Source organism: Pseudomonas sp. JBR1, assembly GCF_028198185.1.
Lineage (GTDB): Bacteria > Pseudomonadota > Gammaproteobacteria > Pseudomonadales > Pseudomonadaceae > Chryseomonas > Chryseomonas oryzihabitans_E.
On sequence record NZ_CP116340.1, the window covers coordinates 1,466,105 to 1,523,358 of the forward strand.

Annotated in this window: 51 protein-coding genes (2 of these 51 running past the window's edge); 43 read left to right on the forward strand and 8 right to left on the reverse strand. The window is 65.3% G+C overall.

Translation table 11 applies throughout. The features are described 5' to 3' along the window. A protein-coding gene (locus tag PJ259_RS06830; RefSeq protein WP_271655242.1) for a DUF3060 domain-containing protein crosses the window boundary here: on the reverse strand, positions 1-345 show its 5' portion. 246 nt of this gene lie to the left of the window's left edge; 345 of the gene's 591 nt are visible here — the first part of the coding sequence; it begins with the start codon at positions 343-345; the stop codon falls past the left edge of the window. Positions 346-517: 172 nt separating this feature from the next. On the opposite strand from PJ259_RS06830, the gene PJ259_RS06835 reads away from it, so the two are divergent. From PJ259_RS06835 to PJ259_RS06845, 3 genes are all read left to right on the forward strand, one after another. Further along, entirely contained in the window at positions 518-1,408 is an 891-nt protein-coding gene (locus tag PJ259_RS06835) for a LysR family transcriptional regulator (RefSeq protein ID WP_271655243.1), read from the forward strand. 65 nt (positions 1,409-1,473) lie between these two features. Further along, positions 1,474-2,025, forward strand: coding sequence for a peptidylprolyl isomerase (locus PJ259_RS06840; protein ID WP_059315313.1), 552 nt, complete (start codon positions 1,474-1,476; stop codon positions 2,023-2,025). A gap of 104 nt (positions 2,026-2,129) precedes the next feature. After that, complete coding sequence (locus tag PJ259_RS06845; protein ID WP_271655244.1) at positions 2,130-4,001, forward strand: ABC transporter ATP-binding protein; 1,872 nt, start codon at positions 2,130-2,132, stop codon at positions 3,999-4,001. Here PJ259_RS06845 and PJ259_RS06850 read toward each other — a convergent pair. Continuing rightward, positions 3,956-4,573 carry a hypothetical protein gene (locus tag PJ259_RS06850; protein WP_271655245.1) on the reverse strand — a complete coding sequence of 206 codons (618 nt, stop codon included), beginning with the start codon at positions 4,571-4,573 and terminating at the stop codon, positions 3,956-3,958. The two genes, PJ259_RS06845 and PJ259_RS06850, sit on opposite strands and share 46 nt — an antisense overlap. A gap of 114 nt (positions 4,574-4,687) precedes the next feature. Between PJ259_RS06850 and PJ259_RS06855 the strand changes: the two genes are divergently transcribed. From PJ259_RS06855 to PJ259_RS06865, 3 genes are all read left to right on the forward strand, one after another. Next, entirely contained in the window at positions 4,688-4,945 is a 258-nt protein-coding gene (locus PJ259_RS06855) for a hypothetical protein (RefSeq protein WP_059315316.1), read from the forward strand. 105 nt (positions 4,946-5,050) lie between these two features. Continuing rightward, a complete protein-coding gene (queD, locus tag PJ259_RS06860; RefSeq protein ID WP_271655246.1) occupies positions 5,051-5,407 on the forward strand; it encodes a 6-carboxytetrahydropterin synthase QueD in 357 nt (118 codons plus the stop codon). A gap of 82 nt (positions 5,408-5,489) precedes the next feature. Next, a complete protein-coding gene (locus tag PJ259_RS06865) occupies positions 5,490-6,956 on the forward strand; it encodes an inorganic phosphate transporter (RefSeq protein ID WP_059315318.1) in 1,467 nt (488 codons plus the stop codon). A gap of 423 nt (positions 6,957-7,379) precedes the next feature. Here PJ259_RS06865 and PJ259_RS06870 read toward each other — a convergent pair whose 3' ends face one another. Further along, complete coding sequence (locus PJ259_RS06870) at positions 7,380-7,589, reverse strand: hypothetical protein (RefSeq protein ID WP_007158876.1); 210 nt, start codon at positions 7,587-7,589, stop codon at positions 7,380-7,382. Between the two features lie 424 nt (positions 7,590-8,013). Between PJ259_RS06870 and PJ259_RS06875 the strand changes: the two genes are divergently transcribed. From PJ259_RS06875 to PJ259_RS07005, 27 genes are all read left to right on the forward strand, one after another. Beyond that, entirely contained in the window at positions 8,014-10,245 is a 2,232-nt protein-coding gene (locus PJ259_RS06875; RefSeq protein ID WP_271655247.1) for an NADP-dependent isocitrate dehydrogenase, read from the forward strand. Positions 10,246-10,355: 110 nt separating this feature from the next. Then, positions 10,356-10,808, forward strand: a complete 453-nt coding sequence (locus PJ259_RS06880) for an NUDIX hydrolase (protein ID WP_271655248.1) — start codon at positions 10,356-10,358, stop codon at positions 10,806-10,808. 1 nt (position 10,809) lies between these two features. After that, positions 10,810-11,919 carry a tRNA 2-thiouridine(34) synthase MnmA gene (mnmA, locus tag PJ259_RS06885; protein ID WP_271655249.1) on the forward strand — a complete coding sequence of 370 codons (1,110 nt, stop codon included), beginning with the start codon at positions 10,810-10,812 and terminating at the stop codon, positions 11,917-11,919. Beyond that, positions 11,916-12,536, forward strand: a complete 621-nt coding sequence (hflD, locus tag PJ259_RS06890) for a high frequency lysogenization protein HflD (RefSeq protein ID WP_059315321.1) — start codon at positions 11,916-11,918, stop codon at positions 12,534-12,536. Before mnmA ends, hflD begins: the two co-directional genes overlap by 4 nt. Positions 12,537-12,619: 83 nt before the next feature. After that, positions 12,620-13,990, forward strand: coding sequence for an adenylosuccinate lyase (gene purB / locus PJ259_RS06895; protein ID WP_271655250.1), 1,371 nt, complete (start codon positions 12,620-12,622; stop codon positions 13,988-13,990). Positions 13,991-14,048: 58 nt separating this feature from the next. Further along, positions 14,049-15,227, forward strand: coding sequence for a ribosomal protein uL16 3-hydroxylase (locus PJ259_RS06900; protein ID WP_271655251.1), 1,179 nt, complete (start codon positions 14,049-14,051; stop codon positions 15,225-15,227). Between the two features lie 12 nt (positions 15,228-15,239). Continuing rightward, positions 15,240-15,770, forward strand: coding sequence for a DUF7931 domain-containing protein (locus PJ259_RS06905; RefSeq protein WP_271655252.1), 531 nt, complete (start codon positions 15,240-15,242; stop codon positions 15,768-15,770). Continuing rightward, a complete protein-coding gene (locus tag PJ259_RS06910; RefSeq protein WP_271655253.1) occupies positions 15,767-16,528 on the forward strand; it encodes a secretin N-terminal domain-containing protein in 762 nt (253 codons plus the stop codon). Before PJ259_RS06905 ends, PJ259_RS06910 begins: the two co-directional genes overlap by 4 nt. A gap of 258 nt (positions 16,529-16,786) precedes the next feature. Then, positions 16,787-17,200: an NADH-quinone oxidoreductase subunit A gene (locus PJ259_RS06915; RefSeq protein WP_059315326.1), complete on the forward strand. Its 414-nt coding sequence runs from the start codon at positions 16,787-16,789 to the stop codon at positions 17,198-17,200. A 10-nt stretch (positions 17,201-17,210) separates the two neighbouring features. Then, complete coding sequence (locus PJ259_RS06920; RefSeq protein WP_059315327.1) at positions 17,211-17,885, forward strand: NuoB/complex I 20 kDa subunit family protein; 675 nt, start codon at positions 17,211-17,213, stop codon at positions 17,883-17,885. Positions 17,886-17,935: 50 nt separating this feature from the next. Further along, positions 17,936-19,720, forward strand: coding sequence for an NADH-quinone oxidoreductase subunit C/D (nuoC, locus tag PJ259_RS06925; protein ID WP_059315328.1), 1,785 nt, complete (start codon positions 17,936-17,938; stop codon positions 19,718-19,720). 2 nt (positions 19,721-19,722) lie between these two features. Continuing rightward, positions 19,723-20,223, forward strand: a complete 501-nt coding sequence (nuoE, locus tag PJ259_RS06930; protein WP_059315329.1) for an NADH-quinone oxidoreductase subunit NuoE — start codon at positions 19,723-19,725, stop codon at positions 20,221-20,223. Continuing rightward, on the forward strand, positions 20,220-21,569 hold the full coding sequence (gene nuoF / locus PJ259_RS06935) for an NADH-quinone oxidoreductase subunit NuoF (RefSeq protein WP_271655254.1): 1,350 nt from the start codon (positions 20,220-20,222) through the stop codon (positions 21,567-21,569). The genes nuoE and nuoF overlap by 4 nt, the downstream gene beginning before the upstream one ends. 141 nt (positions 21,570-21,710) lie before the next feature. Further along, entirely contained in the window at positions 21,711-24,428 is a 2,718-nt protein-coding gene (gene nuoG, locus PJ259_RS06940; RefSeq protein WP_271655255.1) for an NADH-quinone oxidoreductase subunit NuoG, read from the forward strand. Continuing rightward, positions 24,425-25,435: an NADH-quinone oxidoreductase subunit NuoH gene (nuoH, locus tag PJ259_RS06945; RefSeq protein WP_271655256.1), complete on the forward strand. Its 1,011-nt coding sequence runs from the start codon at positions 24,425-24,427 to the stop codon at positions 25,433-25,435. Before nuoG ends, nuoH begins: the two co-directional genes overlap by 4 nt. Positions 25,436-25,445: 10 nt before the next feature. Continuing rightward, positions 25,446-25,994, forward strand: a complete 549-nt coding sequence (gene nuoI / locus PJ259_RS06950; protein ID WP_017642306.1) for an NADH-quinone oxidoreductase subunit NuoI — start codon at positions 25,446-25,448, stop codon at positions 25,992-25,994. 9 nt (positions 25,995-26,003) lie between these two features. Then, positions 26,004-26,516 (forward strand): NADH-quinone oxidoreductase subunit J, encoded by a 513-nt coding sequence (gene nuoJ / locus PJ259_RS06955; RefSeq protein WP_059315333.1) that lies wholly within the window; start codon positions 26,004-26,006, stop codon positions 26,514-26,516. Between the two features lie 25 nt (positions 26,517-26,541). Further along, positions 26,542-26,850, forward strand: coding sequence for an NADH-quinone oxidoreductase subunit NuoK (gene nuoK, locus PJ259_RS06960; RefSeq protein ID WP_007158894.1), 309 nt, complete (start codon positions 26,542-26,544; stop codon positions 26,848-26,850). Beyond that, positions 26,847-28,694 (forward strand): NADH-quinone oxidoreductase subunit L, encoded by a 1,848-nt coding sequence (gene nuoL, locus PJ259_RS06965; RefSeq protein ID WP_271655257.1) that lies wholly within the window; start codon positions 26,847-26,849, stop codon positions 28,692-28,694. Before nuoK ends, nuoL begins: the two co-directional genes overlap by 4 nt. A gap of 27 nt (positions 28,695-28,721) precedes the next feature. Then, complete coding sequence (gene nuoM / locus PJ259_RS06970) at positions 28,722-30,254, forward strand: NADH-quinone oxidoreductase subunit M (protein WP_059315335.1); 1,533 nt, start codon at positions 28,722-28,724, stop codon at positions 30,252-30,254. A gap of 7 nt (positions 30,255-30,261) precedes the next feature. Beyond that, positions 30,262-31,713 carry an NADH-quinone oxidoreductase subunit NuoN gene (gene nuoN, locus PJ259_RS06975; protein WP_271655258.1) on the forward strand — a complete coding sequence of 484 codons (1,452 nt, stop codon included), beginning with the start codon at positions 30,262-30,264 and terminating at the stop codon, positions 31,711-31,713. 150 nt (positions 31,714-31,863) lie between these two features. Then, positions 31,864-33,897 carry a M13 family metallopeptidase gene (locus PJ259_RS06980; RefSeq protein WP_271655259.1) on the forward strand — a complete coding sequence of 678 codons (2,034 nt, stop codon included), beginning with the start codon at positions 31,864-31,866 and terminating at the stop codon, positions 33,895-33,897. Positions 33,898-33,970: 73 nt separating this feature from the next. Further along, complete coding sequence (locus PJ259_RS06985) at positions 33,971-35,641, forward strand: bifunctional protein-serine/threonine kinase/phosphatase (protein WP_271655260.1); 1,671 nt, start codon at positions 33,971-33,973, stop codon at positions 35,639-35,641. 248 nt (positions 35,642-35,889) lie between these two features. Next, a complete protein-coding gene (cobA, locus tag PJ259_RS06990; protein WP_271655261.1) occupies positions 35,890-36,636 on the forward strand; it encodes a uroporphyrinogen-III C-methyltransferase in 747 nt (248 codons plus the stop codon). Between the two features lie 61 nt (positions 36,637-36,697). Beyond that, positions 36,698-37,717 (forward strand): ligase-associated DNA damage response exonuclease, encoded by a 1,020-nt coding sequence (locus tag PJ259_RS06995; protein WP_271655262.1) that lies wholly within the window; start codon positions 36,698-36,700, stop codon positions 37,715-37,717. Continuing rightward, positions 37,714-39,435 (forward strand): ATP-dependent DNA ligase, encoded by a 1,722-nt coding sequence (locus PJ259_RS07000; RefSeq protein WP_271655263.1) that lies wholly within the window; start codon positions 37,714-37,716, stop codon positions 39,433-39,435. The genes PJ259_RS06995 and PJ259_RS07000 overlap by 4 nt, the downstream gene beginning before the upstream one ends. A gap of 3 nt (positions 39,436-39,438) precedes the next feature. Then, positions 39,439-40,542: an FUSC family protein gene (locus PJ259_RS07005; RefSeq protein WP_059315341.1), complete on the forward strand. Its 1,104-nt coding sequence runs from the start codon at positions 39,439-39,441 to the stop codon at positions 40,540-40,542. Here the strand turns inward: PJ259_RS07005 and PJ259_RS07010 are convergent. Continuing rightward, positions 40,482-40,982, reverse strand: a complete 501-nt coding sequence (locus tag PJ259_RS07010) for a hypothetical protein (protein ID WP_271655264.1) — start codon at positions 40,980-40,982, stop codon at positions 40,482-40,484. The two genes, PJ259_RS07005 and PJ259_RS07010, sit on opposite strands and share 61 nt — an antisense overlap. Then, positions 40,983-41,420 carry a GNAT family N-acetyltransferase gene (locus PJ259_RS07015; protein WP_271655265.1) on the reverse strand — a complete coding sequence of 146 codons (438 nt, stop codon included), beginning with the start codon at positions 41,418-41,420 and terminating at the stop codon, positions 40,983-40,985. It lies immediately after the preceding gene. Positions 41,421-41,771: 351 nt separating this feature from the next. Between PJ259_RS07015 and PJ259_RS07020 the strand changes: the two genes are divergently transcribed. The 5 genes from PJ259_RS07020 (at position 41,772) to PJ259_RS07040 (ending at position 46,050) form a co-directional block, all read left to right on the forward strand. Beyond that, positions 41,772-42,551, forward strand: a complete 780-nt coding sequence (locus PJ259_RS07020) for a transporter substrate-binding domain-containing protein (RefSeq protein WP_059315344.1) — start codon at positions 41,772-41,774, stop codon at positions 42,549-42,551. Positions 42,552-42,653: 102 nt separating this feature from the next. Further along, positions 42,654-43,394 (forward strand): ABC transporter permease, encoded by a 741-nt coding sequence (locus PJ259_RS07025; protein WP_059315345.1) that lies wholly within the window; start codon positions 42,654-42,656, stop codon positions 43,392-43,394. Then, the gene (locus PJ259_RS07030) at positions 43,391-44,101 is read left to right on the forward strand and encodes an ABC transporter permease (RefSeq protein ID WP_059315346.1); all 711 of its coding nucleotides are present in this window, start codon (positions 43,391-43,393) and stop codon (positions 44,099-44,101) included. Before PJ259_RS07025 ends, PJ259_RS07030 begins: the two co-directional genes overlap by 4 nt. Positions 44,102-44,138: 37 nt before the next feature. Further along, positions 44,139-45,251, forward strand: coding sequence for a succinylglutamate desuccinylase/aspartoacylase family protein (locus tag PJ259_RS07035; RefSeq protein WP_271655266.1), 1,113 nt, complete (start codon positions 44,139-44,141; stop codon positions 45,249-45,251). 34 nt (positions 45,252-45,285) lie between these two features. Beyond that, positions 45,286-46,050, forward strand: a complete 765-nt coding sequence (locus tag PJ259_RS07040) for an ABC transporter ATP-binding protein (protein ID WP_059315348.1) — start codon at positions 45,286-45,288, stop codon at positions 46,048-46,050. Positions 46,051-46,136: 86 nt separating this feature from the next. Here the strand turns inward: PJ259_RS07040 and PJ259_RS07045 are convergent, their stop codons facing one another. Then, positions 46,137-46,268: a hypothetical protein gene (locus PJ259_RS07045; RefSeq protein ID WP_257721099.1), complete on the reverse strand. Its 132-nt coding sequence runs from the start codon at positions 46,266-46,268 to the stop codon at positions 46,137-46,139. A 469-nt stretch (positions 46,269-46,737) separates the two neighbouring features. Between PJ259_RS07045 and PJ259_RS07050 the strand changes: the two genes are divergently transcribed. After that, positions 46,738-47,463, forward strand: a complete 726-nt coding sequence (locus tag PJ259_RS07050; RefSeq protein WP_271655267.1) for a TorF family putative porin — start codon at positions 46,738-46,740, stop codon at positions 47,461-47,463. A gap of 16 nt (positions 47,464-47,479) precedes the next feature. Here PJ259_RS07050 and PJ259_RS07055 read toward each other — a convergent pair whose 3' ends face one another. Both PJ259_RS07055 and PJ259_RS07060 read right to left on the reverse strand, forming a co-directional pair. Then, positions 47,480-51,823 (reverse strand): DEAD/DEAH box helicase, encoded by a 4,344-nt coding sequence (locus PJ259_RS07055; RefSeq protein ID WP_271655268.1) that lies wholly within the window; start codon positions 51,821-51,823, stop codon positions 47,480-47,482. Between the two features lie 231 nt (positions 51,824-52,054). Next, entirely contained in the window at positions 52,055-52,999 is a 945-nt protein-coding gene (locus tag PJ259_RS07060) for an NAD(P)-dependent oxidoreductase (RefSeq protein WP_271655269.1), read from the reverse strand. A gap of 207 nt (positions 53,000-53,206) precedes the next feature. On the opposite strand from PJ259_RS07060, the gene PJ259_RS07065 reads away from it, so the two are divergent. The 4 genes from PJ259_RS07065 to PJ259_RS07080 form a co-directional block, all read left to right on the forward strand. Continuing rightward, on the forward strand, positions 53,207-54,436 hold the full coding sequence (locus tag PJ259_RS07065; protein WP_271655270.1) for a maltoporin: 1,230 nt from the start codon (positions 53,207-53,209) through the stop codon (positions 54,434-54,436). A gap of 98 nt (positions 54,437-54,534) precedes the next feature. Beyond that, entirely contained in the window at positions 54,535-55,818 is a 1,284-nt protein-coding gene (gene egtB, locus PJ259_RS07070) for an ergothioneine biosynthesis protein EgtB (protein ID WP_271655271.1), read from the forward strand. Positions 55,819-55,821: 3 nt separating this feature from the next. Continuing rightward, entirely contained in the window at positions 55,822-56,784 is a 963-nt protein-coding gene (gene egtD / locus PJ259_RS07075) for an L-histidine N(alpha)-methyltransferase (protein WP_271655272.1), read from the forward strand. A 169-nt stretch (positions 56,785-56,953) separates the two neighbouring features. After that, positions 56,954-57,254: the 5' portion of a sensor domain-containing phosphodiesterase gene (locus PJ259_RS07080; RefSeq protein ID WP_271655273.1), read on the forward strand. The gene runs 1,466 nt beyond the window's last position; 301 of the gene's 1,767 nt are visible here — the first part of the coding sequence; it begins with the start codon at positions 56,954-56,956; its stop codon lies off the right edge, out of view.

Genomic DNA, 57,254 nt, shown 5'->3' on the forward strand with positions numbered 1-57,254 from the left:
ATTGGCCTGCACCTGCTGGTAGCCACCGCCAATGCTCAGGCTGGCCACCGCGCCCTTGACCGTGGTGACGCTGCCCAGCCCATGGATGGCCAGGGCCTGGGCGCTGTCGAGCACCAGCCGATGATGACTGCCGTAGACGGTCACCGTGCCGCACTGGCCTTTCAACGTCAGGGTATTGCCTTCGCCGGACAGAGACACGTCCCGGCCTTCGCAGTCGAGGGTGCGACTGATGTTCATGCCATCGATATCGAGGGGCTCACTGGCCGCGGATACCGGCTCCTCGGCATGGACCAGCAGCGGAGCGACGAGCAGACAGCAACCCAGCAACGCCTTGAATGACGACATGGAGACTCCTTGTCTTGCCTAGAGTGGGAAACTCATCGGCAAGCTTGGAGCGTGACGGCGGCAGGACATTTGCTCTTGCGTCTCGCTTTTTTTCATCCCGTGATGGACACCGCGTTTTCCCATTGCCCCCTCAGGCACTACCATGCGCCCTTTCGTGGCTCCAGAGCGCTCGATGAAGACTCCTCGCGTTTCCCTTGATCAGTGGCGGACCCTGCAGGCGGTGGTGGACCACGGCGGCTATGCCCAGGCCGCCGAGGTGCTGCACCGCTCCCAGTCGTCGATCAGCTATACCGTCGCCCGCATGCAGGAGCAGCTCGGCGTGCCGCTGCTGCGCCTGGAGGGCCGTCGTGCCGTGTTGACCGACGCCGGCGCCGTGCTCTTGCGCCGCTCGCGCCGGCTGGTGCAGCAGGCCAGCCAGCTGGAAGAGCTGGCCTACCACATGGAACAGGGATGGGAGTCCGAGGTGCGCCTGGTGGTGGACGCCGCCTATCCGACTCGCTCGCTGTTGCTGTGCCTGCGCGAATTCATGCCGCAGAGTCGCGGCTGCCGGGTGCGTCTGCGCGAAGAGGTCCTGTCCGGGGTGGAAGAAGCCCTGCTCGATGGCTCGGCGGACCTGGCGATCACCGGCCTGGTGATCGCGGCCCACCTGGGCGCCTCCCTGGGCAATGTCGAGTTCGTCGCGGTCGCCCATCCCGAGCATCCGCTTCATCAATTGCAGCGCACCCTGGTGACCGCTGATCTGGAAGAGCAGCTGCAGATCGTCATTCGTGACAGCGGTCGCGCCCAGCCGCGCGATGCCGGCTGGCTGGCCGCCGAGCAGCGCTGGACGGTAGGCAGCATCAGCACCGCGGCCACCTTCCTGCGTGACGGCCTGGGCTTCGCCTGGCTGCCACGGGATGCCATCCAGACCGACCTCGACGCCGGGCTGCTCAGGCCGCTGCCGCTGGAACAGGGCGCGCACCGCTTCCATCCCTTCCAGCTCTACAAGACCCGCCAGCACGAGCTGGGCCCGGCCTCGCAGATCCTCATGAACCTCCTGCGCAAGCACGCCCTGCCACGCTGACCGTGGCGGGGGGCCAGCCGGGTTGCTATCGTTCGCCAGTCGTCTCCGCCACTCAAGGATCCATCATGTTCAAAGCCCTGCTTGCCGCCTGCGCCCTGTTCGTCGCCTCCACCGCCTGGGCCGCGGACAATCCGCACGTGCTCATCAGCACCAACAAGGGTGACATCGAGGTCGAGCTGGATGCGGCCAAGGCACCGGTCAGTACCGAGAACTTCCTCGCCTATGTCGACAGCGGCTTCTACAAGGGCACCCTGTTTCACCGCGTGATCCCCGGCTTCATGATCCAGGGCGGCGGTTACACCCGCGACATGCAGGAAAAGCGCACCAAGGCACCGATCAAGAACGAAGCCGACAATGGCCTGAAGAACCTGCGCGGCACCCTGGCCATGGCACGTACTTCGGACGTCAACTCCGCCACCAGTCAGTTCTTCATCAACGTCGAGAACAATGCCTTCCTCGACCACGGCTCGCGAGACTTCGGCTACGCGGTATTCGGCAAGGTCGTGCGTGGCATGGAAGTCGTCGACCAGATCGCCGGGGTCCAGACCACCCGCCAGGGCATGCTGCGCGACATTCCCCGTGAACCGGTCATGATTCTCGCTGCCAAACGGCTGTAAGCCGAACCGTCCGACTGGATGATCTGTGCCGATCATCCAGTCCCAACGGCGAGGTCCCCCTTTCGGCGACGCGACACGCTGTCTCCCCTCTACAAGGACCCCGCATGATCTTTCGCCGCTTCGAACGCATCATCGATGCGTTTCGGGATGCTCCCGATGAAATGCCGCCCGCTCGGGTCGGTGCCTTCTACCTGCATTTCCTCAAGCAAGCCTGGCCCGCCTTCGCCCTGCTGCTGGTGGTCGGCCTGATCGGCGCCTTGGTCGAGGTCGCCCTCTTCAACTTCATCGGCCAGATCGTCGACCTGGCGGGCAGCGCGCCCAACAGCACTGTGTTCTTCCAGGAGCATGGTGGCACCCTGATCTGGATGGCCGTGGTCACCCTGGTCATCCGCCCGCTGTTCATCAGCCTGCACGACCTGCTGGTGCACCAGACCATCACCCCCAGCCTCACCACCCTGATCCGCTGGCAGAACCATCGCTATGTGCTCAAGCAGAGCCTGGGCTTCTTCCACAGCGACTTCGCCGGACGTATCTCCAACCGCATCATGCAGACTGGCGTCTCCCTGCGCGATTCGGCGGTGCAGGCGGTGGACGCCATCTGGCACGTGCTGATCTTCGCCGTCACCTCGCTGATCCTGTTCGCCCAGGCCGATGTCTGGCTGATGGTGCCCCTGGTCCTGTGGATCATCGGCTACGTCATCGCCCTCTGGTATTTCGTGCCCCAGACCAAGGAGCGCTCGGCCATCGCCTCGGAATCCCGCTCGCAGCTTTCCGGGCGCATCGTCGACGGCTACACCAACATCTCCACCCTAAAGCTCTTTTCCCATTCGGCCCAGGAGGAGCAATACGCCCGCCAGGCCATGGAAGAGCAGACCGAGAAAGCCGAGAGCGCCGCCCGCCTGATCACCGCCATGGGCGTGACCATCGCCATCCTCAGCGGCTTCCTCATCGCTGGCACCACGGGCCTGGCCCTCTGGCTCTGGCACCAGGGCGTCATCAGCGTCGGCGCCATCGCCCTGGCCACCGGCCTGGTGATCCGCATCAACAGCATGTCCGGCTGGATCATGTGGGTGGTCAACGGCATCTTCGAGAACATCGGCATGGTGCAGGACGGCATGAGCACCATCGCCAAGCCGCGCCAGGTCGGCGACGCCCCGGACGCCAAGCCGCTGCAGGTGACCCATGGCGCGGTGCTGTTCGAGGACATCGCCTTCCACTACGGCAAGGGGGCGGGCATCATCGAAGGCCTGACCCTGGACGTGGCTCCCGGCGAGAAGATCGGTCTGGTCGGCCCCTCCGGGGCGGGCAAGTCGACGCTGATCAACATCCTGCTACGGCTCTATGACCTGGAAGGCGGTCGTATCCTGGTCGATGGCCAGGACGTCGCCCACGTCACCCAGGAAAGCCTGAGATGCCAGATCGGTGTGGTCACCCAGGATACCTCGCTGCTGCATCGCTCGATCCGCGAGAACCTGCTCTACGGTCGCCCCGAGGCCACTGATGAGGAGCTGCACGCCGCACTGCGCAAGGCCAAGGCCGATGACTTCATCGCGCGCATCACCGATGCCCATGGCCGCACCGGGCTGGATGCCCAGGTGGGTGAACGCGGGGTCAAGCTCTCCGGCGGTCAGCGCCAGCGCATCGCCATCGCCCGCACCCTGCTCAAGGACGCACCCATCCTGCTGCTGGACGAAGCCACCTCCGCCCTCGACTCCGAGGTGGAGGCCGCGATCCAGGAGAGCCTGGAAACCCTGATGGAAGGCAAGACGGTGATCGCCATCGCCCACCGGCTGTCGACCATCTCGCGCATGGACCGCCTGGTGGTCATGGAACGCGGCCAGATCGTCGAGATGGGTTCCCATGACGAGCTGATCGCCTACAACGGTCTCTATGCCCGCCTATGGCGCCATCAGACCGGTGGCTTCGTGGGTCACGGCGTACCGGGCAGGCAGCGGGTGCGCAGCAGCTCAAGCTGATGCTCCTGGTCCAGGCCGGGATAGAAGCCCTGGATCTTCTGGAAGCCACCCAGCCAGCTGCGCCGCTCCACCACACACTCGAACACCGGGCAGGCCGCCTGTCCGGCCTGCCCGCAGTCACGGTAGTAGGTCAGCTGCTGGCTCTTCTGTGCCGTACCCTTGAAAGTACCCGGACGATCCTGCAGCAGATAGAAGTCGATTTCCGCGGCGCTGCGATGATTCTCCCACTGGAACGCCAGAGTACTGGGATAGAAAAGCACCAGCAGGGAGGCCAGCAGCACCCAGAGAATGGCCGCGGTCAGCGGCAAGGGCAACCGCGAGCGAAAGCGGCGTCCGCCGCGAATGATCAGCGCGGTGACCACCGTGACCAGGGCCAGGGCGATACACAGCGACGGCAAGCCCGTGATGACCTGGCCGGCCACACCGATATCCAGGCCGCTGGGCGATGGCACCGTCCGATAGCCGATCTCCAGCCGCTCCCAGCCCACCCGATTACCGATCAGACCGGCAAGACCGAAGGCGACGGCCAGGCCCACCAGGGCCCAGAAGGTACGAGGATTGGTACTGCGCATGGGCAATCGTCCAGACAAAGACCGGGAGACTGCCTAAGCCCGCCGGCGAAGGCAAATCAGAATTTTGCCCTGCTCCTGTGCTCTATTGAAGGCATCCGCCTGAGGAACCCGTCCATGTCCATCGATCTTGACCGTGCTACCCACATCGTTGAAAAAGCCTTTTTACCGCTGCGCGGCGACGTCCGCGAAGATCCCAGCGACGCCAGCTTTGCCCTGACCGTGACCGACGGCAGCCAGGTACTAGCCTCTATCGCCCACGTCGCGCGCAGTCAATACAGCCATGCCGGACACCTCGCGGCGCTGATCGAACAGACCCGCCTGGAACTGGCACGCGACGGCCACGCCCTCGAACCCTGGTCGATGCCGGGCTAGCAGCCGATCACCGCCGGTGACCGCGAGGTTCGGCAAGGCCGTGTCGAGCTGATAGACTGCCGCCCCGCAGCCGCCACACACCGTGGCCCAACGCGAGTGGTTATCGTGGAAATTTTCAAAGAATTCGTTTTCGAAGCCGCACACTTCCTGCCCAACGTTCCGCCGGGCCACAAGTGCGGGCGTCTCCATGGGCATTCCTTCAAGGTAGGCCTGCATATCGAGGGCGCCGTCGACCCTCATACCGGCTGGGTACGGGATTTCGCCGATATAAAGGCCGCCTTCAAACCCCTGCACGAACGTCTCGACCACCATTATCTGAATGACATCCCGGGCCTTGAGAACCCGACCAGCGAAGTCCTCGCGCGCTGGATCTGGCAACAGCTCAAGCCGCTCCTGCCCGAGCTCAGCCAGGTTCGCGTCCATGAGACCTGTACCTGTGGCTGCATCTACCGCGGCGACTAATTCGCCTCTCCCATTCAAGGCGGCGATGGTGGCAGTCATTTTTCTGCCATAATTCGCGCCTGCCAACTGTCGACGTATCCCCATGTTCGAACTTTTCAGCGGACTCCACGCCTGGGTCGCCATCAGCCTCGTCTTGGCCCTGGCCTTTGTGCTGGCCTTTGAATTCATCAATGGCTTCCACGACACCGCCAATGCCGTCGCCACGGTGATCTACACCAAGGCGATGCCACCGCACCTCGCAGTGCTCTTCTCCGGCATCTTCAACTTCCTCGGCGTGCTGCTCGGCGGCGTTGGCGTTGCCTATGCCATCGTCCACCTCTTGCCGGTGGAACTGCTGATCAACGTCAACACCGGCCACGGGCTGGCCATGGTGTTCTCCCTGCTCGCCGCGGCCATCACCTGGAACCTGGGCACCTGGTACTTCGGCATCCCCGCCTCCAGTTCCCATACGCTGATCGGTTCCATCCTCGGCGTCGGCGTGACCAACGCCCTGCTGACCGGCATTCCGATGAGCGAAGGCGTCAATTGGCAGAAGGCGATCGACATCGGCCTGTCGCTGATCTTCTCGCCGCTGGCCGGCTTCGCCGTCGCCGGCCTCCTGCTGCTCGCCCTCAAGCGCTGGCGGCCGCTGTCCAAGATGCACAAGACCCCCGAGCAGCGCCGTGAGGTGGACGCCAAGAAGCATCCGCCCTTCTGGAATCGTCTGATGCTGGTTCTCTCGGCCATGGGCATGAGCTTCGTGCATGGCTCCAACGACGGCCAGAAAGGTATTGGCCTGATCATGCTGGTGCTGATCGGCATCGTCCCGGCCAAGTTCGTCCTGGACCTGGACAGCACGACCTACCAGATCGAGCGCACCCGCGACGCCGCCATTCACCTGGGCCAGTTCTACGAGCGCCAGGGCGACAACCTGAAGGACTTCCTCGCCGAAGTGCCCGGCAATCGCGACCTGCCCCAGGAATTCCGTTGCGCCCCGCACATGACCCTGCCCACCCTGCAGGCCCTGCTGGCCGACCTGGAAGGCATCACCGACTACCGCGCCATGAGTGACGATCATCGCCAGCAGGTGCGTCGCTACCTGCTGTGCCTGGACGACACCGCCAAGAAAGTCAGCAAGCTGCCGGTACTGACCGCGCGCGACCGTGACGATCTCAGCCGGCTGCGCAAGGACCTCACCAGCACCACCGAATACGCGCCCTTCTGGGTCATCATCGCCGTCGCCCTGGCCCTGGGCATCGGCACCATGGTCGGCTGGCGTCGCGTGGTTCTCACCGTGGGCGAGAAGATCGGCCGCCAGGGCATGACCTATGCGCAGGGCGTCAGCGCCCAGGTGACGGCCGTGGCCGCCATCGGCATGGCCAACGTCTTCGCCCTGCCCGTCTCCACGACCCACGTGCTGTCTTCGGGCGTAGCGGGCACCATGGTCGCCAACCGCAGCGGCCTGCAAGGCAGTACGGTGCGCAACATCCTCATGGCCTGGGTACTCACCCTGCCCGCCTCCATGGCCCTTTCCGCCGGCCTGTTCTGGCTGGCCCACCTGTTCCTGTAATCCCTGCCACCCGGGCGATGCTCAGACGTCGCCCGGGCAGGCCCCTCGTCGGGAAAGCCTGAACAGGATAGCTATTGACGTGTCTAGTGAAATGTGTCCAGCAGCGACACTTTTTCCGAGACAGCCGTACGGTGAACGTCAATGACTCCTGCGACCTATATCCTTCTTCTTGTACTTGGCTGGCTGGCCCTGTCGCTAGCCATACTCTGGGCAATGCTACGTCTGGCACGCCGCGCTCGCCCTTTGGCGACGCCTTCGCCCAGATTGCTACCCAGGGCGACGCCGACCTCCCCCGTGAGCACGCGCAAACACCTGGCGTGCTGATCGGCCGGACGTGACGAGGCCACCTCGACACTCAGGGAGCGCGCGGAAGAAAAAGGAGAGGATTCTTATCGTTATTTGAAGGGACGTGATTCGAGCGAATCAGGTGAGCAGGGTATTTTCCTGAGCGCTGCGGCTCATCTGCTCGAGGATCTGGTCTTGCTGCTGCGGGGTCAGGGTGTCCCAGCAGTGGTGCTTGATGAACAGCCCGGCGCCAAAGGCGACGTACAGCGACAGGGCGACGATGACGAGCGTTTCCAGCCCGACGATAGCCCAGGACCGACTCTTGGACGCATTGTCCTTGGTTTTCATAACGACCTCGTGAAATTTAGAGGGGCAATAGTTTAGTCCCTTAAGCAAGTCCCGTGCAGGGCCAGTCGTCGATTGGTCAACTCCATTGACCTGACTTCGGTATCCAGGGGCTTCTCATCTAGAGGCCTACCCGGGCCGCCAGCACCGCGCCATCGCCAACCTGCGGCGGCACGAATGCACGCCTGGCGCCGCGCTGGTATACTTCCGCGACTGACGGGTCGCTGCGGACCCTGCCGGTTCCGCTGGCTGTATCGGCCGATCCTGCAATTTCCGCAGCGACGCTTTGTCGCATCGCACGTCCATCGCCGCCGCGCCTGTCGCGCGGCCCGATAACGCCTTCTTGGGGCGTCTATCGACTCAAGGGTCGATCCTCGCTCGCCCGGCTTCGCGCCACAGCTGTGATAAAGAGGAGTTAAAGCAAGACATGTCCACCACGTCGAAGATCATCTACACCCTGACCGACGAAGCGCCCGCCCTGGCGACCTATTCGCTGCTCCCCATCGTCGAGGCCATCACCGCCTCCTCCGGCGTCGCCCTCGAAACCCGTGACATCTCCCTTGCCGGCCGCATCATCGCCCTCTTCCCCGAGTACCTGAAGGAAGAGCAGCGTATCTCCGACCACCTCGCCGAACTCGGCGAACTGGCCACCACTCCCGAAGCCAACATCATCAAGCTGCCCAACATCAGCGCCTCGGTTCCGCAGCTCAAGGCCGCGATCAAGGAACTTCAGGGCCAAGGTTATGCCCTGCCGGACTATCCGGACGAGCCCAAGGACGACAAGGAAAAGGACGTCAAGGCGCGCTACGACAAGGTCAAGGGCAGCGCCGTGAACCCGGTCCTGCGCGAAGGCAACTCCGACCGCCGCGCACCGTTGTCGGTCAAGAACTACGCCCGCAAGCATCCCCATCGCATGGGTGCCTGGAGCGCCGACTCCAAGTCCCACGTCGCCCACATGGACGCCCATGACTTCTATGGCAGCGAGCGCTCGGCCACCGTCGAGAACGCCGGCAGCCTGAAGATCGAACTGATCGGCAAGGACGGCAGCAGCAAGGTCCTGAAAGAGAAGACCGCGGTCAAGGCCGGCGAGATCGTCGATGCCTCGACCATGAGCCGCAAGGCCCTGCAGAGCTTCATCGCCGCCCAGATCGAAGACGCCAAGGCCAAGGGCGTGCTGTTCTCCGTGCACCTGAAGGCCACCATGATGAAGGTCTCCGACCCCATCATGTTCGGCATCATCGTCGGCGAGTTCTACAAGGACGTGCTGGCCAAGCACGAAACCGCCCTGAAGGAAGCCGGCTTCGACCGCAACAACGGCATCGGCGACCTCTATGCCCGCCTGTCCAGCCTGCCGGAAGCCACCCAGGCCGCCATCAAGGCCGACTTCGACGCCCAGTACGCCGAGCGCCCGGCGCTGGCCATGGTCAACTCCGACAAGGGCATCACCAACCTGCATGTGCCGAGCGACGTCATCGTCGACGCCTCCATGCCGGCCATGATCCGTGACTCCGGCAAGATGTGGAACGCCGAAGGCAACCTGCAGGACACCAAGGCCATCATCCCCGACCGCTGCTATGCCGGCGTCTACCAGGTGGTGATCGAGGACTGCAAGAAGAACGGCGCCTTCAATCCCAGCACCATGGGCAGCGTACCCAACGTTGGCCTGATGGCGCAGAAGGCCGAGGAATACGGTTCCCACGACAAGACCTTCCAGATCCCCACCGACGGTACCGTGCGCGTGACCGACGACCAGGGCAAGGTGGTCTTCGAGCACCCGGTCGAGGCCGGTGACATCTGGCGCATGTGCCAGACCAAGGACGCGCCGATCCAGGACTGGGTCAAGCTCGCCGTCAACCGTGCTCGCGCCAGCGGTACCCCGGCGATCTTCTGGCTGGACCAGAACCGCGCCCACGACGCCCAGGTCATCGCCAAGGTCGAGCGCTACCTCAAGGACCACGATACCAACGGCCTGGACATCCGCGTCCTGTCGCCCGAGGAAGCCACTCGCGTGTCCCTGGAGCGCATCCGCAAGGGCGAGGACACCATCTCGGTGACCGGCAACGTCCTGCGCGACTACCTGACCGACCTCTTCCCCATCATGGAACTGGGTACCAGCGCCAAGATGCTGTCCATCGTCCCGCTGATGAACGGCGGCGGCCTGTTCGAAACCGGTGCCGGCGGCTCCGCGCCCAAGCACGTCCAGCAGTTGGTGCAGGAAAACCACCTGCGCTGGGACTCCCTGGGCGAATTCCTGGCCCTGGCCGAATCCCTGAACCACCTGGGCGAGACCACCGGTAACGCCAAGGCCAAGATCCTGGCCAAGACCCTGGACCAGGCCAACGGCAAGTTCCTCGACAGCAACAAGTCGCCGTCGCGCAAGACGGGTGAACTGGACAACCGTGGCAGCCACTTCTACCTGGCACTGTACTGGATCCAGGCCCTGGCCGAGCAGAGCGAAGACGCCCAGCTCAAGGCCCAGTTCGCGCCAGTGGCCAAGTCGCTGACCGCCGACGAAGCCAAGGTGGTCGCCGAGCTGAACGGCGTCCAGGGCCAGGCCGTGGACATCGGTGGCTATTACCACCCCGACCAGGCCAAGACCAGCCAGGCGATGCGTCCGAGCGCTACGCTCAATGCCGCCCTGGCCCAGCTCAAGGGCTGAGATCAGCTCCTGCGTTGACCGCGAACCCCGGCCCCGGCCGGGGTTCGCTGCATTTGGGACCGACAAAGCTTAAGGCGTATACTGCGCGATTACCGATAGCGGAGTCCGAGATGGATTGGCACGCCCACGTCACCGTGGCCACCGTAGTGGAAGACGCCGGCCGCTTCCTGCTGGTCGAGGAAGAGAAACAGGGCCGCCTGGTGCTCAACCAGCCGGCCGGGCACCTCGAGCCGGGCGAGAGCCTGATCGAGGCGGCACGCCGCGAGACCCTGGAAGAAACCGCCTGGCAGGTGGAAATCCAGGGCGTGATCGGCATCGGCCTCTATGTCGCGCCGGGCAATGGCATCACCTACTACCGCACCGCCTTTCATGCCCGGCCCTTGGCCCATGAAAGCGAGCGCGCCCTGGACGCCGACATCACCCGCGCGGTCTGGCTGACGCTCGACGAGATCCGCGCCGAGCAGGCTCGGCTACGCAGCCCCCTGGTACTCGATGCCATCGAAAAGTACCTGGATGGACACCGCTATCCCCTGTCGATGATCGTAGATATGAGAGGTTTTTGAAGTGAACGGCACCCGCGTCATCGTCGGCATGTCCGGCGGAGTGGATTCCTCGGTCTCCGCCCTCTTGCTCAAGGAGCAGGGCTATCATGTCGAGGGCCTGTTCATGAAGAACTGGGACGAGGATGACGGTACCGAGTACTGTACCGCCAAGGAGGACCTGGCCGACGCCCAGGCGGTCTGCGACCGCATCGGCATCACCCTGCACACGGCCAACTTCGCCGCCGAGTACTGGGACCACGTCTTCGAGCACTTCCTCGCCGAATACAAGGCTGGCCGCACGCCCAATCCGGACATCCTCTGCAACCGCGAGATCAAGTTCAAGGCCTTCCTCGACTACGCCCTGGCCCTGGGCGCCGACCTGATCGCCACCGGCCATTATGTGCGCCGTCGCGACGTCGACGGCCAGACCCTGCTGCTCAAGGGCCTGGATGCCAACAAGGACCAGAGCTACTTCCTCCACGCCGTGGGCGGTGAGCAGCTGGCCCGCACCCTCTTCCCGGTGGGCGAACTGGAAAAGCCCGAAGTCCGCGCCATCGCCGAACTGCACGGCCTGGCCACCGCGCGCAAGAAGGACTCCACCGGCATCTGCTTTATCGGCGAACGCCGCTTCAGCGACTTCCTCAAGCAATACCTGCCGGCCCAGCCAGGTGACATCGAAACCACCACCGGCGAGGTCATCGGTCGCCACCACGGCCTGATGTACCACACCATCGGCCAGCGCCAGGGCCTGGGCATTGGCGGCATGAAGGATGCCGGTGACGATCCCTGGTACGTACTGAGCAAGGACCTGACCCGCAATGTCCTGATCGTTGGCCAGGGCAATGCCCACCCCTGGCTGTTCGCCGAGTCCCTGACCGTCAGCGAGATGTTCTGGGTCAACGACCTGGACCTCACCCAGCTGCGCCGTCTCACCGCCAAGGTCCGCTATCGCCAGCAGGATCAGCCCTGCCAGATCGAACGCCAGGGCGCCGGCTACCGGGTGGTCTTCGACGAACCCCAGCGCGCCGTGACCCCGGGTCAGTCGGTGGTCTTCTATGATGGCGACGTCTGCCTGGGCGGCGGCGTGATCGAGCACTACCAACCCGCCTGCGCCGAGGCGCCCGCCGCATGAACCGTACCCAGGAACAACTCATCGCCCTGGGCGGCGTCTTCCAGGCCGCCCTGCTGGTGGACCAGCTGGCGCGTACCGGCCAGGTCGCGGAAGAACCTTTGGCCTGCCTGCTCGGCAGCCTACTGGTGCGCGATCCGGGCAGCACCCTGGAGGTCTATGGCGGCAGCGTCGCGCCGCTGCGCGAGGGCCTTGGCGCCCTGTCCAGCACCCTGGAGCGCAATCCCAACAGCCTGCAGCGCGAACCCCTGCGCTATGCCCTGGCAATGACCGCCCTGGAGCGCAAGCTGGAGAAGCGTGGCGACCTGCTCGACCTCATCGGTCGCCGCCTCACCCAGATCCAGTCCCAGGTCGAGCACTTCGGCGTGGCCCACGAGAACGTCATCGCCGCCTGCGGTGGCCTCTACGAGGACACCCTGAGCACCTTCAAGCAGCGCATCCAGGTGCACGGCGAAATGCGCTACCTGCAGCAGTCCGCCACCGCCTCGCGGGTGCGCGCCCTGCTGCTGGCCGGCATTCGCTCCGCACGCCTCTGGCGGCAACTCGGCGGCCACCGCTGGCAGCTGGTGCTCAATCGTCGCAAGCTGCTCGACAACCTCTACCCCCTGCGCAACGTCTGATCCCAGGCCGGCGGCGGTACTACAGCGCCGGCCTTTGCGTGTAGAATTCCGCCCCTTTCTCCCCCGCTACCAAGAGAATGCCCATGCAGCTCTCCTCGCTCACCGCCGTATCGCCCATCGACGGCCGTTACGCCGGCAAGACCGCCGCCCTGCGCCCCATCTTCAGCGAATTCGGCCTGATCCGTTTCCGCGCCCAGGTCGAGGTCCGCTGGCTGCAGCGCCTGGCCGCCCACGCGGGCATTCCCGAGGTCGCACCCTTCTCCGCCGAGGCCAATGCCCTGCTGGACAAGCTGGCCACCGAGTTCAGCGTCGAGCAGGCCCAGCGGGTCAAGGACATCGAGCGCACCACCAACCACGACGTCAAGGCCATCGAGTACCTGCTCAAGGAAGAGGTCGCCGACCTGCCGGAACTGGCTGCGGTGAGCGAATTCATCCACTTCGCCTGCACTTCCGAGGACATCAACAACCTGTCCCACGCCCTGATGCTGCGCGAAGGCCGTGACCAGGTGCTGCTGCCACTGATGCGCCAGATCGCCGGCGAGATCCGCGTGCTGGCCCATCGCTTCGCCGACGTGCCCATGCTGTCGCGGACCCACGGTCAGCCCGCCTCCCCCACCAGTCTGGGCAAGGAACTGGCCAACGTGGTCTATCGCCTGGAGCGCCAGATCGAGCAGATCGCCGCCATCCGCCCGCTGGGCAAGATCAACGGCGCCGTGGGCAACTACAACGCTCACCTGTCCGCCTACCCGGACGTCGATTGGGAAGCCAATGCGCGTACCTTCATCGAAGACGACCTCGGCCTGACCCTGAATCCCTACACCACCCAGATCGAGCCGCACGACTACATCGCCGAGCTGTTCGATGCCATCGCCCGCTTCAACACCATCCTGATCGACTTCGACCGGGACATCTGGGGCTACATCTCCCTCGGCTACTTCAAGCAGAAGACCGTGGCCGGCGAGATCGGCTCCTCGACCATGCCGCACAAGGTCAACCCCATCGACTTCGAGAACTCCGAAGGCAACCTGGGCATCGCCAACGCCATCCTCCAGCACCTCGCCAGCAAGCTGCCGATCTCCCGCTGGCAGCGCGACCTGACCGACTCCACCGTGCTGCGCAACCTGGGCACCGGCCTGGCCCACGGCGTGATCGCCTACGAAGCCACCCTCAAGGGCATCGGCAAGCTGGAACTCAACGCCGCGCGGATCGCCGAAGACCTGGACGCCTGCTGGGAAGTCCTGGCCGAGCCGGTGCAGACCGTGATGCGCCGCTATGGCGTGGCCAACCCCTACGAGAAGCTCAAGGAGCTGACCCGTGGCAAGGGCATCAGCGCCAGCGCCCTGCAGGATTTCATCGACGGCCTGGAGATCCCCGAGGCCGCCAAGGCCGAACTGCGCCAGCTGACCCCGGCCGGCTATATCGGCAACGCTGCCGAACAGGCCCGTCGGGTCTGAAGATCATCCTTTTTCTACGCCCGGCCTTGCCGGGCGTTTTTCATTGCGCGAGGTGTGCATGAACCCGGATCAACCCCTGCAACTGCTCGGCGGCCTGACCGCCCGTGAATTCCTCCGCGATTACTGGCAGCAGAAACCCCTGCTGATCCGCCAGGCCCTCCCGAACTTCCAGAATCCCCTGGAGCCCGACGAACTGGCCGGCCTGTCTCTGGAAGAGGAAATCGAATCCCGCCTGATCATCGGCCAGGACCAGACCTGGGAGCTGCGCCGCGGCCCGCTCCCGGAAGATACCTTCGCCGGGCTGCCCGAGCGGGACTGGACCCTGCTGGTGCAGTCGGTCGATCAGTTCGTTCCCGAGGTGGCCGAGGTGCTGGAATCCTTCCGTTTCCTGCCCAGCTGGCGCGTCGACGACGTCATGATCAGCTACGCCGCGCCCGGCGGCGGTGTCGGTCCGCACTACGATCACTATGACGTCTTCCTGCTACAGGGCCACGGTCGCCGCCGCTGGCGCATCGGCCAACAGTGCACGGCCGACAGCCCCCTCATCGACGGCCTGGAGCTGAAGATCCTCGCCAATTTCCAGCAGACCGACGAATGGGTGCTGGAGCCGGGCGACATGCTCTATCTACCGCCGGGCCTGGCCCATGACGGCATCGCCGAAGACGAGTGCATGACCTACTCCATCGGCTTCCGCGCCCCCAGTGCCGGCGAGGTGCTTACCCACTTCACCGACTTCCTCGCCCAATTCATCCCCGAGGACGAGCGCTACAGCGATGCCGGCTGCGCGCCGGCCAGCGAGCACCCCGCCGAGATCCCGCCCGAAGCCATCGAGCGCGTGCGCGGGCTGATGGAGCGCCATCTGAGTGACGATCGTCTGCTGCTGGCCTGGTTCGGCCAGCACATGACCGAGCCGCGCTATCCCGAGCGGGTCGCTGGGGAAAACCTCAGCGCCAAGCAGCTGCGCAAGGAACTCGATGAAGGCGCGCTGCTAATGCGCAACCCCAGTGGCCGCATCGCCTGGAGCCGCCTGGAGGACGAGGTGATGGTCTTTGCCAGCGGCCAGAGCCGCCTGCTGCCCATACGGCTGCAACCGCTGCTCGACCTGCTATGCTCGGCGGACGTCTTGCACGAGGCCAATCTCGCGACCTGGCTGCAGGACGACGATGCCATGCGCCTGATCCGCGAACTGCTCCAGCAGGGCAGCCTGATCTTCGCCGGAGAAGACGACGACGAGTGATAGGGAACCGCCGTGGACGAGTCCTTTGCCGATCTTACCCTGGGCGCCCAGCCCGAACCCCAGCTCGGCCAGGACCTCGCCCTGCGCCTCGAAGGCCTGGACGCCCTGCGTGAGCACGGTGTCCGCCTCATCGCTCAAGCCAGCCGCCAGTTGTGTATCCAGACCCCTGACCTGGAAGCGCCCCTCTACGACATTCTGGACGTCGAGGCGGCGATCAAGCGCCTGCTGCTGGGCAATCCGCGACATCAGGTACGTATCCTGATCAACGACAGCGCCCTCGCCGTGCGCCAGGGCCATCGCCTCATCGCCCTGGCGCAGCGCCTGACCAGTAACCTGCTGATCCGGCGACCACCAGCCGACCAGCAACCGGAAGGCGCCTGCCTGATCGTCGACGACCAGGCCCTGCTGCGCCGGTCGGGCAACGCCCCCAATGGCTTCGTCCGTTATGGCGACCGTGCGGCGGTCAAGGTCCAGCAACAGCGTTTCGATCGCCTCTGGGCCATCAGCCAGCCGGATCAGGAACTACGGAGGATGGTGCTGTGAGACGATTGCTTGGGCTGCTGCTACTGCTGACCGCCACCGCCTGGGCCACCCCCAGAACCGAAGTCATCCCGCTGCAGTACCGCACGGCCGAGGACCTCCTGCCCACCCTGCAATCCGTGCTCGGCGGCGAAGGCAAGGTCAACGTCTACGGCAACCAGCTGATCGTCAACGCCGAGCCGGCCAAGCTGACCGAGATCAAGAATCTGCTGACCCAGCTGGATACCCAGCCGCGGCGCCTGCTTATCACCCTGGCGACACGCGCAGGCAGTTCAGGGGCCAGCCAGGATTATTCCGCAGGCGGCAACGTGCGTTCACCCCAGGTGCGCATCATCGAGGACAGCACCGATCGGCACGAGGATGGCGCCCAACGCGTTCAGGTCACCGAGGGCTACCCTGCCTTCATTCGCTTCGGCGAAGACGTGCCCGTGACCACCTACCAGACCTCGCCCTATGGCCAGAGCTATGCCCAGACCGACTATCGCCGCCTCGAACGCGGCTTCCAGGTCACCGCCCGTCTGAGCGGCAATCTGGTGCATCTAGACATAAACAGCGTCGACGACCGCGCGGCTGCCCACCATCCGGGCACGTTACAGACCCAGAGCGCCGCGACCCGGATCAGTGGCCCCCTGGGGCAGTGGCTTGACCTGGGAGGATTTCGTCAACAGATCGAAGGCGACCAGAGTGGTCTCACCCGCTACTACTCAACCGAGGGTCGTGACGACCGTCAGTTGAGCATTCGCGCCGATCTCATCGACTGACCAACCGGCGAACGGGAGAACTCTCGCGGCGCCTGGCAATCTAGGTTTCACCAGACAATGAAAAGTTATTTGAGAATAATTCTTATATTCATTCTCAAATAACTTTGAAGTTCTGTTTAGTTTGATTCAAAGCAGTCCAATAGAATCTTTTTAAGCCAATAAATTTACAGAATGAATCGATAGAGCATAAAATCTGTCTGTCTTGCGACACCGTGTCGCACTGATAGCGCCTGATACCCATAATTAAGGATTCAAAGCATGTCTGAGCCGATCAGCCTACTGACCCACAACTGGAGCTTCGCGGTATTCCTCCTGGGCGTGGTCGGTCTGATCGCCTTCATGCTTGGAGTCTCAAGCCTCCTCGGCAGTAAAGCCGTAGGTCGTAGCAAGAACGATCCCTTCGAGTCCGGCATCGTCCCCACCGGGGGTGCCCGTCTCCGTCTCTCTGCCAAGTTCTACCTGGTCGCGATGCTCTTCGTGATCTTCGATGTCGAAGCCCTCTTTCTCTTCGCCTGGTCGGTCTCCATCCGTGAATCGGGATGGGCCGGCTTCGTGGAAGCCTCCATTTTCATAGCAATTCTGTTGGCGGGTCTTGTCTACCTGTGGCGAATCGGAGCGCTCGATTGGGCGCCTGCGAGCCGTCGTGAGCGACAGGCGAAGTCGAAACAATGAGGCTTTGGCAATGCAATACAATCTCACCCGGATCGATCCCGATGCGGCAGTAGACCGCTATCCGGCCGGCCAACGGGAAACCGTTGCCGACCCTATGGAAAGTCAGGTCAACCGCAGCATCTTCATGGGCAAACTCGAAGATGTCCTGCGGGGCGCAGTCAATTGGGGACGCAAGAATTCTCTCTGGCCGTACAACTTCGGCCTGTCCTGCTGCTACGTGGAAATGACCACTGCCTTCACGGCGCCCCATGACATCGCTCGCTTCGGCGCCGAAGTCATCCGGGCATCGCCGCGTCAGGCGGACTTCATGGTCATCGCCGGCACCCCCTTCATGAAGATGGCTCCGGTCATCCAGCGCCTGTACGAGCAGATGCTGGAACCCAAGTGGGTGATCTCCATGGGTGCCTGCGCCAACTCCGGCGGTATGTACGACATCTACTCGGTCGTTCAGGGCGTGGACAAGTTCCTGCCCGTCGACGTCTATGTGCCCGGCTGCCCGCCTCGCCCTGAAGCCTTCCTGCAGGGTTTGATGCTCCTGCAGGACTCCATCGGTGAAGAGCGCCGCCCCCTTTCCTGGGTGGTGGGCGATCAGGGCATCTACCGCGCCGAAATGCCTTCGCAGCGCGAGCAGAACCGCGAGCGCCGCATCCAGGTCACCAACCTGCGCAGCCCAGACGAAGTGTAAGTCCCCTCCGGGACTTGCATGCTGACGACGATCGATAGCGACGGAACATCATGACCGCAGACACCGCTCTGTCCGCCTCTGCGCTCGCCCCTGCCGGCGATGCGTCGGTGGTTGGCGAACTCCAGGGCCAATTCGGCGCAGACGCCCTGACCCTGCAAGACACCCGTACCGGCATGCCGGTGATCTGGGTGGCGCGCGAAAAAATCATCGAAGTGTTGCGCTTCCTGCGCAACCTGCCCCGCCCCTACGTCATGCTCTATGACCTGCATGGCGTGGACGAGCGCCTGCGGACTCACCGCCGCGGCCTGCCCAACGCGGACTTCACCGTTTTCTACCACCTGCTGTCCATCGACCGTAACAGCGATGTGATGCTCAAGGTGGCGCTTTCGGCGAACGACCTCCGCCTGCCGACCGCGACCGGCATCTTCCCCAATGCCAACTGGTACGAGCGGGAAGTGCTCGACATGTACGGCATCCACTTCGATGGCCACCCGCTGCCCAAGCGCATGCTGATGGCCGACAACTGGCAGGGGCACCCGCTGCGCAAGGACTATCCGGCGCGGGCCACCGAGTTCGATCCCTATGCGCTGAACGCCGCCAAACAGGATCTCGAACAGGAAACCCTGAGATTCAAGCCCGAAGAGTGGGGCATGAAGGAACATGCGGAAAATTCCGACTTCATGTTCCTGAACCTGGGCCCGAACCACCCCTCGGCCCACGGTGCCTTCCGCATCATCCTGCAGCTGGACGGCGAAGAGATCGTCGACTGCGTGCCCGAGATCGGCTATCACCACCGTGGCGCCGAGAAGATGGCCGAGCGCCAGTCCTGGCACAGCTACATCCCCTACACCGACCGGATCGACTACCTCGGTGGGGTGATGAACAACCTGCCCTACGTCCTTTCGGTAGAGAAGCTTGCCGGCATCAAGGTGCCCGCGCGGGTCGACTTCATCCGCGTGATGATGGCCGAGTTCTTCCGCATCAACAGCCACCTGCTGTACCTGGGTACCTACATCCAGGACGTCGGCGCCATGACCCCGGTGTTCTTTACCTTCACCGACCGTCAGCGTGCCTACAAGGTCATCGAGGCCATCACCGGCTTCCGCATGCACCCGGCCTGGTTCCGTATCGGCGGCGTCGCCCACGACCTGCCTCGCGGTTGGGACAAGCTGGTCCGCGAATTCCTCGACTGGATGCCCAAGCGCCTGGACGAGTACGAGAAGGCCGCGATGAAGAACAGCATCCTCATCGGCCGGACCAAGAACGTTGCCGTCTATAACACCAAGGAAGCCCTGGAGTGGGGTGTCACAGGTCCCAACCTGCGCGCCACGGGTCTCGATTTCGACCTGCGCAAGGCTCGCCCCTATTCCGGCTACGAGAACTTCGAATTCGAAGTGCCCATCGCCCACAACGGCGACTGCTACGACCGCGGCATGCTGCGCGTCGAGGAGATGCGCCAGAGCCTGCGCATCATCGAGCAGTGCCTGCAGCACATGCCCGAAGGCCCGTACAAGGCGGATCACCCGCTCACTACGCCGCCGCCCAAGGAGCGCACCCTGCAGCACATCGAGACCCTGATCACCCACTTCCTGCAAGTGTCCTGGGGTCCGGTGATGCCGGCGGGCGAAGCCTTCCAGATGATCGAGGCGACCAAGGGCGCCAATAGCTATTACCTGACGAGCGATGGCAGCACCATGAGCTACCGCACCCGCATCCGGACGCCGAGCTTCCCGCATCTGCAGCAGATCCCGGCCGTCATCCGCGGCAGCATGGTGTCCGACCTGATTGCCTACCTGGGCAGTATCGACTTCGTCATGGCCGACGTGGACCGCTGAGCATGAGCACCGAAACCCTGATCCAAACCGACCGTTTCGTCCTGAGCGACTCCGAGCGCTCGGCCATCGAGCATGAAATGCATCACTACGAGGACCCGCGCGCGGCGTCCATCGAAGCCCTGAAGATCGTCCAGAAGGAACGTGGCTGGGTGCCAGACGGTGCCATCTACGCCATCGGCGAGGTGCTGGGCATCCCGGCCAGCGATGTCGAGGGCGTGGCGACCTTCTACAGCCAGATCTTTCGCGTGCCGGTCGGTCGCCACATCATCCGTGTGTGCGACAGCATGACCTGCTACATCGGCGGCCACGAATCCGTGGTGGGCGAGATCCAGCGGCAGCTGGGCATCGGCCTGGGCCAGACCACCACCGACAGCCGCTTCACCCTGCTGCCGGTCTGCTGCCTGGGCAATTGCGACAAGGCCCCGGCGCTGATGATCGACGACGATACCCATGGCGATGTCCAACCTGCGGGCGTGGCCAAACTGCTGGAGGGATACGCATGAGACTGACCTCCTTCGGGCCTGCCAACAGCATTGCCCGTACCCCCGAGACCCATCCCCTGACCTGGCGCCTGCGTGAAGACGGCGCCCCGGTCTGGCTGGAGGAATACCAGGCGAAGGACGGCTACGCCGCGGCGCGCAAGGCGCTGACCGAGCTGGCGCCGGATGCCATCGTCCAGGAAGTCAAGGACTCCGGCCTCAAGGGCCGCGGCGGTGCGGGCTTCCCCACCGGCGTGAAGTGGGGCCTGATGCCCAAGGACGAATCCCTCGATATCCGCTACCTGCTGTGCAACGCGGACGAGATGGAGCCCAATACCTGGAAGGACCGCCTGCTCATGGAGCAGCTGCCGCACCTGCTGGTGGAAGGCATGCTGATCAGCGCCCGGGCGCTCAAGGCCTATCGCGGTTACATCTTCCTGCGTGGCGAGTACGTCGATGCCGCCGCCAACCTGCGGCGCGCGGTGGAAGAAGCCAAGGCAGCTGGCCTGCTCGGCAAGAACATCCTCGGTAGCGGCTTCGATTTCGAACTGTTCGTCCACACCGGCGCCGGTCGCTACATCTGTGGCGAAGAGACCGCCCTGATCAACTCCCTGGAAGGCCGCCGCGCCAACCCGCGTTCCAAGCCGCCCTTCCCCGCCGCCGTCGGCGTCTGGGGCAAGCCCACCTGCGTCAACAACGTCGAGACCCTGTGCAACGTGCCGGGCATCGTCGCTGGTGGCGTGGACTGGTACAAGAGCCTGGCACGCGCCGGCAGCGAAGACATGGGCACCAAGCTCATGGGCTTCTCCGGCAAGGTGAAGAATCCCGGTGTCTGGGAACTGCCCTTCGGCGTTACCGCCCAGGAACTGTTCGAGGACTATGCCGGCGGCATGCGCGATGGCTTCACGCTCAAGTGCTGGCAGCCTGGTGGCGCCGGTACCGGCTTCCTGCTGCCCGAGCACCTCTCGGCACAGATGTACGCCGGTGGCATCGCCAAGGTCGGCACCCGTATGGGTACCGGTCTGGCCCTCGCGGTCGACGACAGCGTCAACATGGTCTCGCTACTGCGCAACATGGAAGAGTTCTTCGCCCGTGAATCCTGCGGCTGGTGCACGCCCTGCCGCGACGGCCTGCCCTGGAGCGTCAAGCTCCTGCGCAGTCTGGAGAAAGGCGAAGGCCAGCAGGGCGACCTCGATACCCTGCTGCAGCTGGTCAACTTCCTCGGCCCAGGCAAGACCTTCTGCGCCCACGCACCGGGCGCTGTCGAGCCCCTGGGTAGTGCCATCAAGTATTTCCGCGAGGAGTTCGAGGCCGGTGTGCGCAAGACGCCCAGCGAACCTCGTCCGACTACTTCCGCGACCGTGATCTGAAGTTTGGCCCCTCCTGGGGGCCGAACCTATCGCTTTCTGGCCGGGCCCGACCCGGCCGGCGCTGCCACTGGCGACCGCCAGGGCGGCGCGAACGTTTTCCCATTAGCCAGACCCGCCCTGCGCGGGTGAGAAGAAAACCCTATGGCCACTATCCATGTAGACGGCAAGACGTACGAGGTCGACGGGGCGGACAACCTCCTCGAAGCCTGCCTGTCCCTGGGGCTCGACATCCCCTATTTCTGCTGGCATCCGGCGCTGGGCAGCGTCGGCGCCTGCCGCCAGTGCGCGGTGAAGCAGTTCGCCGACGAGAATGACACCCGCGGGCGCCTGGTCATGTCCTGCATGACCCCGTCCAGCGACAAGACCTACATCTCCATCGAAGACGCCGAAGCCAAGGAATTCCGCAGCTCCGTCATCGAATGGCTGATGACCAACCATCCCCACGACTGTCCGGTCTGCGAAGAAGGCGGCCATTGCCACCTGCAGGACATGACGGTGATGACCGGTCACAACAAGCGTCGTTATCGCTTCACCAAGCGTACCCACCAGAATCAGGATCTCGGCCCGTTCGTCGCTCACGAGATGAACCGCTGCATCGCCTGCTATCGCTGCGTGCGCTACTACAAGGACTACGCCGGCGGTACCGACCTGGGCGTCTACGGTGCCCACGACAACGTCTATTTCGGCCGCGTCGAGGACGGTGCCCTGGAGAGCGAATTCTCCGGCAACCTGACCGAGGTCTGCCCCACCGGGGTGTTCACTGACAAGACCCACTCCGAGCGCTACAACCGCAAGTGGGACATGCAGTTCGCCCCGAGCATCTGCCATGGCTGCTCCTCGGGCTGCAACATCAGCCCCGGCGAGCGCTATGGCGAACTGCGCCGCATCGAGAACCGCTTCAACGGTTCGGTGAACCAGTATTTCCTCTGCGACCGTGGCCGCTTCGGCTATGGCTATGTCAATCGCAAGGATCGTCCACGCCAGGCGTTGCTGAAAGACGGCAGCCTGGAGACCGGCATCGACGCCGCCCTGGATCGCGCCGCCCTGCTGCTGCGTGGCAAGAAGGTGATCGGTATCGGTTCCCCACGCGCCAGCCTGGAAGGCAACCACGCCCTGCGCGAGCTGGTCGGCGCCGAGAACTTCTATAGCGGCATGAGTGCCCGTGACCTGGCCAACGTGCGCCTGGTCCTGCAGGTGCTCAAGGACAGCCCGCTGCCCGTCCCGACCCTGCGTGCGATGGAAAAGCACGACGCCGTCTTCGTGCTTGGCGAAGACCTGACCCAGACCGCGGCCCGCCTGGCGCTGTCCCTGCGTCAGTCCGTCAAGGGCAAGCCCGAAGCCATGGCCGCCGCGCAGAAAATCCAGCCCTGGCTGAATGCTGCCGTGCAGAACATCGGCCAGAGCGAACGCAATCCGCTGTTCATCGCCAGCGTCGCCGCCACCCGCCTGGACGACGTCGCCGACGCCCGCCTGCACGGTTCGCCACTGGAACTGGCTCGTTTCGGCCATGCCGTGGCCCATGCCATCGACGCCAGCGCCCCCGCGGTCGAAGGTCTGAGCAGTGAAGTGGCCGAGCAGGCCCGCCTGCTCGCCGAAACCCTGCTGGCCGCCGAACGGCCGCTGGTGGTGTCCGGTACCTCCCTGGGTGAACCGGCGCTGATCGAAGCCGCCGCCAACCTGGCCAAGGCCCTGGCCGCCAAGGGCAAGGCCGGCTCCCTGAGTCTGGTGGTGCCCGAAGCCAACAGCCTGGGCCTGGCGCTCTATGGCGGCGAGTCCGTCGAAGACGCCTTCGCGGCCCTGGAAAACGGTCAGGCCGATGCCCTGGTGGTGCTGGAGAACGACCTCTATCGCCGCGCCCCTGCCCAGCAGGTGGATCAGGCCCTGGCCCGCGCCCAGGTACTGGTGGTGCTGGATCACCAGCGTACCGCCACCGCCCAGCGCGCCGACCTGGTGCTGCCGGCGGCGAGCTTCGCCGAAGGCGACGGTACCCTGGTCAGCCAGGAAGGTCGCGCCCAGCGCTTCTTCCAGGTCTATGAGCCGAGCTACTACGATCCCTCCAGCCTGGTCCGCGAGGGCTGGCGCTGGCTGCACGCCCTGCGCAACACCCTGGACAACCGTCCGGTGGACTGGACCCAGCTGGACCATGTCACCGATGCCGTGGCCACCGCCGCACCGCAGCTGGACGGCATCCGCGACGCCGCGCCCAACGCCAGCTTCCGGGTGAAGGGCCTCAAGCTCGCCCGCGAACCGCATCGCTACAGTGGCCGTACTTCCATGCGCGCCAACCTCAGCGTGCACGAACCCCGCGCGCCCCAGGACGCCGATACCGCCTTCGCCTTCTCCATGGAAGGCTATGCCGGCAGCGCCGAGCCGCGTCAGCAGATTCCCTTCGCCTGGTCCCCGGGCTGGAACTCGCCCCAGGCCTGGAACAAGTTCCAGGACGAGGTCGGTGGTCACCTGCGCGCTGGCGATCCGGGCGTACGCCTGATCGAGACCCAGGGCGATCGCCTGAGCTGGTTCACCGCGCCGGCCGCTGCCATCCGCAGCGCCGAGTCGGGCTTCCAGGCCGTGCCGCTGTACCACCTGTTCGGCAGCGAAGAGACCTCTTCCCGCGCCGAGCCGGTCCGTGAGCGCATCCCGGCCGCCTACGTGGCCCTGGCCAAGGCCGATGCCGATCGCTTGGGCGTCAACGAGGGCGCCCTGCTGCGCCTGCAGGTCGCCGGTCAGGAACTGCGCCTGCCGCTGCAGATCAAGGCCGAGCTGTCGGCGGGCCTGGTCGGTCTGCCCGCCGGCTTCGAAGGGATTCCGGTGGACTTCGCCGGCCTCACCGTGGAAGGACTGCAGGAGGCCGCGGCATGACCTGGCTCACCCCCACCCTCATCGCCATCGTCATCGGCATCGTCAAGGCCATCGTCATCCTGCTGGCGGTGGTCATCTGCGGTGCGCTGCTGAGCTTCGTCGAGCGCCGTCTGCTGGGTCTCTGGCAGGACCGCCACGGTCCCAACCGGGTCGGCCCCTTCGGCGCCTTCCAGCTGGGCGCCGACATGCTGAAGATGTTCTTCAAGGAGGACTGGACGCCCCCGTTCGCCGACAAGATGATCTTCAGCCTGGCGCCGGTGATCGCCATGGGCTCGCTGCTGGTGGCCTTCTCGGTCATCCCGATCACCCCCACCTGGGGCGTGGCGGACCTGAACGTCGGCCTGCTGTTCTTCTTCGCCATGGCGGGCGTCAACGTCTATGCGGTGCTCTTCGCCGGCTGGGCGAGCAACAACAAGTTCTCCCTGCTGGGCGCCATGCGCGCCTCGGCCCAGACCCTCTCCTACGAGGTGTTCATGGGTCTGTCGGTGATGGGCATCGTGGCGGTGACCGGCTCCTTCAACATGAGGGATATCGTCGAGGCGCAGCACCAGGGCTGGTGGTTCATCATTCCCCAGTTCTTCGGCTTCTGCACCTTCTTCATCGCCGGTATCGCGGTGACCCACCGCCATCCCTTCGATCAGCCGGAAGCCGAGCAGGAGCTCGCGGACGGTTACCACATCGAATACGCGGGCATGAAGTGGGGCATGTTCTTCGTCGGCGAGTACATCGGCATCGTGCTGATCTCGGCGCTGCTGGTGACCCTGTTCTTTGGCGGCTGGCATGGTCCCTTCCTGGACACCCTGCCCTGGCTGTCCTTTGTCTGGTTCGCCCTGAAGACCGCCTTCTTCATCATGATCTTCATCCTGCTGCGCGCGTCCATTCCGCGTCCGCGCTACGACCAGGTAATGGCCTTCAGCTGGAAGTTCTGCCTGCCCCTGACCCTGATCAACCTGCTGGTGACCGGCGCCGTGGTGCTTTACACCGCCACGCCGGCCATCGGCCAGTGAGGTATCCGTCATGATCAAGGAAATCCTGCACGTCCTGCATGGCACCTACACCCAGTTGCGCAGCATCGTGATGGTCTTCGGCCACGCCTTCCGCAAGCGCGACACCCTGCAATATCCCGAGGAACCCGTGTACCTGCCGCCGCGCTATCGCGGCCGCATCGTGCTTACCCGTGACCCCGATGGCCAGGAGCGCTGCGTGGCGTGCAACCTGTGCGCCGTGGCCTGTCCGGTCGGCTGCATCTCGCTGCAGAAGACCGAAGCCGAAGACGGTCGCTGGTACCCGGAGTTCTTCCGCATCAACTTCTCGCGCTGCATCTTCTGCGGCATGTGCGAGGAGGCCTGTCCCACCACCGCCATCCAGCTGACCCCGGACTTCGAGATGTCCGAGTTCAAGCGCCAGGAGCTGGTGTATGAGAAGCAGGACCTGCTGATCTCGGGTCCGGGCAAGTATCCGGAGTACAACTTCTACCGCGTGGCCGGCATGGCCATCGCGGGCAAGCCCAAGGGTGCCGCGCAGAGCGAGGCAGAGCCGATCAACGTGAAGAGCCTGCTGCCCTAAGGAGCTGTCGTGGAATTTGCCTTCTATTTCTCTGCCGGGGTGGCCGTCCTGGCCACCTTCCGGGTGATCACCAACACCAATCCGGTGCATGCCCTGCTGTACCTGATCATCTCGCTGCTGGCCGTGTCCATGGTGTTCTTCGCCCTGGGCGCGCCCTTCGCCGGCGCCTTGGAGATCATCGTCTACGCGGGCGCCATCATGGTGCTGTTCGTCTTCGTGGTGATGATGCTCAACCTTGGGCCGGTCATCTCCGACCAGGAACGCAAGTGGCTGACCCCCAAGGTCTGGATCGGTCCTTCGATCCTTGCCGGTGCACTGCTGGTGGAGCTGCTGGTGGTGCTGTCGCGCACCCCGGGCGGCGCCGCCATCGGCCACACCTCGGTAGATGCCAAGGCCGTAGGCGTCAGCCTGTTCGGGCCCTATCTGCTGGCGGTCGAACTGGCCTCCATGCTGCTTTTGGGTGCCCTGGTCGCGGCCTACCACCTGGGTCGCAGCGACGTCAAAGACGGGATCGGCGAGTGAGTCGCCAAGGACTGGAGAACAGCCAATGAACGCCATACCTCTGGAACACGGACTGGCCCTCGCCGGCGCCCTGTTCGCCCTTGGCCTGGTGGGCCTGATGGTCCGCCGCAATATCCTCTTCGTGCTCATGAGTCTGGAAATCATGATGAACGCCGCCGCCCTGGCCTTCGTGGTCGCGGGTAGCCGTTGGGGCGCTCCCGACGGCCAGGTGATGTTCATCCTGGTGCTGAGCCTGGCCGCCGCCGAGGCCAGTATCGGCCTGGCGATCCTGCTGCAGCTCTATCGCCGCTTCCACACCCTCGACGTCGATGCCGCCAGCGAGATGCACGGATGAACCTGCTACCCCTCACCTTCGCCTTTCCCCTGGTCGGCTACTTCCTGCTGGCCTTCTCCCGCGGTCGGCTGTCGGAGAATCTCTCCGCGCTGATCGGCGTGGGTTCGGTGGGCCTGGCGGCGCTGGTCGCCGCCTGGGTCGGCTGGAACTTCCACGTCGCACCGCCCGCCGACGGCCACCTGACCCTCGTCCTCTGGCAGTGGATGAACGTGGAGGGCTTCGCGCCCAACATGGCTCTCTATCTGGACGGCCTGTCGCTGACCATGCTTGGCGTGGTCACCGGCGTCGGCTTCCTGATCCACCTGTTCGCCTCGTGGTACATGCGTGGTGAAGAGGGCTACTCGCGCTTCTTCGCCTACACCAACCTGTTCATCTTCAGCATGTTGCTGCTGGTCCTCGGCGACAACCTGCTGCTGCTGTACTTCGGTTGGGAAGGCGTGGGCCTGTGCAGCTACCTGCTGATCGGCTTCTACTACAGCGAGCGCGCCAACGGCAACGCCGCGCTGAAGGCCTTCATCGTCACCCGCGTCGGCGACGTCTTCATGGCCTTTGGTCTGTTCATCCTGTTCATGACCCTGGGCACCCTGGACATCCAGGAGCTGCTGCAGAAGGCGCCCGACGTCTTCGCCAGCGGTGATCCGCTGATCGTGCTGGCCACCCTGGCCCTGCTCGGCGGCGCCGTCGGCAAGTCGGCCCAGCTGCCGCTGCAGACCTGGCTGGCGGACGCCATGGCCGGTCCCACTCCGGTCTCGGCGCTGATTCACGCCGCGACCATGGTGACCGCGGGCGTCTACCTGATCGCCCGGACCCACGGCCTGTTCCTGCTGGCGCCGGAGATCCTCCACCTGGTCGGTATCGTCGGTGCCGTGACTCTGGTACTGGCGGGCTTCGCCGCCCTGGTGCAGACCGACATCAAGCGCATCCTGGCCTACTCCACCATGAGCCAGATCGGCTACATGTTCCTGGCCCTGGGCGTGGGTGCCTGGCAACCGGCGATCTTCCACCTGATGATCCACGCCTTCTTCAAGGCGCTGCTGTTCCTCGCCTCGGGCTCGGTGATCCTGGCCTGCCACCACGAGCAGAACATCTTCAAGATGGGCGGCCTGTGGAAGAAGATCCCCCTGGCCTATGCCAGCTTCGTGGTGGGTGGCTCGGCGCTGGCGGCACTGCCGCTGGTGACCGCCGGCTTCTACTCCAAGGACGAGATCCTCTGGGAAGCCCTCGCCAGCGGTCATACCTACCTGCTCTATGCAGGCCTGGCCGGTGCCTTCCTGACTTCGATCTACACCTTCCGCCTGATCTTCATCACCTTCCACGGCGAGGCGCATACCGAGGCCCATGCCGGCCACGGCATCGCCCACAACCTGCCGCTGGCGGTACTGCTGGTGCTCTCGACCTTCGTCGGCGCGCTGATCGTGCCACCCCTGGCAGGCGTGCTGCCGGAATCGATCGGGCATGCCGGTGGTGAAGCCAAGCATTCCCTGGAGATCACCTCGGGAGCCATCGCCATCGCCGGTATCCTGCTGGCCGCCCTGCTCTTCCTTGGCAAGCGTTCCTTCGTGACCGCCCTGGCCAAGAGCGCGCCGGGTCGCTTCTTCGGGACCTGGTGGTATCACGCCTGGGGCTTCGACTGGCTGTACGACCTGATTTTCGTCAAGCCGTACCTGCTGCTGGCCCGCCTGCTGCGCCGTGATCCCTTCGACCAGGCCATCGGCCTGATTCCGATGGTGGCTCGCGGTGGCAACCTGGCACTGAGCATCACCGAGAACGGCCGTCTGCGCTGGTACGCGGCTTCCATCGTGGGAGGCGCCGTGCTGTTGCTCGGCGCGCTGCTGCTGGCCTGACCCCCTGACTAAGGATAAGTACACGTCATGCTTCTGCCCTGGCTAATCCTGATCCCCTTCATCGGCGGCCTGCTCTGTTTCCTCACGGAAAAGACCGGCCCGCTGGTGCCCCGCTGGATCGCCCTGTTCACCATGCTGCTGGAGCTGGTACTCGGCCTCTGGCTGTGGGCCCACGGCGACTACAGCCTGGCTCCCGCCCCTGGCGCCGAAACCGCCTGGACCGCGGAATTCCAGATGAGCTGGATTCCGCGCTTCGGCATCAGTCTGCACTTCGGTCTCGATGGCCTGTCGCTGCTGATGATCCTGCTCACCGGTCTGCTCGGTGTGCTGGCGGTAACCTGCTCCTGGCGCGAAGTGCAGCGCCACGTCGGCTTCTTCCACCTCAACCTGCTGTGGATCATCGGCGGCGTGGTGGGAGTGTTCCTGGCGCTGGACCTGTTCCTGTTCTTCTTCTTCTGGGAGATGATGCTGGTGCCGATGTACTTCCTGATCGCGCTGTGGGGCCATAGCTCCGCGGACGGCAAGAAGAGCCGCATCACCGCCGCCACCAAGTTCTTCATCTTCACCCAGGCCAGTGGCCTGATCATGCTGGTGGCGATCGTTGCCCTGGTGCTGGTGAACTACGGTGCCACCGGCGTCCTGACCTTCGACTACGAAGACCTGCTGCAACTGCAGCTGGATCCCAAGCTGGAATACCTGCTGATGCTGGGCTTCTTCATCGCCTTCGCGGTGAAGCTGCCGGTGGTGCCGCTGCACTCCTGGCTGCCCGATGCCCACGCCCAGGCGCCGACCGCCGGTTCCGTCGACCTGGCCGGTATCCTGCTCAAGACCGCCGCCTATGGCCTGCTGCGCTTCGCCATCCCGCTGTTCCCCAACGCCTCGGCGGAATTCGCGCCGATCGCCATGTGGCTGGGCATCATTGGCATCTTCTACGGCGCCATCCTGTCGTTCGCCCAGACCGACATCAAGCGCCTGGTGGCCTACTCCAGCGTCTCGCACATGGGCTTCGTGCTGATCGGCATCTACTCCGGCAGCCCCCAGGCGCTGCAGGGCGTGGTGGTACAGATGATCGCCCACGGCCTCTCCGCCGCCGGTCTGTTCATCCTCTGCGGCCAGCTCTACGAGCGCATGCATACCCGTGACATGCGCGAGATGGGCGGTCTCTGGGCACGCCTGCCCTACCTGCCGGCCCTGAGTCTGTTCTTCGCCTCGGCATCCCTGGGCCTGCCAGGCACCGGCAACTTCGTCGGTGAATTCCTGATCCTGCTGGGCGCCTTCCCGGTCGTGCCGATGATCACCGTCATCGCCACCTTCGGCCTGGTGTTCGCCTCGGTCTATTCGCTGATCATGATCCACCGCGCCTACTTCGGTCCGGCCAAGGCCGAAGGCGCGCTACCGGGTCTGAACGCACGGGAACTGTCGATGCTGCTGTTGCTTGGCGTGCTGCTGGTGCTGCTCGGCGTCTACCCGCAGCCGGTGCTGGATACCTCGGCCGCGAGCATGGCCGGTGTCCAGCAGTGGCTCGGCGAAGCCTTCTCCTCTCTCGTTTCCGCCCGGTAAGAGCGCCATGACCTTTACCTACGAACACTTCATCGCCCTCCTGCCGATCATCATCACCGGCCTCACCGCCGTGGTGGTGATGCTGGGCATCGCCTGGCGGCGGGATCACACCATCATTCCCACCCTGGGCGTGATCGGTCTCAACCTGGCCCTGCTGTCCTGCATCCCGGCCCTCGGCGTCGGCGCCATCGACGTCACCCCGCTGCTGCGCATCGACGGCTTCAGCTGCTTCTACATGGCACTGATCCTGATCGCCACCCTGGCCTGCATGACCCTGTCGCATGCCTACATGGAAGGCTATCCGGGCAACCGTGAAGAGCTATACCTACTGCTGCTGATCTCCGCCACCGGTGGTCTGGTGCTGGTGGCGGCGCAAAACGTCGCTGGCCTGTTCATCGGCCTGGAACTGCTGTCGGTACCGGTCTACGGCCTGGTGGCCTACAGCTACTTCAACCGCCGCTCCCTGGAAGCCGGCATGAAGTACCTGGTGCTGTCCGCTGCCGGCTCGGCCATCCTGCTGTTCGGCATGGCCCTGCTCTATGCCCAATCCGGTAGCCTGAACTTCGCCGACATCGGCATGCAGATGGACGCTCCGGCCAGCACCGGCCTGCTGATGGAAATCGGCCTCGGCATGCTGATCGTCGGCCTCGGCTTCAAGCTGTCCCTGGTGCCCTTCCACCTGTGGACCCCGGACGTGTACGAAGGCTCGCCGGCTCCGGTTGGCGCCTTCCTGGCAACCGCCAGCAAGGTCGCTGTCTTCGCCGTGCTGGTGCGGGTGTTCCAGACCATGCCCATGGCCAGCGATGACGGCTGGCTGCACGATGCCATCGCCTTCATCGCCATCGCCTCCATGCTGGTGGGCAACCTGCTGGCGCTGATGCAGAGCAACCTCAAGCGCCTGCTGGGTTATTCCTCCATCTCCCACTTCGGCTACCTGCTGGTGGCGGTGGCGTCGGGCGAAGGCCTGTCGATGGAAGCCGTGGCGGTCTATCTGGTGACCTATGTCTTCACCAGCCTGGGTGCCTTCGGCGTGATTACCCTGATGTCCAGCCCGAGCAACGGCCAGCGTGATGCCGATGCGCTGTTCGAGTACCGCGGCCTGTTCTGGCGCCGCCCGTACCTGACCGCAGCGCTAACGGTGATGATGCTGTCCCTGGCCGGCATTCCGCTCACCGCCGGTTTCATCGGCAAGTTCTACGTCATCACCGTGGGCGTGGAAGCGGGCATGTGGTGGCAGACCGCGGCCATCGTGCTGGGCAGCGCCATCGGCCTGTTCTACTACCTGCGCGTGATGGTCACCCTGTACCTGACCGAGCAGGGCCTGCAGCGCCATGACGCGCCGATGAACTGGGGGCAACGCGCCGGTGGCGTGATGCTGATCGCCATTTCCATCGCCACCTTCGTCCTGGGCGTCTATCCGCAGCCGCTGCTGCAACTGGCGCAGCTGACGGTGTTCTGATCCCAGACACCGCCCACGATCCCCGCTTCGGCGGGGATCGTCGTTTCTAGCACCTGTGAAACAGCCGCCCTTGGCAGGGTCGCACCGCGACCGCTACCCTCGACCCCTACTCCGCTTTCCTCTGCCCTTTTCTGGAGCCCCCTTTTTCCCATGCCTGCGTTGAAACCCCTCGCCCTGACCATTGGCCTGCTGCTCGGCAGCCAGGCTTTCGCCGCCCCTGTCTTCGACGTCACCGAACTGGGTGACCCGGCCACCGCCTGTAGCGACCTCGACACCTTCGTCAACCAGAAATGGGTCTCGGCTAATCCCATCCCGCCGGACAAGTCGCGCTGGGGTTCCTTCATGGCCCTGGGCGAAAAATCGCTCAACGACCAGCACGCCATCCTGCAGCGCGCAGCCCGCACGGCGGATCGCGCGGAACAGGGTTCGATAGAACAGAAGGTCGGTTGGCTGTATCGCTCGGGCATGGACGAAGCCGCCATCGAGCGCGCCGGCTATCAGCCAATCCAGGCGCAGCTGGCAGCCATCGACCGGCTGCGCACCTCGGCCGATGTGGTGGCCTATCTCCAGAAGAGCTTTGCCCGAGGCGACATGCAGGTGTTCTCCTTCGGCTCCGGTGCCGACTACCAGAACGCCAAGCAGCAGATCGCCTATGCCTACCAGGGTGGCCTGGGCCTGCCGACACCCGATTACTACACCGAGGCCGACTACGCCAAGCTACGCCAGGCCTACCTGGGTCACCTCGCACGGCTGCTGACCCTGACCGGCGTACCCAAAGCCCAGGCGGCCGCCCAGGCCGAGCTGGTGCTGGCCTTCGAAAGTCGCCTGGCACGTGCCTCGGTCAAGCCGGTGGATCTGCGCAATCCGGAAAACCAGTATCACTACCTGAGCTTCGCCGAAGCCAACAAGGTCACGCCGCACTTCGACTGGCAGGCTTTCTTCGCCAGCCAGGGCGTCACCGGCCAGCAGGGCTTTTCCTTGTCCCAGCCCGGCTTCTTCGCCGAGTTCGACCGCATGCTGGCCGAGACGCCCATCGAACAGTGGCAGGCCTATCTGCGCGCCCACGTGATCGATGACGCCGCGCCGCTGCTGTCCAAGCCCTTCCAGCAGGAGAGCTTCGAATTCAACCAGAAGACCCTGAGCGGCCAGCAGCAACAGAGCGAGCGCTGGAAGCGGGTGCTGAGCGCGGTCAATGGCGCCATGGGCGAAGGGCTCGGCCAGCTCTATGTGCAGGAGCACTTCTCGCCCCAGGCCAAGGCGCGGGCCCAGGAACTGGTGGACAACGTGATGCTGGCGCTTCGCGCCCGCATCGAGAAGCTCGACTGGATGAGCCCGGAGACCAAGCAGAAGGCCCTGGCCAAGTGGGACAGCTTCCTGCCCAAGATCGGCTACCCCGAGCGCTGGCGGGACTGGAGCGGCCTGACGCTCAAGCCGCAGGGCTTCTACGCCAACCTGGAAGCCGCCTCGCGCTTCAACTATCGCCATGATCTGGACAAGATCGGCAAGCCCACCGATCGCCAGGAATGGGGCATGTACCCGCAGACGGTGAATGCCTACTACAGCCCCACCGACAACACCATCAACTTCCCGGCCGCCATCCTCCAGCCACCGTTCTTCTATCCAGATGGCGACGATGCCATCAACTATGGCGGCATCGGCGCGGTGATCGGCCACGAGGCCAGCCATGGCTTCGACGACCAGGGCAGCAAGTTCGACGGCGCGGGCAACCAGGTGGACTGGTGGACCCCGGCCGATCGCAAGGCCTTCGAGGCCCGTACCGGCAAGCTGGTGGAGCAGTTCGACAACTACCATCCGCTGCCCGACCATCCTGAGCTGCACGTCAACGGCAAGCTCACCCTGGGCGAGAACATCGGCGACCTCGGCGGCATCAACGCGGCCTATGACGCCCTGCAACTGGCCCTGGCCAAGAAGCCGGAAGAAGCCAACCGGAAGATCGATGGCTACACCCAAGAGCAGCGCTTCTTCCTCAACTGGGCACGGGTCTGGCGGGGCTCGATCCGTGAAGAACAGGCGCGTCTGTTCCTCAACACCGATCCCCATGCCCCCATGAAATTCCGCGCCATCGGGGCGCCCTCCAACATGCCGTCGTTCGCGAAGGCGTTCAGCTGCAAGGCGGGTGATGCCATGGTCCGGCCGGACGAGAAACGCGTGGAAATCTGGTAGTGCTCCAGGGGCGTCAGGCAGTCGGGTATCGCTTTTGCATTGCCCGTCACCTCTCCCCTCCGGCGCTCCGTCCATGCCCCTAGAACTCGCCTTCGCCGAAGCCACTGCGACCGGTCCACGCAAGGAAAACCAAGACGCCTTGCGCAGTGTCCAGCCCAGCGCGGCGCTGGCAGCCACCAAGGGGCACCTGTTCGCCCTGGCCGATGGTGTCAGCGGTTGTCCGGATGGTGGACTCGCCGCGCGTGCCACCCTGCAGGCGCTGGCCCAGGACTATTATTCCACCCCGGAAACCTGGCCGGTGGCCCAGGCCCTGGAGCGGTTGCTGCTGGCGCAGAATCGCTGGCTGCAGGCCGCCGGCAATGGCCAACCGCTGCTGACCACCCTGACGGCCCTGGTGATCCGCGGACGGCGCTTTACCCTGGCCCATGTCGGTGATTGCCGCGCCTATCGCTGGCATCAGGGCCGACTCGGTTGTCTCACCGTCGACCACGTTTGGCAGCAGGCCGGTATGCAGCACGTCCTGACCCGCGCCCTGGGCCTGGAAAGCCATCTGGTAGTGGATTTTCGCGAAGGCGAACTGGAAACCGGCGAGACGCTATTGCTGGTCAGCGACGGCGTCTGGGCGGCGCTGGGCGAAGACAGCATGAGGCGTATTCTCGTCGACGGCGTGACCGATCTGGATGCCACCGCCCAGGCGCTGGTGGCCGGGGCGCTGCACGCCGGCGGCCAGGACAATGCCAGCGCCCTGCTGGTAAGGGTCGACCGCCTACCCGACATCTCCCTGGCCGATACCCTGGCCAACGCCGACACCTGGCCACCGCTGCCCGCCTTGAAGCCCGGCCAGGCCTTCGAAGGCTGGACAGTGGTCGAGCGCTTGGCGGAGTCGCGGCAATCGCTGCTCTATCGCGTCCACGACGAGCGTGGCCGCCCCTGGCTACTCAAGACCCTGCCCGCGGCGCTGCAATTCGACACCCTGGCTGGTCATGCCCTGCTCATGGAGGAATGGTTCCTGCGCCGCGTCGCCGGCCGTGCCTTCGTCGAGGTACACCCCTTGCCCAGGCGGGCGCATCTCTACTTCGTTCAGCGTGAGTACCCAGGGCGGACGCTGGCGCAGCAGCTAACCAGCGAAGGGCCCCTGGCGCTGGCCGACTGGCTGGACGTGGCGTCGCGCCTGTTGCGCGCCCTCGGCCAGCTGCACAGACGCAACATCCTCCATCGCGACATCAAGCCGGACAACCTGCATCGCGGCCTGGACGGCGAATTGCGCCTGCTGGACTTCGGCCTGGCCTATTGCCCGCAGTTGTCCGAGGATCTGCAGGACAGCCCGGGCACCCCCAGCTATCGCGCGCCAGAGTCCTTCGAAGGCGCCGAACCAAGTCCGGCCCAGGATCTCTATGCGGCCGGGGTGACCCTCTACCAGCTGCTGACGGGTGGCTATCCCTACGGAGAGGTGGAACCCTTCCAGCGCCCCCGCTTCGGCGCGCCCGCCAGCGTGCTACGGCGGCGTCCGGATGCGCCGGCCTGGCTCGAAGACTGGCTGCAACGCGCCGTGGCAGTGGATCCCAATGAGCGCTTCGAGACCGCCGAAGAAGCGCTGCTGCTATTGGAACAGGGCGAACGCCAACCCCTGGCCCGGCCCCTGCCGCTGCTGCAGCGCGATCCCCTGCGCACCTGGCAGATCGTGGCGGCCTGTTCGCTGACGCTGAATCTGCTGCTGATACTGCTCTGGCTCTATCAACATTGAACGACCTAAGGCATGCCCTGTTTTGCAGCACGCTGCGCTCAAAAGAGGCAACCAACCGGCTAATTCCAGCCGTCACCCGCCACACAGGACGGATCTGGGCTTGGCATGAAGCCTGCAAACCCACCCATTACATAGGTCTTTCTTCAACGGCGAGGAAAGACCCTCAGGACAAAGGCGTCCCAGCTGCTTGCAGCGGGACGCCTTTTTTTTGCGTTACAGTCGCCACCCTGGATAAGAGAGGTCACTACATGAGCGGGAAAGTCTGGTTGATCGGTGCCGGCCCTGGCGATCCCGAGTTGCTGACGCTCAAGGCCGTGCGCGCCCTGGGCGAGGCCGAGGTGGTGATGATCGACGACCTGGTCAACCCGGCGGTGCTCGACCACTGCCCGACCGCCCGGGTGATCCGCGTTGGCAAGCGCGGTGGTTGTCGCTCCACGCCCCAGGCCTTCATTCATCGGCTGATGCTGCGCTATGCCCGCCAGGGACGTTGCGTGGCCCGGCTCAAGGGCGGCGACCCCTGCATCTTCGGTCGCGCCGGCGAGGAAGCCGAATGGCTGGCCGCCCGCGGCGTCAGCAGCGAGATCGTCAACGGCATCACTGCCGGTCTGGCCGGCGCGACCGCCTGCGGCATCTCCCTGACCTTGAGGGGCGTGGCCCGCGGCGTGACCCTGGTCACCGCCCATACCCAGGACGACACGGCGCCCAACTGGGCCGCCCTGGCAGCTACCGGTACCACCCTGGTGGTCTACATGGGCGTGGCCCGGCTCAGCGAGATTCAGCAAGGCCTGCTGGACGGCGGCCTGCCATTGGCTACGCCGGTCGCCATGATCGAGAACGCCTCCCTGCCCAGCCAGCGCGAATGCCGCTCGACCCTGCAGGAGCTGCAGGTGGACGCCGCGCTCTTCCAGTTGAAGAGCCCGGCGATCCTGGTGATCGGCGAGGTGGTGGGTCAGGCGGCTCTGCAGCAGGCCTTGAGCTACGCCGCCCAGGCCTGAGCGGCGAACTCCAGAGCCCAGCCGCCGTTCCTATGGGTAATCCCCTAGCAGAGCGGCGCCCATGGACCTCGTCATCGCCCGCCCGGACGGTCTCTATTGCCCGCCTGGCGACTTCTACATCGATCCCTGGCATCCGGTGGAGCGCTCGGTCATCACCCATGGCCACGGCGACCACGCCCGGGTGGGCAATGGTCACTACCTGGCCACCTCGGGCAGCGCTGGCATCCTGCGCGCGCGATTGGGCGCCGATATCAACCTCCAGACCCTGGAATACGGCGAGGTCATCGACCACCACGGGGTCAAGCTGAGCTTTCACCCCGCCGGGCATGTACTGGGCTCGGCCCAGGTGCGCCTGGAATACCGGGGCGAGGTCTGGGTGGCCTCGGGCGACTACAAGGTCGAGCCCGACGGTACCTGCACCCCCTTCGAGCCGGTGCGCTGCCATACCTTCATCACCGAATCCACCTTCGGCCTGCCGATCTATCGCTGGCGACCCCAGGCGGAGATCTTCGCCGAGGTCAACGCCTGGTGGCGCGCCAACCAGGCCCAGGGGCTGGCCAGCGTGCTCTACAGCTATGCCTTCGGCAAGGCGCAACGCCTCCTGCACGGGCTCGATCCGGAGATCGGCCCGATCCTCGCCCATGGCGCGGTGGAGCCGCTCAACCGGGTCTATCGCGAAGCCGGCATCCGCATCCCGGAAACCCACTATGCCGGCGACTTCAAGAAGAGCGATCCCTTGCTGCGTCAGGCGCTGATCATCGCCCCGCCCTCGGCTGGCGGCAGTACCTGGATTCGCCGTTTCGGCGAGCACAGCGATGCCTTCGCCAGCGGCTGGATGATGCTGCGCGGCACCCGCCGCCGGCGTGGGGTGGATCGCGGCTTCGTGCTCTCCGACCATGCCGACTGGCCGGGCCTGCTGTGGGCCATCGAGCAGACCGGCGCCGAACGGGTGATGGTCACCCACGGCTCGGTCGCCACCCTGGTGCGCTATCTGCGTGACCAGGGCCTAGACGCCCAGGGCTTCACCACCGAATACGGTGAGGAAGACGATACCCCCGTCGCCACGGAGGCCCAGGCATGAAGGCCTTCGCCGAACTCTATGGTCGTCTCGACGCCACCACCTCCAGCAACGCCAAGCTGGCCGCCCTGGTGGACTACTTCGGCCGCGCCCCGGCCGCCGATGCCGCCTGGGCGGTGTACTTCCTCGCCGGCGGCCGCCCCCGGCGCCTGGTGCCGACCCGGCAGCTGCGTGAGCTGACCATGGCCCTCTCCGGCCTGCCCGAGTGGCTGTTCGAGGAGAGCTACCAGGCGGTAGGCGACCTGGCCGAAACCATGGCGCTGCTGATTCCCACCGCCGATGCCGCCAACGCGGAAGGCCTGGCCTTCTGGCTGGAAGAATACCTGCTGCCCCTGCGCGGCCTGTCGCCAGAGGAGCTGGCCGAGCGTCTGCCGCCGCTCTGGGACCAGCTGGATCGCCAGAGCCTGATGGTCTGCATCAAGCTGATCACCGGTGAATTCCGCGTCGGCGTTTCCAAGCTGCTGGTGACCCGCGCCCTGGCCACCCTGGCGGACCTGGATCCCAAGCGGGTCGCCCAGCGCCTGGTGGGTTATACCGACCTTTCCCACCGCCCCACCGCCGAGGGCTATGCGCGCCTGGTCGTCCCGGAAAGTCCGGACGAACACGCCCAGCGCGGTGGCCAACCCTACCCCTTCTTTCTCGCCCATGCACTGCAACTGCCGGTGGAGCAACTCGAGGGGCAACTGGGTCCAGCCGAAGATTGGCAGGTGGAATGGAAGTGGGACGGCATCCGCGCCCAGCTGGTCAAGCGTGACGGTCGGCTGTGGATCTGGTCGCGGGGCGAGGACCTGGTCACCGATCGCTTTCCCGAACTGCATCCCCTCGCGGAATCGCTGCCCGATGGCACCGTGATCGATGGCGAGATCGTGGTCTGGAAGGAAGACGCCGCCCCCGACACCCTGCTCAGCAGCGAGGAAGTCAGCGAGCACCAGGACGCCCGCGATCCAGCCGCGCCCATCCCCTTCGGCGTGCAGCCCTTCGCCCTGCTCCAGCAGCGCATCGGCCGCAAGACCCTGGGCAAGAAGATCCTGGAGGACGTACCGGTCATCCTGCTCGCCTACGACCTGCTCGAATGGCAAGGTCATGACCTGCGCAGCCAACCGCAACGGCAGCGTCGCGCCGAGCTGGAACGGGTGGTAGCGCACTGTGCCAGTCCGCTGTTGCGTCCCTCACCGCTGCTGCACGGGCGCGACTGGCAGGATCTTGCCCGCCAGCGCGAGGCCTCTCGCACCCTGGGCGTGGAAGGCATGATGCTCAAGGCACAGGACTCGCTCTATGGCGTTGGCCGCACCAAGGACATGGGCACCTGGTGGAAATGGAAGGTCGATCCCTTTTCGGTGGACGCTGTGCTCATCTATGCCCAGCGTGGCCATGGACGCCGCGCCAGTCTCTATTCCGACTACACCTTCGCTGTCTGGGACGGTCCGCCGGAGAGTTCCGAACGCACCCTGGTGCCCTTCGCCAAGGCCTACTCCGGTCTCACGGACGAGGAGATGCGCAAGGTGGATGCCATCGTCCGGCGCACCACGGTGGAGAAGTTCGGGCCGGTACGCAGCGTCGAGCCGACCCTGGTGTTCGAGCTGGGCTTCGAAGGGATTGCCCTGTCCAAGCGCCACAAGAGTGGTGTCGCCGTGCGCTTTCCGCGGATGCTGCGCTGGCGCCATGACAAGCCGGTGGCCGAAGCCGATACCCTCGACATCCTGCAGAATCTCCTGGCCTGAGCCATGGCAGGCCAGTCACCCCCTCCTGTTGCCGATGGCGCCATAGGCGCGCCTCAGGAGCCCCGCTGGGCCCTGGCGCTGGCCTGTCTGCCGGCGCTGGCGGTGATCCTGCTCACCGGATGGTGGACCGGTGCCTGGCTACCCTGCGTGGTGGCCCTCGGTGGCGCCTACACGGTCGGCTTCGGCGCCTACAAGAGCTTTGCCGCCGAACCCCTGGCGCCCATGCTGGTGGCTGCCCTGGGCATGGCCTGTTCGGCGGTGGTCGGCTCGTTGCTCGGTCATCAGCTACCGGCGCTGGTGCTCGTCGGCGCCCTTTGGGCAGCCTGCTGCGCCTGGCTGTTCGCCGTCGGCAACGGCCCCTGGTGGATCACCCAGCAATGGACCGTGGCCCTGCTGGTGGCCGGTGGCTTTCCAGGCGACTTGCAGCAGGCGGTCTGGCGCGGCGGTTTGGTGCTCGCCGGCGGCCTGCTGCAGCTGGCGCTCTTCGCCCTCCTGCAAAAGGCACTCTACCGCTCCCAATGGCGCCTGCGCACCGGCTCGCTCAGGACCCACCTGCGCGAGGTGGTGGTGCTATTCGAGGACAGATTCCGCCTTGGCCGCTATGGCTTCTATGCCGCCGCCGTGGTCGCCCTTTGCCAGATCCTGACCGGCCTCCTCGATTATGGTCATGGCTACTGGGCCCCCATGACCGCCCTGCTGGTGCTCAAGCCACGGCTCGGCGACACCTGGCGCCGTGGGCTGGGCCGACTGGGCGGCACCCTGGCCGGTTGCCTGCTGGCGGGCGCGGTGGTCTGGCTCGACAACACGCCCCTCGTCCTGGCTGGTGCCTGCCTGCTGTGCGCGGCGGGCGCCTATCTGCTGCAGGACGGACGCTATTCATGGCAGACCCTGTTCATCACCGGCACCACGGTGCTGATGGTCGCCTTGGCGGGTGCTCCCGAAGCCAGCATCGCGCTGGAACGCCTGGGCAGTACTCTGCTCGGAGGCGGCGTGGCCCTGCTCTTTCTTGCCCTGGAAGCCGGCGTCGAGCGTGCGCTTGCACGGCTTCAACGTGATCGGCGGGTGCGCCAGGCGAATACCGCCAAGCCGACCAGGGCGCCCAGGTAGCTGCCATCGTGCATCCAGGCCGCCAACAGGAAACCTCGGCTATCCCGCACGCAAGCGGGTACCTGCTGCATACGACCCAGGTCCAGGGCGACCCAGCCCAGGGCCAGGCCCAGCAAGGCGAAGGCCAGGGCGCCAAGCAAGACAGCGCCGATCCCGCGCCAGAGACCTCGATCAGCGGCAGCACGCCGGTGGGTCAGCCAGAGCAGAACCAGCCCCAAGGGCAGTCCTGCGGCCGCCCCGGCCAGCACCCCGACCTGCGCGGCCCGCCAACGTGGCGCCACCTCCGAATCGAGCAGGCCGAACTGGGGGAATTTCAGACAGCTGAAGTATTCCGGACCTATGCCATAGCTGAGCTGGTCATGCAGCGCGCCATAGAGTGCGGCCAAGGCTACCAGGGCCAGCAGGCGCGCCAGTTGCCGGACCAGCCCCGGGGCGGTCATCTAGCCCAGCTCCTTATGGAAGCTGTGCAGCCCGGTCCCCAGAGGTCGCGGCAGATAGCCGCAGTGCCGGTAGCCGCAGCGCTCATAGAAGGCAGCCGCCTGCGCAGTGCGCAGATAGGCCACCCGGGCACCTTGGGCGCGGGCATGGTCTTCCGCCTGTTGCAGCAACCGCCTGCCCAGGCCTCGCTGACGATAGGCCTCGTCCACCCAGAGCACCTCGATCTCCAGGCCCTGCCAGAACACCCGGCCGAGCACGCCCGCTATGACGCGATTGGCCTCTGTGATTACCAGCTGCAGGGGAAGATCGGCTGATTCGTCCGCCAACAGCGGATGCTGGGCGCTGACGAAGGCCTGAAAACCCTGAGCGACCGCCGCGACCTGGACAGCCGTCGCCACCTGGATCGCGCCGGAAGCCACCCCGTTTTGCCCCTTGGTCATCCGGTCTTCCTCCCGTTTCCTTTGCACACAGCCGCAGTGGATGATTGCTACCTAACGGAGACGGCCTCTATTGCAACGGGCTCTTCTGCTACCTTTCTGCCCACCTTTGGCGCAGCCGTGTCTTTTTAGACCCAAAGCAGTGCACTCGTCCGCCCCAGGCAGGAAAGCCGCGCCGTTCCGGTGCATAATGCGCGCCGCTCGATGCGGCTGGCTGCTACAGGATGTAAACAACGCGGCAACCGCGTACAGATTTGGGACGATCTTCGCCGACTGGTAAGCTTATTGCTCCCGCGAGGGCACGGACGTCGTAATGGCGCCATGATTTCATCCACATTCGCTCTAGGATCCGACATGAAAAAAAGCTGGCTGACTCTCTCTGCGCTCGCCCTGTGTCTGGCCGCCGGTTCGGCGATGGCCAAGGAATGGAAAGAGATCCGCTTCGGTGTGGACACCACCTACCCACCGTTCGAATCCCAGGCCGCCGATGGCAGCTTCGTCGGCTTTGACATCGAGCTGGGCAACGCCATCTGCGAAAAGCTGGCGGTGAAGTGCAAGTGGGTGGTGAGTGACTTCGACGGCCTGATCCCTGGCCTGCGCGCGCGCAAGTTCGACGGCATCCTGTCCTCGCTGACCAAGACCCCGGCGCGTGCCGAGCAGATCGACTTCTCCGACCTGCTGTGGTCGGGCCCCTCCTCCATGGTCGTCAAGGAAGGTTCCAACCTGCAGGCCACCGCGGAAAGCCTGAAGGGCAAGACCGTGGGCGTGCAGCAGGGCACCATCCAGGAGACCTTCGCCAAGCAGAAGCTGGCGCCCAATGGCGTCAACGTGCAGAGCTACCAGAACCAGGATCAGGTCTACGCCGACCTGGTGTCGGGCCGTATCGACGTCGCCATGCAGGACATGCTGCAGGCCGAAGGTGGCTTCATGAAGTCGCCCCAGGGCAAGGGCTACGTCAACACCGCCATCCACGACGAGCTGCTGCCGGCCGATACCGCCGTCGGTATCCGCAAAGGCAACGACGAGTTCAAGACCTTCGTCAACAAGGGCATCGCGGCCATCCACGCCGACGGTACCTACGACAAGATCCAGAAGAAGTACTTCGGCGACCTGAACCTCTACGATCCCAAGTAAGGTCGGTTCGGCAGACGCCCCTGGTGCCACCGGGGGCGTTTTACGTATGACCGCCGGCGCTCGCCGCGCCCGCGGACTCACCAGGCGATTCCCCCAAGACGCATGCAGCAGAATTCCTTCGACTCCTTCTTGCAGTCCATCGGACTGGGCACGCTCAGCCTGCATGGCTACGGCCCGCTGATCCTGGAAGGCACCCTGACGACCCTCAAGCTCGCCGGCTTCGCGCTGGTAGTGGCGGTCATCCTCGGCCTGCTCGGCGCCTCGGCCAAGCTGTCGCGCTTCACGCCCCTGCGCTTCATCGCACAGAGCTACACGACCCTGATCCGCGGTGTACCGGACCTGGTGCTGATGCTGCTGATCTTCTACAGCCTGCAGAACTGGCTGGGCGCCCTCACCGACTACATGGGCTGGGACTACATCGACATCGATCCCATGGCCGCCGGTATCGCCACCCTCGGTTTCATCTACGGCGCCTATTTCACCGAGACCTTTCGCGGCGCCATCCTCGCCGTGCCGCGCGGCCAGGGCGAGGCCGCCCTGGCCTACGGCCTGAACCGCTGGCAGACCTTCACCCTGATCACCTTCCCGCAGATGATGAGATTCGCCCTGCCCGGCATCGGCAACAACTGGCAGGTACTGCTCAAGGCCACCGCGCTGGTCTCCATCATCGGCCTGGCGGACCTGGTGCGTGCCTCCCAGGAAGCCGGCAAGGGGACCTTCAAGCTGTTCTACTTCCTGATCGTCGCCGGCGTCATCTACCTGCTCATCACCGCCGTGACCAATGCCATCCTCGGTGCCCTGGAACGGCGCTATCACGTCGGCGTGCGGGAGGCCAAGCGATGATCGAACTCCTGCAGCAATACTGGAAACCCCTGCTGTGGACCGATGGCTACCACATCACCGGACTGGCCATGACCCTCTGGCTGCTGGTGGCCTCGGTGGTGATCGGCTTCCTGGTCTCGGTGCCCTTGTCGGTGGCGCGGGTATCCGAACGGCGCTGGCTGCGCTGGCCCATCGGCTTCTACACCTATGTCTTCCGCGGCACCCCGCTCTATCTGCAGTTGCTGATCTGCTACACCGGCATCTACAGCCTGGGTTTCGTGCGCGACCAGCCACTGCTCGGCAGTTTCTTCCGTGACGGCCTGAACTGCACCATCCTGGCCTTCGCCCTGAACACCTGCGCCTACACCACCGAGATCTTTGCCGGGGCCATCCGCAACACCCCCCACGGCGAAGTCGAGGCGGCCAAGGCCTACGGCCTGGACGGCTGGCGGCTGTACGTGCACGTGATCCTGCCCTCGGCGCTGCGCCGGTCGCTGCCCTTCTACAGCAACGAAGTCATCATGATGCTGCACTCCACCACCCTGGCCTTCACCGCCACGGTGCCGGATCTGCTCAAGATCGCCCGCGACGCCAACACCGCGACCTTCCTGACCTTCCAGGCCTTTGGCCTGGCCGCGTTGATGTACCTGGCGGTGTCCTTCATCCTGATCGGCCTGTTCCGCCTCGCGGAACGCCGCTGGCTGGCCTTCCTCGGCCCGACCCACTGACCCAAGCGGCCGCGTCCTGCGCGGCCCCGGAGTAGTCATGCGCCATCTCACCCATCAGCTGGTCGCCCCGGTTCCGGGCACCGAGCGCAGCATTCACAGCTTCCACTTCGGCCCCACCGACAGTGGCCGCAAGGTCTATATCCAAGCTTCGCTGCATGCCGACGAATTGCCCGGCATGCTGACCGCCTGGCACCTCAAGCAGCGCCTCAAGGCGCTCGACGCCGCGGGCGAACTGCTGGCGGAAGTGGTGCTGGTGCCCGTGGCCAACCCCATCGGCCAGGACCAGCAGGTGGCCGACGTCCACTTGGGTCGCTACGAGCTGGAGACCGGCCAGAACTTCAACCGTCGGTTTCGCGACATGACCGCCCAGGTCGAAGCCGCCGTCGCCGAGCGCCTGGGTGACGACATCGCCACCAACCAGGCCCTGGTGCGCGAGGCCTTCCGCACCGCCCTGGCCGCAGAAACCGCCACCACCCAGCTCGACAGCCAACGCCTGACCCTGCAACGCCTGGCCTGCGACGCCGAGGTGGTGCTCGACCTGCACTGTGACTTCGACGCCGTGGCCCACCTCTACACCACGCCGGAAGCCTGGCCCCAGGTGGAGCCGCTGGCACGCTATTTCGGCTCGCAGGCCAGCCTGCTCGCCACCGACTCGGGCGGCCAGTCCTTCGATGAATGCTTCACCCTGCTCTGGTGGAACCTCAACCAGCGCTTCGGCGAGCGCCTGCCGATGGGCAGCCTGTCGGTGACCCTGGAGCTGCGCGGTCAGCTGGACGTGCGCGATGAGCTCGCCGGTCCGGACGCCGATGCCATCGTCCATTACCTGCGTCATCAGGGCTTCGTGAGCGGCCAGGCGGCTCCCCTGCCGCCGCTGCTGGAGCCTGCCACGCCGCTGGCGGCCGTCGAGCCCGTGGCGACCTCCCAGGGTGGCGTGCTGGTGCTCAAGGCCCAGGTGGGCGAGCGCATCGAGGTGGGCCAGGTGCTGGCGCAGGTCATCGACCCCATCAGTGATCGCGTGGAGGAGGTACGCAGTGCGGTCGCCGGTGTCCTCTATGCGCGCTCCAATCGCCGCATGGCCACGGCCGGCATGGTGATCGCCCACGTGGCGGGCACCGAGGCCTATCGCAGCGGCTACCTGCTCTCGCCGTGACCCCTATTCCTTTTCAGCTGTGGAATTCCTATCCATGTACAAACTGACCGTCGAAGGCCTGCACAAGCGTTACGGCGACCACGAAGTGCTCAAGGGCGTCTCGCTCAAGGCCAAGACCGGCGATGTGGTCAGCCTGATCGGCGCCAGCGGCTCCGGCAAGAGCACCTTCCTGCGCTGCATCAACTTCCTCGAGCAGCCCAACGCCGTGACCATGACCCTGGATGGCGAGACCATCCGCATGGCCGATGACCACGGCGCGGTGCGGGTGGCCGATGCGGCTCAGCTGCAGAATCTGCGCACCCGCCTGGCCATGGTCTTCCAGCACTTCAATCTCTGGAGCCACTTGAGCGTGCTGGACAACATCACCCTGGCGCCACGCAAGGCCCTGGGTGTCGGCAAGGCGGAAGCCGAAGACCGCGCACGCAAGTACCTGGAGAAGGTCGGTCTGGCTGCTAGGGTTGCTGATCAGTACCCGGCGTTCCTGTCCGGTGGCCAGCAGCAACGGGTCGCCATCGCCCGTGCCCTGGCGATGGAGCCGGAGATCATGCTGTTCGACGAGCCCACTTCCGCGCTCGACCCGGAGCTGGTCGGCGAAGTGCTCAAGGTCATCCGCGCTCTCGCGGAAGAAGGTCGCACCATGCTCATGGTGACCCACGAGATGGCCTTTGCACGGGAGGTATCGTCCCAGGTGCTGTTTCTGCACCAGGGTGTGGTGGAAGAAGAAGGTCCGCCGAGCGATGTCTTGGTCAATCCGCGCAGTGAGCGGCTACGACAATTCCTCAGCGGCAATCTCAAGTGACCTCAGGTCCCTGTCGAGGGGCCGCCGCGCGAACCTGACGCCCTTGGGCTTTCAGGTCCGCGCCCGATCACGCTTGAACGCGTCGCTCAGCGACGCTGTTGCTCGTGGCGACGCTGAGCCGCCAACCGCTCGCGCTCCTGGCTGCGAATCGGGATGGCCTTCACCAGGCCGAAACGGGCAAACAGGTCCAGCACCAGGGCTTGTATACGGTCGTTCATGAAAACTCCTCGAGCCAGTGCTCTATCAGGGACAGCCACGTCAGGACGGGCCTTGCTGCCCGTCACCTAAGATATTGAGTCTTCCGCTGCCGATTCAATCCACCAGGCCGCGGTTGTTCGTCGCAATGGCCCTACGCTTTGTCAAAAAGTATGTCCTCAGGCCTGGCAGCCAGGAAGTCATCCGCACCACCCGGCCAGTTGGTTTGCTGATGATTATTGTTGGAACCCATATCAAATTCGCCTGTCTGGTTACTCTTGGCGAGTTCAATGGATGATCTAGAAACTGACGAATGGCGAAAAAACCTCTGCCTCGTTGGTTATCATCCAATGGCAATAACGGGTTAGCCGTGGTTTCTCATCTAATAACAACGATGCCATCAAGGTGGTTGCACCCTGGTGTTCTCCCTGCTTGTTGTTATCCCCATCACATCTCCATCAATTGCGCTATCGGCACGGCAGGAGTGCTTCCATGACCAGATCCCTACCGCTACTCCTCATCCTCGGACTCCTGACGAGCCCGGCGATGGCTGCCAGCTGGGGCATGCAGCGTGAAGTGGGGGATTTCGATCTGAAGATGAGCACGGCGCCGTCACGCAGCATGGCCCAAGGCCTGGTCGCCCCTAACTCCGCCGGCATGGGTGGTGGCTTCGATCTCACCCACGACAGCGGCCTGTACTTCGGCCAGTGGACGACCAACAACGCCTCGTCCGCCGAAGCGGCGCTGCTGGAGATGGACACCTACGCCGGCTACAAGCATCGCTTCGCCCCCGGCTATGGCTACGAACTGGGTGTGATCAACTACAGCAACCTGATCCAGAACGTCGATCCCAGCCGCGAGCTCTATTCCGGCATGACCGTCTACGGCAAGCGCCTGGGCGCGGCCTTCGCCAACGATCCGGGCCGCCACAACGCCTCGGTCTATGCCGACCTGGGTACCCTGCCCCTGATCAAGACCGGCGTATCGCTCAAATACACGAATTACGTGCTGGATGTGCCCTCCACCCTCGACAGCGGTGGCATGGTGCGCAGCTTCAACGACTGGTCGGTGAATCTGAGCCGCAAGTGGGTGAACACCCTGTTCAACCTGACCTATAGCGGTACCAGCCTGAGAGGCGCCGACTGCTCGGTGTATTCGGGCCACAACACCTACTGCGACAGTGCCCTCATGCTCAAGGCCTCGCACCCCTTCTTCTAAACGCCACGGCTGTTCGCTACTGCCGCAACAGACTGCGCCCAAGCCCCACCTGGGGACGCTCCCGCCCCAGTTGCTGCAGGGCCTGACGCGCCCGCACCTGTTCCCCGGCCTCCAGCTCGACCAGCCAATTGACCTTCGTCCCTACCCGGGTGGCGATGGGTACGCCATCGCGGTAGAGCAGGCGATTGCCAGCCACGGCAGGCACCTTGGCGCCCGGCAGCAGGGTGCCGATCAGATTGAGCGGATCCAGCGCCGACACGCATACCCATAGATCCTCCGGCGGGCGCTGGCGCCATTCCCGCAAGGGTGCGATGGCCGCCGGATCGGCGAACTGCTCGCCGGACAGGCCGGCGATGAAGCGACCGCCCCGGATCTCGCCACGGGCTTCCAGACGATGGCAGGCGCGCAAGAGATCGCGCCAAGGGGGCAACACCTCGCTCTCACGCTGCAGCAGCTGCCAGCAGAGCACGCCATAGCGGCGCAGCAACAGCCAGACCAGCCGCTCCAGCAGGGCATTCGGCAACCGCTCCTCGGTAGGGGCCTCGGCCAGTCGCAAGGCCGCCCAGCGCCCGGCGTCGTCCATGCCGCCATAGAGAGGCATTCGCCCGCGGCGCAGACCGGTGCGGCTGCTGCGCTTGGCTGCTGGTAGCAACAGGGCGCGCAGACCGGCGAAGCTGTCGGCGTTGACCGCGCCCATACCAACCAGCTCGCCCAGGGCCGTTTCCAGCTCGCTGCGCAAGAGGCGCGCTTCGCCGAGCAGCTCATCGAAGAAGGAGGCACCGCGGCGCGTGAGCACCTCCAGCACCCGCTGCCCCTTGGGCGACAGGGCCTCGGCCAGCGGGGGCGTGGTGAGGCTGTTCCAGTCGGCCAGATGGCGTCTGGGTAGCAGGACGATGGGTGAGCCCTTGACCGGGCCGCCGCCACCGCGTCCGGGTTGCGGCAGGCGGAGCCAGACGACCCGGCCAGCGCGGCAGAGATCATCGAGGTGGGTAAACTGGTAATCCGGTAGACGACTGGGAAGAACCTCCCCTTCCCAGCCCGCGGCGGCGACCTCGAAGCCCTCCAGCAGGCCGATGACCTGTTCCAGGCCTTCTCCGCCCCTCAGGGTCGCCGGACCGGCCAGATGGTGATGCTCCAGCAGGAACCTCAGGTAGTCGGCCAGCGCCACCGGCTCGATGGCCTTGCGCAGGCGTCCCAGGGTATAGCGATGGATGCGCGCCAGCAGGTGGCGCTCGCACCACTCCACCGCGCCGTCCGCCTCGGTAAAGCGCCCCTGCAAGACGTAGCCTTCGCTCTGCAGCACCAGCAGCGCCGGGGTGAGGCGCTCCGGCGGCAGGCCGAGGCTCGCGGCCAACGGACGCTGGTCCACCGGCCCAAGGGCGGTGAGGCGTGCGCGCAAGAGCTCCACCAGTGCCGTTTCAGGATCCGCAGGCGCCTTGAATCCGGGCGGCGGGCTGAGCGGCGGCTCCGTGGAGGCCTCGGGAAACAGCACCTGAAAGAGCGGCAGGCGCTCGGCCGCGATCCACAGGGTCGCCTCCGGCAGCCGCAGGCAACCGGCTCGGCCGGCCTTGACCAGCTGGCGGACCTGGGACTGGTGCCGCGTCAGCTCGGCCTCGGTGAGAAAGCCCACACCCAGCAGGGCTTCGTGCAGATCATCCGCCGTCTCCAGGCGTGGCCAGGCTTCGTCGCGCACCAGGGCGATGGCGGCGGGATCCAGGGCGCCCAGCTCGTCGGGATCGGCGCCGCCGAAGCGACGATTCTGCACCGCCAGCGTCCGCCGCTCCTCGACCGGGGCGTCGTCCAGATAGGCATAGGGCTTGGCCGTGAGTACTTCGGCAGCCAGCGGCGACGGCCCGGGCAAGTCGCGGGTCAGCAGGGTCAGCTGCCCACCGGTGATACGCGCCAGCAGGGCCAGCCACCCCCGGCTGTCGAGGGATTCGTGCAGGCAGTCATCCAGGGTCTGGCGGACCAGTGGATGGTCTGGCACCTGACGCTCGCCCGCGAGATTTTCCAGGCAGGCAACCTGATCGGGAAAGACCGTGGCCAGGAGGTCTTCGCTACGCATGCGTTGCACCTGGGTGGCTACCTTGCGCCCGGCACTGAAGCGCGGCAGCGCCAGCGCCGTGGTGGCGTTCCAGCGCCAGCGCACGGCGAACAGTGGCGCATCGAGCAGGGCCTGGACCAGCACGGTCTCGGCGGTGGCCGGATGCAGGTAGCGCCAGACCTCGTCGAGCACGAAGCTGTGGCTCGTCGCCAGCGAGAGGATCAAGGCGTTCTCCGTGGCTGCTGCTTGCAGCTCCACATTGAAGTTGCGGCAGAATCTCTTGCGCAGGGCCAGGCCCCAGGCGCGGTTGATGCGGCTGCCAAAGGGGGCATGGATGATCAGCTGCATGCCGCCGGCCTGGTCGAAGAAGCGCTCCATCACTAGCGTCTGCTGCGTCGGTAGCGCACCCAGCGCCTGCCGGGCACGACCCAGATAGTCCACCAACTGGCGGGCGGCGCCCTCTTCCAGCTCATAGGCCGCGCCGATGCGGACGATGGCCGGTTCCGGCGGCTCGTCGGTGCCGGGCAGCAGCGGTTCGAGTTCCGCCCGCAGCCGCGCCAGGCCCGCCGACAACTCGTCGCTGCGCCCCGGCGCCTCACCGTGCCAGAAGGGAATGTTGGGCGGCTGCCCCTTGGCGTCTTCCACCCGCACCTTGCTGCCTTCGATCTTGATGATGCGGTAAGCAGTGTTGCCGAGCTGGAAGACGTCGCCTACCAGGCTTTCGAAGGCGAAATCCTCGTTGACGCTGCCCACCGTATGGCCCTGGGGCTCCAACAGCACGCTGAAATCACCACTCTCGGGGATGGTGCCGCCGCTCATCACCGCCGTGGCCTTGCCGCCGCGCCGACCGCGTAACAGGCCATTGACCGCATCCCGGTGCACATAGGCGGCGCGCGGCCCGCGACGATCCGTATAGCCCTGGCTGAGCATCTCCACGACCGCGGTATAGTCCGCCTCTTCGAGGGCGGCATAGGGTTCGGCCTGGCGCAGCACGGCCAGCAGCGCTGCCTCCGACCATTCCTGGCAGGCCACCTCGGCCACCAGTTGCTGGGCCAAGACATCCAGCGGTGCCTGGGGGATGTGCAGGGTGTCCAGTTCGCCCCGGCGCACGCAATCAAGCAGCGCGACGCATTCCACCAGATCGTCGCGCGAGGTGGGAAACAGTCGTCCCTTGGGCAGGCCGCCGACCTGGTGATTGGCGCGCCCGACCCGCTGCAGAAAGGCGGCGATGGAGCCTGGCGAGCCGATCTGGCAGACCAGGTCGACATCACCGATGTCGATGCCCAGTTCCAGGGAAGCGGTCGCCAGCAGCAGGCGCAATTCGCCGCGCTTGAGGCGCTGCTCCGCATCCAGCCGCTGCTCCTTGGCCAGGCTGCCATGGTGGGCGGCGACCTGGCCATTACCGAGGCGATCCGAGAGCTGACGCGCCATGCGCTCGGCCAGGCGCCGCGTGTTGACGAACACCAGGGTGGTGCGGTGTGCCTCGGCCAGTTCGGCGAGGCGGTCGTAGACCAGCTCCCAGGCCTGGGTGGAGAGCATCGCCTCCAGGGGAACGGGGGGCACCTCCAGGGCCAGATCGCGAGCACGCTGGTGGCCGATGTCGACCACCGTACAGGGTCGTGCCTGCCCCTTGGCATCGCGCCCGACCAGAAAGGCGGCGACGGCGGCCAGGGGTTTCTGGGTAGCGGACAAGCCGATGCGTTGCAGTGGACGCCCCGCCAAGGCCTCCAGTCGCGCCAGGCTCAGCGTCAGGTGACTGCCGCGCTTGCCGTCGGCAATGGCGTGGATCTCGTCGACGATCACACCGCGGACGCTACCCAGCATCCGCCGCCCGGAATCCGAGCCGAGCAGCACATAGAGGGACTCGGGCGTGGTGACCAGGAGGTGCGGCGGCCGCCGACGCATCGCCGCCCGCTCCTTTTGTGGCGTATCCCCGGTCCGCACCGCCGTGCGTAACCCCAAGGGCGGTAAATCCCGCGCCTCCAGCGCTGCACTGATGCCGGCCAGGGGTTCTTCGAGATTGAGACGGATGTCGTTGGACAGAGCCTTGAGCGGTGACACATAGAGCCAGAGGCAGGTCTCGGGCAGGCCGCCTTCACGCAACGCCTCCTGCACCAGGCCATCCAGCACGGCGAAGAAGGCGGTCAGCGTCTTGCCCGAGCCGGTGGGGGCCGCCACCAGCACCGAGGCGCCGGCGCGAATGGCCGGCCAGGCCTGCAGCTGCGCCTCGGTCGGTGCGGGAAAGCGCGTCGTGAACCAGCTGCGCGGCGCGTCGTGAAAGTCCGCCAGGACGGCGGCAGGCGATATCGAGGTCATGAGCCCAATATGGGAGTGGCCATCAGGGGCCACAACCCAAGCCGACCGGCGGAGAATAAGAGCCTGTTTAAAGTCTAGCGAGCTAGAGCCAAACAAGGCGAAGAGACCTGAGGAAGCGGACCGGGCTCGCGTGCGAGTTTACGAGTGGTAAATGAGCATTCCGACCGGGCTGGCGATCCAGGGTGTATTCAACGCCGTTTGGCCGACGCGCAGCAGACTTTTAACAGGCTCTCAGGCGATGCGATTGCGCAACTCGCCCCCCTCCAGCATGGCTTCGAGGTTGGCCAGCATCACCTGTTGCTGGGCCTGTTGGGCCGAAGCCGCATTGGCCGCGACATGGGGGCTGAGCACCAGGTTGGGCTGCTGGCGCAGGCGTTCGGGCACCTCGGGTTCGCGGGCGAAGACATCCAGCGCCGCACCGGCGATGACCTGCTGCTCCAGGGCCGCCGCCAGGGCGTCCTCATCGACCACGCTGCCACGGGAGATGTTGACCAGATGGCCCTCCTCTCCGAGGGCGGCCAGGACTTCGGCGTCTATCGCCCCCACGGTCTCGGCGCTGGCGCGCACCGCCACCACCAGGACATCGCTCCAGCGCGCCAGCTCCAGCAGGCTGCCGTGATAGGCGTAGTCCAGCCCCGTGCGTGGCGAGCGATTGAAGTAGCCGATCTCCATGTCGAAGGCCTCGCCGCGGCGGGCGATGCGCCGACCGATCTCGCCCAGGCCATAGATGCCCAGTCGGCGCCCGGCCAGGCCCGGAACCTGGGGCATGCGCTCGACGGCGTTGCCCTGCCAGCGGCCGCTGCGGACGAAGGCATCGCCCTGCAACAGGCGGCGAGCGCTGGCCAGGATCAGGCCAAAGGTAAATTCCGCCACGGCGGTGGCATTGGCGTCACCGGCGGTGGTCACGGCGATGCCACGCTCGCGACAGGCTGCCAGCTCCACGCCCTCGTAGCCGGTGCCATAGCAAGCTACCAGGCGCAATGCCGGAAGCGCGTCCAGCAAGGCCGCGCGGGTGGGCAGGCCGCCAATGGTCAGCAGGGCCACCGCCTCCTCGGCGCCGGCAGGCAAGGCGGCGGGATCCGCGGAAGGAAAGGGACCCAGTACCCGGTAGCGGGCTTCGAGCTGGGTAACCAGTCCCTGAGGCAATTGCGGGGCCATCAGCAGCGTCGGTTTCATCTTGTAATACTTTACCTGGCCAAAAAACCCAGCGTCGCCAGCGGAGGGCATGGTCGTCAACCATTCTCTTTAGGCCGCCGCTTTCAGCCTGGCCCACCATGGCGTCGACGCTACTCCAAGTCCTTGATAGGAGTAGCTTTTCGCGCAACTTGTCGACCTGACGCCAGGTCCGATCGGCGTTCGCCAACCACAGAGGGATTTTTTGGGATGAGTAGAGTTCTCCGCCAGGCCGGCACCGCCTCCTGCCTCGCCTTGCTTGCCAGCAGCCTGCCGCTGACCGCCATGGCGCTGGAATTCAACGGCTACGGACGGGTAGGCGTCGGTGGCGCCGACACGGGCGGCAAGCAGAGCTGCTTCCAACTGCCCGGCGCACCGGCCAAGTACCGTTTGGGTAACGAATGCGAGACCTACTGGGAACTCGAACTGCACCAGACGCTGTACAAGGGCGTCGATGGCACCGAACTCAAGGTGCACGGCATGGCCAGCCTCTACAACGTCTACGACCAGACGCCCACCTTCAGCGGCGACAACGGCAACGTGCGCCTGCCGCAGATCTGGACCAGCCTCAGCCTGCCGGCGCTCAACGGTGGCGGCGTCTGGGCCGGCCGGCGCTACTACAAGCGCCACGACATCCATATCAACGACTTCTACTACTGGAACCCGAGTGGCACCGGCTTCGGCATCGAGGACTACGGCCTGGGCGACAGCGGTGTGCGGTTGAGCTACGCCTTCAGTCGGGAAGACAACATCAACCAGCCAGACAAGGCCAACCGCCATGACCTCAACCTCGGCGGCATCAAGACCAACCCTGGCGGCGAGATCGAACTGGGGTTGTCCTATATCCAGCGCGCCGGCCAGGTAGAGGGTGCTCACAGCGGCTGGTCAGCCACCGCCGAGCACAAGCAGGCGCAATTCTTCGGTGGGGTCAACGTCTTCACCGTGCAGTATGGTCGTGGCCCGGGAACCGGGCTGGGCGCCACCGGTAGCCTGACCGCGGATCAGGAATATGAAAGCCTGCGTATCCTCGAATCGCCGCGCTGGCAGATCACGCCACGCTTCGGCGGCCAACTGCTGGCGCTCTACCAGCGCGACCGGGCGCCGGGCGACGGTGGCCAGACCTGGTATTCCTTCGGCGTGCGCCCCAGCTATGCCTTCACCCGGCTGTTCAAGCTGCAGGTGGAATTCGGCCATGACCAGATCCATCCGGACAGCGGCGCCACCCGTACCCTGAACAAGGTCACCGTCGCGCCGACGCTGGCCCTGGGCGGCATGGGCCTGATGGACCGCCCGGAGATCCGCCTCTACTGGACCTATGCCAGCTGGAACCGTGGCGCCCAGGACGCTGCGGTAGCCGGCACGGCGCTATCCGACAGCGGCGCCTTCGGCGATGCCCGCCACGGCAACAACTTCGGCGTACAGCTGGAAACCTGGTGGTAGAGACCGGCAAGCGAGACCGCCCGTCATAACCGGGCGAACTAAACTTATGCTGCCCGGTCGGTTTCCTGACCACAGGAAGACCGATCAGGGAGACCGCCATGAATCCTCTCGCCCGCGAACTGCCCGCCGCGAGCCATACCGCTGCCACCCCGCTGGAGCGTTTTCGGCGGGTCCGGGCCGCCAGCGAGGCGCTCTGTGCGCCCCTGACCACCGAAGACTACGTGATCCAGAGCATGGCCGACGTCAGCCCGCCGAAATGGCATCTGGCGCACGTTACCTGGTTCTTCGAGGCCTTCATCCTCAAGCCCTTCCTGAAGGGCTACCAGACGCCCAATCCCGCTTACGACTACCTGTTCAATTCCTACTACGAAACCCACGGCAAGCCCTTTCCCCGGGCGGCCCGTGGGCATCTGTCACGCCCAGGCGTGGATGATGTCTATCGCTTCCGCGCGGCCGTGGACGAGGCCATGGGTGAGCTGCTCAGCGCCCCGCCGGTCGAACACGCCGCCGAGATCGCGCGGCGCCTGGAACTGGGGCTGCACCACGAGCAGCAGCACCAGGAACTGCTGCTCATGGACATCAAGCACATCCTGGCGCAGAACCCGCTGCATCCGGTCTATCGCGCCGACCTGGCCAAGGGCAGCACACGCCAGGTCACGTCCCTGGGGTGGGAGACGCACCCGGGTGGCGTCCGTCATGTCGGCCATGGCGGCGAAGGCTTCGCCTTCGATTGCGAGACCCCGGTCCACCGGCAGTTCGTCGATGACTTCCAGCTGGCCGATCGCCTGGTCACCAATGTCGAATACCTGGCGTTCATCGAAGACAACGGCTATGGCCGCAGCGACCTCTGGCTGTCCGACGGCGCGGCGGCCATCCGCAGCCTCGGCTGGCAGGCGCCGCTGTACTGGCAGAAGCTGGATGGTGTCTGGCACCACTTCACCCTGGGCGGCCTGACCCCCGTCGACCCCGCGGCGCCGGTCTGCCACCTGAGTTTCTACGAAGCCGATGCCTATGCCAGTTGGGCCGGTGCCCGCCTGCCCACCGAGGCGGAGTGGGAAACCGTGGCAGCCCGCCAGCCGATCCTGGGCAATTTCGTCGAGCAGGACCGTCTGCAACCGGTCGCCAGCGAAGGCCAGGGCATGCGCCAACTGTTCGGCGATGTCTGGGAGTGGACCGGCAGCGCCTTCCGCCCCTACCCCGGTTTCAAGCCACTTCCGGGTAGCCTGGGCGAATACAACGGCAAGTTCATGTCCGGTCAGATGGTGCTGCGCGGTGGCTGTTGCGCCACCCCGCAGGACCATGTGCGTGCCACCTACCGCAACTTCTTCTATCCCACCATGCGCTGGCAGTTCTCCGGCCTGCGCCTGGCCAGAGAGGTCTGACCCATGGCCCTTGCCGTGCGCTTCTTCGATCAGCAGCCGGTGGCCAGCGCCGGCACCTCGCTGCGGGACGATGTGCTCCAGGGCTTCGCCCAGACCCCCAAGGCGTTGTCGCCCAAGTACTTCTACGATCAGCGCGGCTCGGAGCTGTTCGAGGCGATCACCCAGCAGCCCGAGTACTACCCTACCCGTACCGAAGAGAAAATCCTCGCAACGGCGGCCGGCGAGATCGCTCGGCTGGCCGGCCGGGACGCCGCGCTGGTCGAGCTGGGCAGTGGCGCCAGTCGCAAGGTGCGCCTGTTGCTGGAAGCCATGCGCCCGGCGGGTTACCTGGGCATCGACATCTCGCGGGAATTCCTGCTCAGCAGCACGCAGCGTCTGGCTGCTGACTATCCCTGGCTGGATGTCAGTGCCGTTTGCGCCGATTTCAGTCGGCCGATGACCCTGCCCGACAGCCTCGACGGCCTGCGGCCCATCGCTTTCTTTCCGGGTTCGAGCATCGGCAATTTCACCCCCGAGGAAGCCGGCGTTTTCCTCGGCAATCTGCACCGGATGCTGCCGGCTACTGGCGGCCTGCTGATCGGGGTGGACCTGATCAAGGACCGGGCCCGACTGGATGCGGCCTACAACGACGCCGCCGGAGTCACCGCGGACTTCAATCTCAACCTGCTGCGGCGCATCCGCCGTGAACTGGATACCGACCTGGATCCGGCACGCTTTCGCCATCTGGCCTTCTTCGAGCCCATCGCCTCGCGCATCGAGATGCATCTGGTCAGTACCCGCGACCAGACCGTGCGTCTGGAAGGCGAGAGCTTCACCTTCCACGAAGGCGAACGGCTCCATACCGAAAACTCCTACAAATACAGCCTGGAAAGCTTTCGCGCCCTCGCCGAAAACGCTGGCTTCAGACAGGTACAGGTATGGACCGACCCGGCCCGGTTGTTCGCCGTTTTCTACTTCGCCGCCTAGGCCGCTGGAGGTGCCGGCGGTCGTGATGCAACCAACAAGGGAACTCTCGATCCGATCACGCTCTAAGTAGCAATCTGCTACTACAGCGCACCGAGACGTTGCTATGGAGCCTGCTCCACTAACTGCGGCCAATGAACGCCAGCGTCTTGCACTGCTGCGTGATCTTGCCTTGATCGATCGTCCCTCCGACCGTGCCTTCCAGGATCTCACCGACCTCTGCGCACGTCTGTTCGACGTCCCCTACGCCATGATCTGCTTTCTCGATGGCCAGCAGGTCCACTGCCGGGCCACGGTGGGCTGCATGCCCTTTACCGTGCCGCGCTCCCAGTCGTTCTGCCAGCACCTGCAGGAAACCTCCCTGCCGCTGCAGGTGGAAGACGCCCGCAGCGATGCGCGCTTCGCCGAGCTGAAAGTGGTCAAGGAGGAGCCGAACATCCGCTTCTATCTGGGCGCACCGCTGCGCACGGCCG

Bases quoted from the DNA above. Each gene is read 5' to 3' on its own strand.
- PJ259_RS07025 (WP_059315345.1), top strand. From the start codon at position 42,654: ATGCAGCAGAATTCCTTCGACTCCTTCTTGCAGTCCATCGGACTGGGC.
- PJ259_RS07000 (WP_271655263.1), top strand. From the start codon at position 37,714: ATGAAGGCCTTCGCCGAACTCTATGGTCGTCTCGACGCCACCACCTCC.
- hflD (WP_059315321.1), top strand. From the start codon at position 11,916: ATGAACCGTACCCAGGAACAACTCATCGCCCTGGGCGGCGTCTTCCAG.
- PJ259_RS06980 (WP_271655259.1), top strand. From the start codon at position 31,864: ATGCCTGCGTTGAAACCCCTCGCCCTGACCATTGGCCTGCTGCTCGGC.
- PJ259_RS06865 (WP_059315318.1), top strand. From the start codon at position 5,490: ATGTTCGAACTTTTCAGCGGACTCCACGCCTGGGTCGCCATCAGCCTC.
- purB (WP_271655250.1), top strand. From the start codon at position 12,620: ATGCAGCTCTCCTCGCTCACCGCCGTATCGCCCATCGACGGCCGTTAC.
- nuoN (WP_271655258.1), top strand. From the start codon at position 30,262: ATGACCTTTACCTACGAACACTTCATCGCCCTCCTGCCGATCATCATC.
- PJ259_RS07040 (WP_059315348.1), top strand. From the start codon at position 45,286: ATGTACAAACTGACCGTCGAAGGCCTGCACAAGCGTTACGGCGACCAC.
- PJ259_RS06995 (WP_271655262.1), top strand. From the start codon at position 36,698: ATGGACCTCGTCATCGCCCGCCCGGACGGTCTCTATTGCCCGCCTGGC.
- PJ259_RS06835 (WP_271655243.1), top strand. From the start codon at position 518: ATGAAGACTCCTCGCGTTTCCCTTGATCAGTGGCGGACCCTGCAGGCG.
- nuoH (WP_271655256.1), top strand. From the start codon at position 24,425: ATGACCTGGCTCACCCCCACCCTCATCGCCATCGTCATCGGCATCGTC.
- nuoF (WP_271655254.1), top strand. From the start codon at position 20,220: ATGAGACTGACCTCCTTCGGGCCTGCCAACAGCATTGCCCGTACCCCC.
- PJ259_RS06985 (WP_271655260.1), top strand. From the start codon at position 33,971: ATGCCCCTAGAACTCGCCTTCGCCGAAGCCACTGCGACCGGTCCACGC.
- nuoE (WP_059315329.1), top strand. From the start codon at position 19,723: ATGAGCACCGAAACCCTGATCCAAACCGACCGTTTCGTCCTGAGCGAC.
- PJ259_RS07010 (WP_271655264.1), bottom strand. From the start codon at position 40,982: ATGACCGCCCCGGGGCTGGTCCGGCAACTGGCGCGCCTGCTGGCCCTG.
- egtB (WP_271655271.1), top strand. From the start codon at position 54,535: ATGAATCCTCTCGCCCGCGAACTGCCCGCCGCGAGCCATACCGCTGCC.
- PJ259_RS06875 (WP_271655247.1), top strand. From the start codon at position 8,014: ATGTCCACCACGTCGAAGATCATCTACACCCTGACCGACGAAGCGCCC.
- PJ259_RS06915 (WP_059315326.1), top strand. From the start codon at position 16,787: ATGTCTGAGCCGATCAGCCTACTGACCCACAACTGGAGCTTCGCGGTA.
- nuoM (WP_059315335.1), top strand. From the start codon at position 28,722: ATGCTTCTGCCCTGGCTAATCCTGATCCCCTTCATCGGCGGCCTGCTC.
- PJ259_RS07055 (WP_271655268.1), bottom strand. From the start codon at position 51,823: ATGACCTCGATATCGCCTGCCGCCGTCCTGGCGGACTTTCACGACGCG.
- PJ259_RS06845 (WP_271655244.1), top strand. From the start codon at position 2,130: ATGATCTTTCGCCGCTTCGAACGCATCATCGATGCGTTTCGGGATGCT.
- PJ259_RS07045 (WP_257721099.1), bottom strand. From the start codon at position 46,268: ATGAACGACCGTATACAAGCCCTGGTGCTGGACCTGTTTGCCCGTTTC.
- PJ259_RS06900 (WP_271655251.1), top strand. From the start codon at position 14,049: ATGAACCCGGATCAACCCCTGCAACTGCTCGGCGGCCTGACCGCCCGT.
- PJ259_RS07015 (WP_271655265.1), bottom strand. From the start codon at position 41,420: ATGACCAAGGGGCAAAACGGGGTGGCTTCCGGCGCGATCCAGGTGGCG.
- cobA (WP_271655261.1), top strand. From the start codon at position 35,890: ATGAGCGGGAAAGTCTGGTTGATCGGTGCCGGCCCTGGCGATCCCGAG.
- PJ259_RS06880 (WP_271655248.1), top strand. From the start codon at position 10,356: ATGGATTGGCACGCCCACGTCACCGTGGCCACCGTAGTGGAAGACGCC.
- PJ259_RS06855 (WP_059315316.1), top strand. From the start codon at position 4,688: ATGTCCATCGATCTTGACCGTGCTACCCACATCGTTGAAAAAGCCTTT.
- egtD (WP_271655272.1), top strand. From the start codon at position 55,822: ATGGCCCTTGCCGTGCGCTTCTTCGATCAGCAGCCGGTGGCCAGCGCC.
- PJ259_RS06850 (WP_271655245.1), bottom strand. From the start codon at position 4,573: ATGCGCAGTACCAATCCTCGTACCTTCTGGGCCCTGGTGGGCCTGGCC.
- nuoG (WP_271655255.1), top strand. From the start codon at position 21,711: ATGGCCACTATCCATGTAGACGGCAAGACGTACGAGGTCGACGGGGCG.
- PJ259_RS06840 (WP_059315313.1), top strand. From the start codon at position 1,474: ATGTTCAAAGCCCTGCTTGCCGCCTGCGCCCTGTTCGTCGCCTCCACC.
- nuoL (WP_271655257.1), top strand. From the start codon at position 26,847: ATGAACCTGCTACCCCTCACCTTCGCCTTTCCCCTGGTCGGCTACTTC.
- PJ259_RS07005 (WP_059315341.1), top strand. From the start codon at position 39,439: ATGGCAGGCCAGTCACCCCCTCCTGTTGCCGATGGCGCCATAGGCGCG.
- nuoK (WP_007158894.1), top strand. From the start codon at position 26,542: ATGAACGCCATACCTCTGGAACACGGACTGGCCCTCGCCGGCGCCCTG.
- PJ259_RS06870 (WP_007158876.1), bottom strand. From the start codon at position 7,589: ATGAAAACCAAGGACAATGCGTCCAAGAGTCGGTCCTGGGCTATCGTC.
- PJ259_RS07030 (WP_059315346.1), top strand. From the start codon at position 43,391: ATGATCGAACTCCTGCAGCAATACTGGAAACCCCTGCTGTGGACCGAT.
- nuoC (WP_059315328.1), top strand. From the start codon at position 17,936: ATGACCGCAGACACCGCTCTGTCCGCCTCTGCGCTCGCCCCTGCCGGC.
- PJ259_RS07065 (WP_271655270.1), top strand. From the start codon at position 53,207: ATGAGTAGAGTTCTCCGCCAGGCCGGCACCGCCTCCTGCCTCGCCTTG.
- PJ259_RS07035 (WP_271655266.1), top strand. From the start codon at position 44,139: ATGCGCCATCTCACCCATCAGCTGGTCGCCCCGGTTCCGGGCACCGAG.
- PJ259_RS07020 (WP_059315344.1), top strand. From the start codon at position 41,772: ATGAAAAAAAGCTGGCTGACTCTCTCTGCGCTCGCCCTGTGTCTGGCC.
- PJ259_RS06920 (WP_059315327.1), top strand. From the start codon at position 17,211: ATGCAATACAATCTCACCCGGATCGATCCCGATGCGGCAGTAGACCGC.
- PJ259_RS07050 (WP_271655267.1), top strand. From the start codon at position 46,738: ATGACCAGATCCCTACCGCTACTCCTCATCCTCGGACTCCTGACGAGC.
- nuoI (WP_017642306.1), top strand. From the start codon at position 25,446: ATGATCAAGGAAATCCTGCACGTCCTGCATGGCACCTACACCCAGTTG.
- PJ259_RS07060 (WP_271655269.1), bottom strand. From the start codon at position 52,999: ATGAAACCGACGCTGCTGATGGCCCCGCAATTGCCTCAGGGACTGGTT.